This window comes from Deinococcus budaensis (assembly GCF_014201885.1).
Taxonomy (GTDB): Bacteria; Deinococcota; Deinococci; order Deinococcales; family Deinococcaceae; genus Deinococcus; species Deinococcus budaensis.
In genome coordinates, this window is record NZ_JACHFN010000005.1 from 1 (window position 1) to 56177 (window position 56177).

General features: G+C 66.1%; 56 protein-coding genes and 3 pseudogenes (1 of these 59 running past the window's edge). 34 read left to right on the forward strand and 25 right to left on the reverse strand.

Going from position 1 to position 56177, the window contains the following annotated elements; genetic code table 11:
• The 4 genes and pseudogenes from HNQ09_RS07570 to HNQ09_RS07585 all read left to right on the forward strand — a co-directional run.
• Nucleotides 1-321, forward strand: a pseudogene (locus HNQ09_RS07570) (prolipoprotein diacylglyceryl transferase); the annotation flags it as partial.
• Entirely contained in the window at nt 318-830 is a 513-nt protein-coding gene (locus HNQ09_RS07575) for a thioredoxin-like domain-containing protein (RefSeq protein ID WP_184027517.1), read from the forward strand. The pseudogene HNQ09_RS07570 and the gene HNQ09_RS07575, both read left to right, overlap by 4 nt.
• 30 nt (nt 831-860) lie before the next feature.
• A complete protein-coding gene (locus tag HNQ09_RS07580) occupies nt 861-1526 on the forward strand; it encodes a response regulator transcription factor (protein WP_184027520.1) in 666 nt (221 codons plus the stop codon).
• Complete coding sequence (locus HNQ09_RS07585; protein WP_184027522.1) at nt 1527-2615, forward strand: ATP-binding protein; 1089 nt, start codon at nt 1527-1529, stop codon at nt 2613-2615.
• Between the two features lie 51 nt (nt 2616-2666).
• Here HNQ09_RS07585 and HNQ09_RS07590 read toward each other — a convergent pair whose 3' ends face one another.
• Together HNQ09_RS07590 and HNQ09_RS19245 are read right to left on the reverse strand one after the other, a co-directional pair.
• The gene (locus tag HNQ09_RS07590; protein WP_343057664.1) at nt 2667-3038 is read right to left on the reverse strand and encodes a 5'-nucleotidase C-terminal domain-containing protein; all 372 of its coding nucleotides are present in this window, start codon (nt 3036-3038) and stop codon (nt 2667-2669) included.
• A 1-nt stretch (nt 3039) separates the two neighbouring features.
• Nucleotides 3040-3293: pseudogene (locus tag HNQ09_RS19245) on the reverse strand (Tn3 family transposase); the annotation flags it as partial.
• A gap of 226 nt (nt 3294-3519) precedes the next feature.
• Between HNQ09_RS19245 and HNQ09_RS07600 the strand changes: the two are divergent.
• From HNQ09_RS07600 to HNQ09_RS07630, 7 genes are all read left to right on the forward strand, one after another.
• Nucleotides 3520-3840, forward strand: coding sequence for an ArsR/SmtB family transcription factor (locus HNQ09_RS07600; protein ID WP_184027525.1), 321 nt, complete (start codon nt 3520-3522; stop codon nt 3838-3840).
• A 4-nt stretch (nt 3841-3844) separates the two neighbouring features.
• Complete coding sequence (locus HNQ09_RS07605; protein WP_184027528.1) at nt 3845-4306, forward strand: arsenate reductase/protein-tyrosine-phosphatase family protein; 462 nt, start codon at nt 3845-3847, stop codon at nt 4304-4306.
• On the forward strand, nt 4306-4992 hold the full coding sequence (locus HNQ09_RS07610; protein WP_184027531.1) for an MIP/aquaporin family protein: 687 nt from the start codon (nt 4306-4308) through the stop codon (nt 4990-4992). Before HNQ09_RS07605 ends, HNQ09_RS07610 begins: the two co-directional genes overlap by 1 nt.
• A complete protein-coding gene (locus tag HNQ09_RS07615; protein ID WP_184027534.1) occupies nt 4989-5423 on the forward strand; it encodes an arsenate reductase ArsC in 435 nt (144 codons plus the stop codon). The genes HNQ09_RS07610 and HNQ09_RS07615 overlap by 4 nt, the downstream gene beginning before the upstream one ends.
• Complete coding sequence (locus HNQ09_RS07620; protein ID WP_184027536.1) at nt 5420-6139, forward strand: metallophosphoesterase family protein; 720 nt, start codon at nt 5420-5422, stop codon at nt 6137-6139. Before HNQ09_RS07615 ends, HNQ09_RS07620 begins: the two co-directional genes overlap by 4 nt.
• On the forward strand, nt 6136-7089 hold the full coding sequence (gene trxB, locus HNQ09_RS07625; protein ID WP_184027539.1) for a thioredoxin-disulfide reductase: 954 nt from the start codon (nt 6136-6138) through the stop codon (nt 7087-7089). The genes HNQ09_RS07620 and trxB overlap by 4 nt, the downstream gene beginning before the upstream one ends.
• A gap of 88 nt (nt 7090-7177) precedes the next feature.
• Nucleotides 7178-8404 carry a DUF3800 domain-containing protein gene (locus tag HNQ09_RS07630; protein WP_184027542.1) on the forward strand — a complete coding sequence of 409 codons (1227 nt, stop codon included), beginning with the start codon at nt 7178-7180 and terminating at the stop codon, nt 8402-8404.
• 123 nt (nt 8405-8527) lie between these two features.
• Here HNQ09_RS07630 and HNQ09_RS18815 read toward each other — a convergent pair whose 3' ends face one another.
• Nucleotides 8528-8716, reverse strand: coding sequence for a GNAT family N-acetyltransferase (locus tag HNQ09_RS18815; protein ID WP_246363226.1), 189 nt, complete (start codon nt 8714-8716; stop codon nt 8528-8530).
• 343 nt (nt 8717-9059) lie between these two features.
• On the opposite strand from HNQ09_RS18815, the gene HNQ09_RS07640 reads away from it, so the two are divergent.
• The 6 genes from HNQ09_RS07640 (at nt 9060) to HNQ09_RS07665 (ending at nt 15034) form a co-directional block, all read left to right on the forward strand.
• Nucleotides 9060-9539, forward strand: a complete 480-nt coding sequence (locus HNQ09_RS07640) for a MarR family winged helix-turn-helix transcriptional regulator (RefSeq protein WP_184027545.1) — start codon at nt 9060-9062, stop codon at nt 9537-9539.
• A complete protein-coding gene (arsN2, locus tag HNQ09_RS07645) occupies nt 9533-10531 on the forward strand; it encodes an arsenic resistance N-acetyltransferase ArsN2 (protein WP_184027548.1) in 999 nt (332 codons plus the stop codon). The genes HNQ09_RS07640 and arsN2 overlap by 7 nt, the downstream gene beginning before the upstream one ends.
• Nucleotides 10531-11694 carry an MFS transporter gene (locus HNQ09_RS07650; RefSeq protein WP_184027550.1) on the forward strand — a complete coding sequence of 388 codons (1164 nt, stop codon included), beginning with the start codon at nt 10531-10533 and terminating at the stop codon, nt 11692-11694. The genes arsN2 and HNQ09_RS07650 overlap by 1 nt, the downstream gene beginning before the upstream one ends.
• A 720-nt stretch (nt 11695-12414) precedes the next feature.
• Nucleotides 12415-12612 (forward strand): hypothetical protein, encoded by a 198-nt coding sequence (locus tag HNQ09_RS07655; RefSeq protein WP_184027552.1) that lies wholly within the window; start codon nt 12415-12417, stop codon nt 12610-12612.
• Nucleotides 12613-12664: 52 nt separating this feature from the next.
• A complete protein-coding gene (locus tag HNQ09_RS07660; protein ID WP_343057665.1) occupies nt 12665-14029 on the forward strand; it encodes a peptidoglycan D,D-transpeptidase FtsI family protein in 1365 nt (454 codons plus the stop codon).
• A gap of 111 nt (nt 14030-14140) precedes the next feature.
• A complete protein-coding gene (locus HNQ09_RS07665; RefSeq protein WP_184027554.1) occupies nt 14141-15034 on the forward strand; it encodes a C39 family peptidase in 894 nt (297 codons plus the stop codon).
• A gap of 96 nt (nt 15035-15130) precedes the next feature.
• On the opposite strand, the gene HNQ09_RS18820 is transcribed toward HNQ09_RS07665, so the two are convergent.
• Genes HNQ09_RS18820 through HNQ09_RS07680 form a run of 3 tightly spaced genes read right to left on the reverse strand, consistent with a single transcriptional unit; the run spans nt 15131 to nt 16512 of the window.
• Nucleotides 15131-15277 carry a hypothetical protein gene (locus tag HNQ09_RS18820; protein WP_184027556.1) on the reverse strand — a complete coding sequence of 49 codons (147 nt, stop codon included), beginning with the start codon at nt 15275-15277 and terminating at the stop codon, nt 15131-15133.
• 3 nt (nt 15278-15280) lie between these two features.
• Nucleotides 15281-15571 (reverse strand): SDR family NAD(P)-dependent oxidoreductase, encoded by a 291-nt coding sequence (locus HNQ09_RS18825; protein ID WP_343057666.1) that lies wholly within the window; start codon nt 15569-15571, stop codon nt 15281-15283.
• Complete coding sequence (locus tag HNQ09_RS07680) at nt 15568-16512, reverse strand: aldo/keto reductase (protein WP_184027558.1); 945 nt, start codon at nt 16510-16512, stop codon at nt 15568-15570. Before HNQ09_RS07680 ends, HNQ09_RS18825 begins: the two co-directional genes overlap by 4 nt.
• A 255-nt stretch (nt 16513-16767) precedes the next feature.
• Between HNQ09_RS07680 and HNQ09_RS07685 the strand changes: the two genes are divergently transcribed.
• Nucleotides 16768-16935: a hypothetical protein gene (locus tag HNQ09_RS07685; RefSeq protein ID WP_184027560.1), complete on the forward strand. Its 168-nt coding sequence runs from the start codon at nt 16768-16770 to the stop codon at nt 16933-16935.
• Nucleotides 16936-16948: 13 nt separating this feature from the next.
• Here HNQ09_RS07685 and HNQ09_RS07690 read toward each other — a convergent pair whose 3' ends face one another.
• Nucleotides 16949-17221 (reverse strand): hypothetical protein, encoded by a 273-nt coding sequence (locus HNQ09_RS07690; protein ID WP_184027562.1) that lies wholly within the window; start codon nt 17219-17221, stop codon nt 16949-16951.
• Nucleotides 17222-17473: 252 nt separating this feature from the next.
• Here HNQ09_RS07690 and HNQ09_RS19310 point away from each other — a divergent pair, with 252 nt between their 5' ends.
• Nucleotides 17474-17608: a TniQ family protein gene (locus HNQ09_RS19310; protein WP_425485871.1), complete on the forward strand. Its 135-nt coding sequence runs from the start codon at nt 17474-17476 to the stop codon at nt 17606-17608.
• Here the strand turns inward: HNQ09_RS19310 and HNQ09_RS07700 are convergent.
• The 10 genes from HNQ09_RS07700 to HNQ09_RS07745 form a co-directional block, all read right to left on the reverse strand.
• The gene (locus tag HNQ09_RS07700; RefSeq protein WP_184028114.1) at nt 17593-18183 is read right to left on the reverse strand and encodes an IS630 family transposase; all 591 of its coding nucleotides are present in this window, start codon (nt 18181-18183) and stop codon (nt 17593-17595) included. The genes HNQ09_RS19310 and HNQ09_RS07700 overlap by 16 nt on opposite strands.
• Nucleotides 18170-18535, reverse strand: a complete 366-nt coding sequence (locus HNQ09_RS07705) for a helix-turn-helix domain-containing protein (RefSeq protein WP_184027566.1) — start codon at nt 18533-18535, stop codon at nt 18170-18172. The genes HNQ09_RS07700 and HNQ09_RS07705 overlap by 14 nt, the downstream gene beginning before the upstream one ends.
• Nucleotides 18536-18573: 38 nt before the next feature.
• Complete coding sequence (locus tag HNQ09_RS07710; RefSeq protein ID WP_184027568.1) at nt 18574-19881, reverse strand: hypothetical protein; 1308 nt, start codon at nt 19879-19881, stop codon at nt 18574-18576.
• Nucleotides 19878-23099, reverse strand: coding sequence for a serine/threonine-protein kinase (locus HNQ09_RS07715; protein ID WP_184027571.1), 3222 nt, complete (start codon nt 23097-23099; stop codon nt 19878-19880). The genes HNQ09_RS07710 and HNQ09_RS07715 overlap by 4 nt, the downstream gene beginning before the upstream one ends.
• 121 nt (nt 23100-23220) lie before the next feature.
• Nucleotides 23221-23358 (reverse strand): hypothetical protein, encoded by a 138-nt coding sequence (locus HNQ09_RS07720; RefSeq protein ID WP_184027574.1) that lies wholly within the window; start codon nt 23356-23358, stop codon nt 23221-23223.
• Between the two features lie 14 nt (nt 23359-23372).
• On the reverse strand, nt 23373-23633 hold the full coding sequence (locus tag HNQ09_RS07725; RefSeq protein ID WP_184027576.1) for a hypothetical protein: 261 nt from the start codon (nt 23631-23633) through the stop codon (nt 23373-23375).
• Nucleotides 23634-23687: 54 nt separating this feature from the next.
• On the reverse strand, nt 23688-24134 hold the full coding sequence (locus tag HNQ09_RS07730) for a hypothetical protein (RefSeq protein ID WP_184027578.1): 447 nt from the start codon (nt 24132-24134) through the stop codon (nt 23688-23690).
• A gap of 20 nt (nt 24135-24154) precedes the next feature.
• Nucleotides 24155-25153: a PIN domain-containing protein gene (locus HNQ09_RS07735; protein ID WP_484482066.1), complete on the reverse strand. Its 999-nt coding sequence runs from the start codon at nt 25151-25153 to the stop codon at nt 24155-24157.
• Between the two features lie 93 nt (nt 25154-25246).
• Nucleotides 25247-26374 carry a low temperature requirement protein A gene (locus tag HNQ09_RS07740; protein WP_184027582.1) on the reverse strand — a complete coding sequence of 376 codons (1128 nt, stop codon included), beginning with the start codon at nt 26372-26374 and terminating at the stop codon, nt 25247-25249.
• An 8-nt stretch (nt 26375-26382) separates the two neighbouring features.
• Nucleotides 26383-27231, reverse strand: a complete 849-nt coding sequence (locus HNQ09_RS07745) for an AraC family transcriptional regulator (protein ID WP_343057667.1) — start codon at nt 27229-27231, stop codon at nt 26383-26385.
• Between the two features lie 383 nt (nt 27232-27614).
• On the opposite strand from HNQ09_RS07745, the gene HNQ09_RS07750 reads away from it, so the two are divergent.
• The 5 genes and pseudogenes from HNQ09_RS07750 to HNQ09_RS07770 all read left to right on the forward strand — a co-directional run bounded on the left by HNQ09_RS07750 (nt 27615) and on the right by HNQ09_RS07770 (nt 32083).
• Nucleotides 27615-28607 carry an aldo/keto reductase gene (locus HNQ09_RS07750; RefSeq protein ID WP_184027586.1) on the forward strand — a complete coding sequence of 331 codons (993 nt, stop codon included), beginning with the start codon at nt 27615-27617 and terminating at the stop codon, nt 28605-28607.
• A 13-nt stretch (nt 28608-28620) separates the two neighbouring features.
• Nucleotides 28621-29505, forward strand: coding sequence for an FAD:protein FMN transferase (locus HNQ09_RS07755; RefSeq protein ID WP_184027590.1), 885 nt, complete (start codon nt 28621-28623; stop codon nt 29503-29505).
• 102 nt (nt 29506-29607) lie between these two features.
• Nucleotides 29608-29961 (forward strand): peroxidase family protein, encoded by a 354-nt coding sequence (locus HNQ09_RS07760; RefSeq protein ID WP_184027593.1) that lies wholly within the window; start codon nt 29608-29610, stop codon nt 29959-29961.
• An 86-nt stretch (nt 29962-30047) separates the two neighbouring features.
• Nucleotides 30048-31157 carry an alpha/beta hydrolase family protein gene (locus HNQ09_RS07765; RefSeq protein ID WP_184027596.1) on the forward strand — a complete coding sequence of 370 codons (1110 nt, stop codon included), beginning with the start codon at nt 30048-30050 and terminating at the stop codon, nt 31155-31157.
• Between the two features lie 128 nt (nt 31158-31285).
• Nucleotides 31286-32083, forward strand: a pseudogene (locus tag HNQ09_RS07770) (IS5 family transposase).
• Nucleotides 32084-32469: 386 nt separating this feature from the next.
• Here the strand turns inward: HNQ09_RS07770 and HNQ09_RS07780 are convergent.
• The gene (locus HNQ09_RS07780; RefSeq protein ID WP_246363227.1) at nt 32470-32898 is read right to left on the reverse strand and encodes a winged helix-turn-helix transcriptional regulator; all 429 of its coding nucleotides are present in this window, start codon (nt 32896-32898) and stop codon (nt 32470-32472) included.
• Between the two features lie 111 nt (nt 32899-33009).
• Between HNQ09_RS07780 and HNQ09_RS07785 the strand changes: the two genes are divergently transcribed.
• On the forward strand, nt 33010-33240 hold the full coding sequence (locus HNQ09_RS07785) for a hypothetical protein (RefSeq protein ID WP_221269699.1): 231 nt from the start codon (nt 33010-33012) through the stop codon (nt 33238-33240).
• A 195-nt stretch (nt 33241-33435) separates the two neighbouring features.
• Here the strand turns inward: HNQ09_RS07785 and HNQ09_RS07790 are convergent, their stop codons facing one another.
• Nucleotides 33436-34362 carry an NmrA/HSCARG family protein gene (locus HNQ09_RS07790; protein WP_184027599.1) on the reverse strand — a complete coding sequence of 309 codons (927 nt, stop codon included), beginning with the start codon at nt 34360-34362 and terminating at the stop codon, nt 33436-33438.
• Between the two features lie 129 nt (nt 34363-34491).
• On the opposite strand from HNQ09_RS07790, the gene HNQ09_RS07795 reads away from it, so the two are divergent.
• The 8 genes from HNQ09_RS07795 to HNQ09_RS07830 all read left to right on the forward strand — a co-directional run bounded on the left by HNQ09_RS07795 (nt 34492) and on the right by HNQ09_RS07830 (nt 44534).
• Nucleotides 34492-35136, forward strand: a complete 645-nt coding sequence (locus tag HNQ09_RS07795; RefSeq protein ID WP_184027602.1) for a TetR/AcrR family transcriptional regulator — start codon at nt 34492-34494, stop codon at nt 35134-35136.
• A gap of 88 nt (nt 35137-35224) precedes the next feature.
• Nucleotides 35225-37081, forward strand: coding sequence for a glycoside hydrolase family 13 protein (locus tag HNQ09_RS07800; protein ID WP_184027605.1), 1857 nt, complete (start codon nt 35225-35227; stop codon nt 37079-37081).
• A gap of 107 nt (nt 37082-37188) precedes the next feature.
• Nucleotides 37189-38193: a LacI family DNA-binding transcriptional regulator gene (locus tag HNQ09_RS07805; RefSeq protein ID WP_184027608.1), complete on the forward strand. Its 1005-nt coding sequence runs from the start codon at nt 37189-37191 to the stop codon at nt 38191-38193.
• Nucleotides 38194-38244: 51 nt separating this feature from the next.
• Nucleotides 38245-39165 carry a carbohydrate ABC transporter permease gene (locus tag HNQ09_RS07810; protein WP_184027611.1) on the forward strand — a complete coding sequence of 307 codons (921 nt, stop codon included), beginning with the start codon at nt 38245-38247 and terminating at the stop codon, nt 39163-39165.
• Between the two features lie 24 nt (nt 39166-39189).
• The gene (locus HNQ09_RS07815) at nt 39190-40101 is read left to right on the forward strand and encodes a carbohydrate ABC transporter permease (protein ID WP_184027614.1); all 912 of its coding nucleotides are present in this window, start codon (nt 39190-39192) and stop codon (nt 40099-40101) included.
• A gap of 93 nt (nt 40102-40194) precedes the next feature.
• Nucleotides 40195-41505: an ABC transporter substrate-binding protein gene (locus HNQ09_RS07820; protein WP_184027617.1), complete on the forward strand. Its 1311-nt coding sequence runs from the start codon at nt 40195-40197 to the stop codon at nt 41503-41505.
• Nucleotides 41506-41598: 93 nt separating this feature from the next.
• A complete protein-coding gene (gene melA / locus HNQ09_RS07825) occupies nt 41599-42927 on the forward strand; it encodes an alpha-glucosidase/alpha-galactosidase (RefSeq protein WP_184027620.1) in 1329 nt (442 codons plus the stop codon).
• Between the two features lie 50 nt (nt 42928-42977).
• A complete protein-coding gene (locus tag HNQ09_RS07830; RefSeq protein ID WP_184027622.1) occupies nt 42978-44534 on the forward strand; it encodes a glycoside hydrolase family 36 protein in 1557 nt (518 codons plus the stop codon).
• A 140-nt stretch (nt 44535-44674) separates the two neighbouring features.
• On the opposite strand, the gene HNQ09_RS07835 is transcribed toward HNQ09_RS07830, so the two are convergent.
• A complete protein-coding gene (locus tag HNQ09_RS07835; RefSeq protein ID WP_184027625.1) occupies nt 44675-46300 on the reverse strand; it encodes an SIR2 family NAD-dependent protein deacylase in 1626 nt (541 codons plus the stop codon).
• A 104-nt stretch (nt 46301-46404) separates the two neighbouring features.
• Here HNQ09_RS07835 and rnhA point away from each other — a divergent pair, with 104 nt between their 5' ends.
• Complete coding sequence (rnhA, locus tag HNQ09_RS07840; RefSeq protein ID WP_425485867.1) at nt 46405-46863, forward strand: ribonuclease HI; 459 nt, start codon at nt 46405-46407, stop codon at nt 46861-46863.
• Here rnhA and HNQ09_RS07845 read toward each other — a convergent pair.
• The 5 genes from HNQ09_RS07845 to HNQ09_RS07865 all read right to left on the reverse strand — a co-directional run.
• Nucleotides 46837-48420, reverse strand: coding sequence for an NADAR family protein (locus HNQ09_RS07845; RefSeq protein WP_184027631.1), 1584 nt, complete (start codon nt 48418-48420; stop codon nt 46837-46839). The genes rnhA and HNQ09_RS07845 overlap by 27 nt on opposite strands.
• Nucleotides 48421-49055: 635 nt before the next feature.
• Nucleotides 49056-50789, reverse strand: a complete 1734-nt coding sequence (locus tag HNQ09_RS07850; RefSeq protein ID WP_184027634.1) for a hypothetical protein — start codon at nt 50787-50789, stop codon at nt 49056-49058.
• A 92-nt stretch (nt 50790-50881) separates the two neighbouring features.
• On the reverse strand, nt 50882-51403 hold the full coding sequence (locus HNQ09_RS07855) for a hypothetical protein (RefSeq protein WP_184027637.1): 522 nt from the start codon (nt 51401-51403) through the stop codon (nt 50882-50884).
• The gene (locus HNQ09_RS07860; protein WP_184027639.1) at nt 51400-52698 is read right to left on the reverse strand and encodes a hypothetical protein; all 1299 of its coding nucleotides are present in this window, start codon (nt 52696-52698) and stop codon (nt 51400-51402) included. The genes HNQ09_RS07855 and HNQ09_RS07860 overlap by 4 nt, the downstream gene beginning before the upstream one ends.
• A protein-coding gene (locus tag HNQ09_RS07865) for a RecQ family ATP-dependent DNA helicase (RefSeq protein WP_184027642.1) crosses the window boundary here: on the reverse strand, nt 52695-56177 show its 3' portion. Its footprint extends 1683 nt past the window's final position; only the last 3483 of its 5166 coding nucleotides appear in the window; the start codon falls outside the window, past its right edge; it ends in the stop codon at nt 52695-52697. The genes HNQ09_RS07860 and HNQ09_RS07865 overlap by 4 nt, the downstream gene beginning before the upstream one ends.

Sequence of the window (56177 nt, forward strand, 5' to 3'; positions counted from 1 at the left end):
ATCCTGAGCGTCGCGGCGTACTTCTGGCTGCGGTCGCGCAAGGCGGGCTGGGCCTTCTGGCAGTTCTGGCTGTGGTACTCCATCCTGCGCGCCGGAGCGGAGGAAACCTTCCGCCTCAATCCGCTGGCGGTCAAGTCCTACCTGAATCAGGGCCTGGACGCCCCCGGCATCGGCCTGTGGACCGACACCCACATCATCAGCGTCCCGCTGATCATCGTCAGCATCCTGATGCTGCTGCGGATTCGCAACCGGCCCGACACGCGGGGTAAGGCTGCAACCCTGCCTCCCTTCACGACGCCTTCTTCCCTGGAGCACCCATGAGATTTCTTCCCTCCGTCCGCCCACTGCTCTGCCTCACCCTCCCCATCGTGCTGGCGGCCTGCACCTCGAAGAACCTGGAAGGGGTGCAGACGTTCACGTTCAAAGCCGGTGACCACCGGGAAGGCCGCCTGGTCTACGACGAGACGCCTCCGGCGGGCGGCGCGCACAGTTCCAGCTGGCAGAACTGCGGCGTGTATCCGTCACCGCTGTACGACGAGTACGCTGTGCACAGCCTCGAGCACGGAGCGGTGTGGATCACGTACCAGCCCACGCTCAGCGCGGCTGACGTCGAGACGCTGGCCGGTCTGGCCGAGGGCCGCACGCATGTCCTCGTGTCCCCGCACAGTGGGCAGGAAAGCGCCATCGTGCTCACCGCCTGGGGCTTCCAGCTTCCCGTGTCTGAGGTCGGCGACTCCCGGATTCAGGCATTCGTGGACCGCTACGAACAGGGGCCGACGACTCCGGAGCGCGGCGCGGCCTGCTCGGGTGGATATGCCGGGACCCGCTGAGCCACGCTCTCTCGGGCGCAGGGGGGTTTGATGGCCACCGTGCTGATCGTGGACGACGACCCGGCGATTCTGGAGATCCTCACGGCGTACCTGCGGGCGGAAGGCCACACGGTCGAGGCGGAGGACGACGGGCTGGCGGCCCTGCCGCGTCTGGCGCGGGCCGACGTGGCGATCATCGACTGGATGCTGCCCGGCATGACCGGCGTTGAACTGACCAGCCACGCCCGCCGGGAATATCCTCAGCTACCCGTGTTGCTGCTGACTGCCAAAGGAGAAGTCGAGGACCGCCTGGAAGGCCTCAATGCCGGGGCGGACGATTACGTCGTGAAGCCGTTCAGTCCGCGGGAGGTGGTGGCCCGGGTACGCGCGCTGCTGCGGCGGGTGGGGGTCCGCGAGCAAGTCCAGGCTGGCCCCCTGGTGCTCGACCTCCAGGGCCGCAGCGCCACCCTGCACGGCCAGCCGATCGCCTTGTCGCGCACGGAATACGATCTGCTCGCCACCCTCGCGCAGCATCCGGGATTGATCTGGTCGCGTGAACGGTTGATGGAACGCGTCTGGGGTCCGGACTACCCCGGCGTCACGCGGGTCGTCGACGTGCACATCACCGCCATCCGCCGCAAGCTCGGCGACGACGCGGACGCGCCCAGCTTCATCGAAACCGTGCGTGGCCTGGGCTACCGGTTCCGGGAGGACTGAGTGCGGCTCTTTCCCCGTCTGCTGATGCACCACCTGGTGGTGGTGGCGGTCACGGCCGCGGTGCTGCTCATGGCCGCCGAACTGACCGCGCACCCCTTTATCCAGCATCACGTGGACGAGATGATCCGGCTGATCGGCCCGGACGGCGGAAGGATGCGGGCCGACCTGGCCGGAGGCATGCGGGGCACCCTCACGCGGGCGCTGCTGGCCGCCCTGCCGGTGGCGTTGCCCCTGGCGGCCCTGACCGCCTGGATCGCTGCCCAGCGCGTCACGGCCTCCGTGCGGGTCCTTCAGGCCGGGAGCCAGGCGATCGCCAGTGGCGAGTACGTGCGCCGCCTGCCGGAAAAGGGACAGGACGAACTGGCGGATCTGGCGCGCAGCTTCAACACCATGGCCGGGACCCTCGAACGGGTGGAACAGAGCCGGGTGGAGCTGATCGGCAACGTCGCCCACGAGCTACGGACGCCAGCGACCGCGGCTCGGGGGTACGTGGAGGCCGCGCAGGACGGCATCCTGTCCCCAGAACAGGCCCTGGGCAGCGTGGCGCGGGAACTGGCCACCCTGGAACGCCTGGTTCATGACCTCAGCCTGGTCAGCCGGGTGGAGGCGGGTCGGGTCGAGCTGCACGTCACGGACCTGCGACTGGCGGAGGTGCTCGCCGCTGCCCAGGACCGGTTTCAACTGGCCTTCGAGGACCAGAACGTCACCCTTCAGCTGGAAACCGTCCCAAACGACCTGACCGTACGGGCCGACCCGGAACGTGCCCAACAGGTGCTTGCCAATCTCCTGAGCAACGCCTTGCGTCACACCCCGCGCGGGGGCACCGTGCGGGTCACGGTGGAAGCCCACGACCACCGGGCCGTGGTCTGCGTCACGGACACCGGCAGCGGCATCGCACCGGAGCACCTCGACCGTGTCTTTGAACGGTTTTTCCGCGCCGACGCCGCCCGCACCCGGGGGGAAGGCAGTGGGGTGGGGCTCACCATCGCACGCGGACTGGCCCGGGCCATGCACGGTGACCTGACCGTGACTTCGCATCCTGGGCAGGGCAGCCGCTTCCGCTGGACCGTTCCGCTCAGCGCTGGTTGAGTGAATGGCAGGTGGAGCCGCACCAGGGCCCCTGCGCTCCGTCTGTCCAGGTCAGTTGCCGGTAACCGCCCGGATGCGCTGCCCGACCACCGGCGTGACCGTGCCCAGCTGCTGAATGTACTCGAGGACCACCTGCGCGTCCAGTTCACGGGTGGTGCCGTGCCCGTCGGCAAACATGGTGTATTCGTCGCCGCCACTGTTGGTGAAGTCACTCAACGCCAGGGTGTAGGTCGTGGCGTCTCTCAGGATGGGCATGCCGTCGTCGAGGGTAACGTTGACGACGCGCGAACCCACGGGCCTGCTCACATCGTACGTGAACGAGAACCCCGACACCTGCAGGAAGCGTCCGCTGGCTCCGGGCAGTGCCGAGACGCTGTTTTCCAACGCCACATGCAGCTGGGTCCCGGTCGCGGTGCGCGTCACGACGGTGTTCCCGAAAGGTAGAACGCTCTCCGCGTTTCAACTGCACCAGGATGGGCCGCCGGTATGTCTCGTCCTGCACGTAAGCCCGCAGGTACAAGGTCTTCTCGATGCGGCCCAGTTCCGTCACCGCCCGGCCCCACCCCGAGAGGCTGCCCCGCGTTGCAGCGTTCGCATCACCGCCGTGGCCTTGACTTTTCCGAGTTTCAGGGACCCGGCCAGCCGCAGCATGTCCTCCCAGTGTTCCGCGGTCCACCGCCCGCCTCGACACCCACCTCACAAACGCCCAGGGCGCGCTCAAGCACGGCAGCGCCCTGATCGTGCTCCTCAAGCGGCTGGGTCATCAGCATATCCAGACCAAGCTCCGCTCTGCCGAGGTCAGCGATGCCACCGCCGATGCCGAAGTGCGGCAATGGCGACGCCGGAAGTAAGCCCAAGTTCGTTGCGTTCACCTGCTCCTGTTTTCACACAATAGAATCGTTGGATGACCACGCTCGTCCTCCCCATGGTCCTGGACCAGCTCAAGGCCCTGTCCCACGAAATCCGCTACGAGCTGATTCGGCATCTCGCGGGAGGGGAGCGCTGTGTCTGTGACCTCGAAGCCCTGCTGGAACTGCCTCAGTCCAAGGTCTCCTACCACCTGGCCATCCTCCGCGAGGCCGAACTCGTTCGTGCCGAGCAGCGTGGAAAGAACATGTATTACGCCCTGCGTCAGGACCAACTCTTCAAGCTGGGCGGCGCACTTCTGACCGAGATATTTCCAGGAAACCCGAGCTTGACTCATCAAAATAAATCCATATGCTGAGGGCGTGACTCGCGTCCTGATTCTCTGCACCCACAATTCCGCCCGCTCGCAGATGGCCGAAGCTCTGACCCGTGAGGCCGCCCGCAAAGCCGGTCTCGGCCTCGAAGTTCACTCTGCTGGAACGGAAGCTACCCGCGTCAAGGACGACGCAAAGACCATCATGGCTGAGATTGGCCTGAGTCTGGACGGCCACACCAGCAAGACGCTCCACGACGTGCCGGACCCGCAGAACTTCGATTACGTGGTGACGATCTGTGACTCTGCTGCCGAGGCATGCCCCGTCTATCCGGGCCAGACCACGCGGCGGCATTACCCCTTCGTGGACCCCAGTGGTGGCAGTCTGGAGCGCTGGCGAGTGGTGCGGGATCAGCTTCAGACGCAGTTTGAGGCGTTTGTGCAGGCGCTCAAAGAAGGGGATCCCGTGCCCGAGACCTACGCCGACAGCCCCACCGTTGCGGTTGCCTGATGACCGTCCCACTCCCGCGCGCCCTGGCCGCCGAACTCACCGGCACCTTCGCACTGATTTTTTTCGGTCCTGGTGCGGCTGTTGTGCAGGCTCAGACGGGCGCACTCGGCCACTTGGGCGTGGCGGCGGTGTTCGGCTTAACGGTCACGGCGGTCATCGCGGCCCTCGCGCCAATCAGCGGCGCGCACATCAACCCCGCCGCCACCTTTGCGCTGACCCTTGCGGGGAAGTTTCCCGGGGAGCGGGTGCTGCCTTACATCGGCGCGCAGCTCGTCGGGGCCACCCTGGCGGCCCTCGTGCTGCTGGCCCTGTTCGGCATAAAGGGGAACCTTGGCGTCACGGTGCCAGCGGGCAGTGTCCTTCAAGCGTTCACGCTAGAAACCTTCCTGACCTTCTTCCTGCTGCTCGTGGCCCTGCGTTCGGGGCTGCCCTGGGTGGTGGGGGGCACGGTGGCGCTCGAAGCGGCGATGGGTGGCCCCATTACGGGCGCGAGCATGAACCCTGCCCGCTCCTTCGGTCCTGCCCTGGCCAGTGGCATCTGGACGGCCCACTGGGTGTACTGGCTCGCCCCACTCCTGGGCGCAGCGCTGGCGGTGGCCGCCAACCACTTTCTCAGCCCCAGAGAAGTCATTGAGACGCAGCCTCAGCGGGCACAGGAGTTTGTGTCTGAAGGAGAACCGGTATGACGCAGCAAGGTCTTCGCAAACCCCGTGTCCTCTTCCTCTGCACCGGCAACACGGCCCGCTCTCAGATGGCTCAGGTCCTGCTTGAGCAGCACGCAGGTGAGCGGTATGAAGTGATCTCCGCTGGATTGGAGCCGGGAGAGGTCAATCCCCTGACGGTGCGGGTACTCGAAGAAGCTGGATTGCCCACAGCACACCTCCAGTCCAAGGGCGTCAAGCCGCTGATCGCCGAGCACTTCACCTTTGTCATTACCGTCTGTGACCGTGCCGAGCAGAACTGCCCCATCTTCCCGAGTGCCACCTACCGCCTGCACTGGCCTTTCCAGGACCCCGCAGCGGCGCAGGGCAGCGAGGAGGAACGCCTGACCGTGTTCCGGCAGGTGCGGGACGAGATTGAGGCTCAGGTCCAGGCCTGGCTCCGGGAGCGCGCGTGAAGGTCGCCATTTTTGGCGACGTGCATGGCAACCGCTTTGCGCTGGAAGCCGTGGCACAGGACATGGAGCGGCACCGGCCGGACGCCTGGGTGAACCTTGGGGATCAGGTGTTCGGCGGCGCGGACCCTGCGGGGGCATGGCACCTTCAGCAGGACCTCAAAACCCGGTACGGCGTGCTGGAAGTGCGCGGCAACACCGATGAGCGGCTGGGTCAGCCGCTGACCGAGACCACGGAGAAGCGCGAGATGCTGACCTGGCTGCACGGCGAATTGCCGGAAGGAACAGGCGCATATGTCGCCGGACTGCCCACGAACGTCACGCTGGCGGACGGACAGGTGCTCGCGGCACACGGCGCGCCGGACAGCGCCTGGACGTACCTGCTGCGCGACGGGAAGGCCTGGGCCAGTGACAATCTGGTCCGGGAACGGCTAGGCAGTACCGGCGCGGCCCGCGTGGTGGTGGTGGGGCACTCACACCTGGAGCATGTTCGGCAACTCCACTCCCTGACGGTGGTGAACGCGGGCGCTGTGTCCCGGCAAAAGGACGGCTCTCCACTGGCCCGCTGGGTGCTGCTGGAGAGGAAAGGTGACGCCTGGAGCGTCACCTTCCGTCGGGTGCCTTACGACATAGAAGCGGCGGCCCGTTGGGCAGAAGAGCACGCCCATAAAGGCCAGCAGGAAGCAGTCCAACTCCGCACAGGGAAGGCGAGTAAATGAGCGACTACGACGTTGTGATCATTGGCGGCGGTCCTGCCGGTCTGACGGCGGCCATCTACACGGGCCGTGCCAGCCTCAGCACGCTGGTGCTGGAAAAGGGTCTGCCGGGCGGCCAGATCGCCCAGACCGAGGAAGTCGAGAACTACCCCGGCTTTCCCGAACCCATCCCTGGCATGGAACTCGCCCAGCGCATGGTCCAGCAGGCCGAAAAGTTCGGTGCCCGGATCGAGATGGAAGAAGTGGAGGCCATCGAGTCCACGCCTGGCAACCATCCCCACGTCTTCACCGTGCGCGGCTACGGCGGCACCTATCGCGCCAGAAGCGTCATCCTGGCGACGGGCGCGAATCCCAAGCGGCTGGACGTGCCCGGCGAGGAGCTGTTCTGGGGCAAGGGTGTCTCGACCTGCGCAACCTGCGACGGCTTCTTCTACCGGGGCAAGAAGGTCGTCGTTGTGGGCGGCGGCGACGCGGCGGTCGAGGAAGGGCTCTTCCTGACCAAGTTCGCCGAGGAAGTCACGCTGATTCACCGCCGGGACACCCTGCGCGCCAACAAGGTCGCCCAGGCCCGGGCCTTTGCTAACCCCAAGATGCGTTTCATCTGGGATACGGCCGTCGAGGAAATTGAGGGCAAGGGCCACGTGACCGGCGTGCGCCTCAAGAATCTCAAGACCGGCGAGGTCAGCGAGATGGCAGTAGACGGCGTGTTCATCTTTATCGGTCACGTGCCCAACACCGACTTCGTGCAGGGAACGGTGGCGCTGCGCAGCGACGGGTACGTCGAGGTCACCGACGAGATCTACACCAGCGTGCCGATGCTGTTCGCGGCGGGCGACGTGTCGGACTACGTGTACCGCCAGCTGGCCACCAGCGTGGGCGCCGGGACCCGCGCGGCCATGAGCGCCGAACGTGCCCTCGCAGCCCTGGAACTCGAAACTGAAATAGCGTTCTGATCGATACTTCTGTTCCCGGGCGGTGACCGCATCTCCCGTGTGATGCTCACCGACCGTACTCTGTTCACCACGTAATATAGGGTTGGAAATGCCGAAGCCGCCTGCCAAACCCTTACGTTATGACCTCTACATAGATGATTCCGGGCAGGCCAAGTCCTTGGTGGACTGGCAGGGCAAGCCTATTGACGATCCGAAGCTTCGTCCATTCGCCGTTGTGGCTGGTGTTTTGGTCGCTGATGCACGAAAACCTAAACTGCTCGCCGATTGGCTGACGCTCAAGGCCCGTATTCGAGATGAATTGGGCCTAACGTACCTCCCCTCTATCCATATGCGGCTGATGTGGGGACGAACCCTGCCACCCTTGGAGGATAGGGCGAGTAAGCTTCCTAATCCTTATCTCAAAGCTTCTTTTCAGCAAATCTGCGACTGGTTGGAGATGGCGTTCGAGTTGGTACACAGACATTCCACCCGAGGTCAACATCCCCTCGTGTATTTCGAGGCGAACGACAACAACCATCAGCGGCGGCTGAGTGATCAAACGTACTTCTCGCACCCTGTCTCATTGGCTGAGCGGCAGAACTTATGGAAGCACAGTAAGGATATGTACAGGCGATTTCACAACGTCGTGACCAACCCCATGGTGGGTCTACTCGCCAGTGTGGTCTTTGAAGCTAACCTGTATGCACGGCGTGTGCATGGTCATGGCGGCCAGCCTCTCCATGTCGTATTCGACCGCAATCCAGATGCCAAAGGCTTTGACCTGCTTGACGCACTCCAAGGCATTCAGCGTTTAGGTCACCTTTCTAAGCTGGGCAGTATCGTTGAGTCGCACACTCGCCAGGACGTGTTACTTGAAGTGGCCGATTTTCATGCCTACTGGATTAACCGCATCAAGCAACTGGAATATGAGCGCCGACACGATATACACATGGATGGTTGGCTGCGGCTCTACGACTTCAACTGCTGCAACTGCCTCCATACCCTTCCTGCACCCCGGCAGGCGGATCTGGTGGAGTTGAAGACCATGTTGCACTTTGACCTGGGCCGCGCAGCTATGGCGGCTCAGGACCTGGCATTCGTCAATGCAGAGGTACTCACCGCACAGGAGTTCCATACGCGCATGCGACTCCACAGCAATGAGCGAGAGAAAGTCCTGGGATACCCAATGCTGCGGTCGTCTCCAAGCGCTATTTTGAAAGACACCAAAATGGCGGGAGGCGGCACCATGGCCGCCCCCAGTGAGCCAAGTATCGCAGAACGGCTGGGCCTATGGCAAGGGGGGAGCAGTTCACCACTCCTACACCGAACGAGGTAACCTCCTTCTCTCGCCACGTGCGCGAGCCTTGCCTCTGGAGTACGTGTAGGACGCAAGCTCGCCACTCGCGCTACTCAAAGGCAGGTATGAGAGCAGCCTGCTTGAACGAGAAATACCCAAGTCTTACAGCAGCTTCTCAACGATCACCACGTCTTGCCAGACCCCTTCGAGCTGGCTGGGCTTCTCGCAGGTGCCCACTTCCCGGAAGCCCAGCGAGGCGAGGAGACGGCGGCTGGCCGTATTCTCGGGAAAGACGCGGGAGAGCAGCTTCCAGTATCCAGCAGTCCGTGCGGCGGGGAACAGAGCTTCCATCGCTGCCTTCCCCGCTGCTGCCGCTCCACGTAGACGCTGAACTCGGCGATCCCTGCGTAGCAGGCCCGGGGCCGGTAGGTGCTCGTGCTGGCAAAAGCAACCACCTGCCCGTCCCGCTCCACGACGACGAGAGGGTGCTGCCCGTCGAACCAGCTCTGTATGTCTTGGACCGTCCGGGGCTGGGTCTCGCAGGTACTGCTGCGGTCCTCAATCCCCTGGTTGTAGATGGGGGCGATGGCGGACGCGTCCTCAAGGGTGGCAGACCGAGTGGAAAGCTGCTGAATAGTTGTCATGCTCAATAGTTGTTCTTGACAACCTACTGCGTCAAGCGTACAGTCTGGATATGACCGTTGCTTATGACAACAAATTGGGACAGGAGGTGCAGACCGGCCCACTTCTGCGAACCGTAACCCGCCTGTTCACCGAATTGCAGCAGCGCAACTTCGCGTGCTGCGACGTACAGTCCGCCACCCAGTGCGTCATTTTGACGACCCTGGCGCGCGAAGGCGACCAGAAGCTGACCGCCCTAACCCGTAGCCTGAACCTCGATAAGGCCTGGCTGAGCCGGAGTACCGATGAACTGGTGGAACAGGGCCTGCTGGTCAAGACGCCCCATCCCGGTGATCGCCGCGCCCTGCTGCTGCGCCTCACGGACGCAGGACAGCAGGCTGCCCAGGAACTGGATGCCCAGCTCAACGCCCAGTCGGCGCGCGTCCTCGCCCGTCTCCCCGAAGCAGACCGAGCCGCCGCTGTTCGGCTGCTGGCTTCCCTCAGTTGCGCCCTTCAGGCGGAACTGAACGGGGAGGAGGGTTGTGGATGCTGACCCGCGCTGCGCTTCCTTCTGACCTGCCCGCCATCTTCAGGCTGCTGAACACCTTGGACCTCCCGGTGGCTGGTTTTGAGGAACACGCTGGACACCTCGTTCTGACGGAGGACGACACAGGACTGCTGGGTGTGGCTGGGTTGGAGGTTCACGGCACCACAGGGCTGCTGCGCTCGGTGGCCGTTGCTCCCTCTGCCCGTGGGCAAGGCCTCGCCGCTCAGTTGGTGACCCACCTCCTCGATCAAGCGCGGGCATTCCAGCTTCAGGACGTTTACCTGCTCACGACCACGGCCCAGACGTACTTCCCTCGGTTTGGCTTCCGGGAAGTGCCCCGTTCCATCGCTCCCGCTGCCTTGCTCGCTTCCCGCGAGTTTCAAGACGCCTGCCCCCAGTCCGCCACCCTCATGCACCTCGCGCCCACTTCCCAGGAGGACCCCATGACCCAGACCATCCCCGGCCTCGCTGAACAGACCGCCACCCACACGCTGCTCGACGCCCTGCGGACCCAGCCTCAACTCCCCCTGGAATTCTGGCTGCATGGAGAAGTGCTCGTCGGTCCCGGCTATCACGTCACCGAGGTCAAGGCCGTCACCATCGAGGCGATGGACTGTGGCGGGCGCGCGGACGCCTGGCGCGAGACGGTCATCCAGCTCAAGGACGGCACGGCGAAGGAAGCCCAGGCGGGCTTCCTGACCACCCGCAAATTCCTCGCCATCTACGACCGGGTGGCGAAGCACGTCCCGGTGCGCGGTGCGGCGGAGGTGCGCTTCGAGTACGGCAACAGCACGGTGCCCGCGATGCAGTACCACGTCACGCACGTCGAACCCCAGGCGGGGCGCGTGATCGTCCACCTCCGCACGCCGGGCGTGCAGTGCAAGGCTTCTGACGCCTGCGGTACACCGGCCACGGCAGCCAGCGACAGCGGCGCAGGGTGCGCCCCGGAAAGTGGCTGTTGTAGCCCGGCTCCCGCCGAACTGATTTCCCTGAGCTGATGGCCCAGCTTTCGGTCGGCCAGCGTTCCCTTGTGGGGGCGCTGGCCGTCCTCACGACGGTGGGATACGGCGCGCTGTACTACGCCCAACCGCTCCTCGCAGTCGCCGTTGAGCAGGAGCGGGGATGGACACGCGCCCAGACGGGCCTCGCCTTTACCCTCGCCCTGCTCGTGTCGGCCTTCCTCGCTCCCTTGGTGGGGCGCGCCCTGGATGAAAAGGGAGGCCGGAAACTCCTGAGTCTGGGTGCCCTCTCGGGTTCCCTTGCGTTCTTGTTGCTCGCATTTACGAGCAGCTCTCTCCCCTTCGTGTTCGGTTGGCTGCTCGCAGGCGTGGCGATGGCGCTGGTCTTCTACGAGGCGGCCTTCACGGTGCTGGGGCAGCAGATGCAGGGGGCGGCCCGCACGCGGGCCACTCTGACCATTACCCTGGTGGCGGGTCTGGCAAGCACCATTTTCGTTCCCCTCACGACGGCCTCGCTGGGGCACTTCGGCCTGCGAGGAACCTTCCTGGGGCTGGCCGCCCTGCTCCTGCTCATGGTGGGCGTGGCCTGGTGGGGCATTCCCGCTGGAGAACGTCCCGACAAGGTGCAGACCACCCCTCAAGCCTTCCAGCCGGACAGACGCTTCCACCGCCTGACCCTGGCGTTCACGCTGGCGCGCGTCGTGACCGTGGGAATCGGCCTGCAACTCGCGCCGATGCTGCTGGCGGCAGGGGAGAACCCGGCGCTGGCGGCCACCTTGACGGGACTGCTGGGCCTCGCCGCACTTCCTGGCCGCGTGCTGTTTGTTTCACTGCTGGGGAGGGTGGGAGCCTGGCGCTTGACCCGCGCGCTGTGCCTTCAGCTCGCCTTAGGGAGTCTGCTGCTGTGCTTTCGGGACCACCTGGCCCCAATCGTTCTGGGCATCATCGTCTTTGGTCTGGCGAGCGGGGCGCTGACCTTGGCGAGGGCGGAGGTGCTGACGCAGGGGTATCCAGCGCAGATGTTCGGGGCAGCGAACGGGCATCTGGCGAGGCCCGTGAATCTGGCACAGGCGTTGACGCCCTTGGGGATGGGCCTGCTTCTGACTTTCACGGGTGACTGCGTGCCTTCGCTGCTGCTGCTCGCTCTCCTAGGCTTGGGAGCCGCGTGGATGCTCGGTGGGGGAAGCGGCAACGGACCCTGAACCGGGTCCTGGTTTGAGTGTTCGGGCGTGGGCCAGAGCGACGACGCAATGGGAGAGACACACAGGCACATGCCGATGCAGAAGGCCATGTCCTGTCGGGTCAACCCTGAGCAGGAAATTCTGTTCCAACTCTCGTGCAACCCCGAGGTAGACGTCCAGTTCCTCCAGGGTCCGCCCCTGAGCTTTGGCGCGGGGGTCGATGGCCCCCTAGCACAAGCACGGCCGTGCGGGAGGCCCCAGGGGCTGCGTGGGTGCCCAGCCTGGCCCAGAGAAGCCCCGCGCTCCAGATGGCCAGCAGGATCAAAGCGGCCGCACCGCGCGTCCTGCCGCCCAGACCCGCCAGGACGCTCGCTGTGAAGGTCACGAGCAGGGTCAGGAGGGACACCCCACCCAGGGAGGCGAGCTGCGCGAGGAGCGTGTGCAGCACGGCCAGGGGCAGTGGAGCGAGCACCCCCGGCATGGCAGGCAGGAGCAGCAGAGCGAGCGCGGCCCCACTCAGCCCGCTCTCCACCCCGGCGGGCAGCCGAGCGGCCCAGGCCTGGGAAGACGACAAGCGGTGGGTCACGGCGCTCACGCTAGGGGAGGGGTGTTCAGGTCCAGTAAAGCACCTTTACACAACATGAACACACCCTTTCTAGGCTGCCCGCGGAGGCTTGCCATGCTGCCCACCTGCTTTCCGCTGCTCTCCGTTCCAGTCGTCTTCCCAGGGGGCGCGTGATGATGCCCCCACCCTCTCGCCGGGCCGCCCTGGAATTCTGGTTGGGCCTTGTCCTGGTGTTGGCCAGCGTCCTGGGCGGCGTGTGGCTGACCGATGTCCTGCTGGACCGTGCGGCAAATTCTAGCGTGCCGTCCATGTCCGGCATGGACCACGGGAACATGACCGACATGGATGATCCCCCGCCCTCCTCGGCGCCCTGAGTCTGGAAGACATGGCCTGCCGCCCCCCGTTCCTGGAGAACCCCTTTCTGCCGTGCGACACAAATTTTCCCATGACAGCGATTATCAATTGGCCCGCCGGGCGACCATTCTCGCTTTTCTGGGACTGCTGTCCTTTGCCACCCTGGCGATGGCGCTCGCCCAGCTCACCGCCCCTCCCCGTTCGGCACCCACCCAGCCCGTCAGCACCACCCGCGCGAAACTCCTGAGTGCAGATGGCCGCATTTTGGCGAGCGGGACATTGCAAAAACGCCGGTATCCCCAGGGCGCCCTGGCCGCGCAGGTGGTCGGGTTCGTCGGTGCGGCGGGCGGCCTGGAAGGTCTGGAGCGCCTCTACAATGCCCAGCTGGAGCGCGGCGAGCCGTTGACCCTCACGCTGGACACGCGGGTGCAGGCCGCCGTGGAGGCGATTCTGGCGGACGCCGTGGCCCGCACGGACGCTCAGTACGCGTCAGCCGCCGTGATGGAGACCCGGACCGGGAAGCTGACGGCCCTCGCTTCTGTGCCAGGCTTTGACGCCAACGCCTGGCGACAGGTGCCGCCGGACCGCTGGCGCAACCGCGCGGCGCTGGACGAGTACGAGCCGGGCAGCGTCATCAAGGCCCTCACGGTGGCGGCGCTGCTGAACGAGGGCCGCACCACGCCCGACGCCACGTACGACACCCCGATGTGGCGCCGCTTCGCGGGCGCGACCATCAACGACATCGTGGCCCACCCGGGCCAGTTGAAGACGCGGCAGATTCTGCGGTACTCCAGCAACGTCGGCATGACGCGGCTGGTCGAAAACGTGCCGCCCCAGCTGCTGCACCGCTACTTCACGGCCTACGGCTTCGGGCAGCCGGTGAAGGTCGGACTGCCTGCCGGGGACGGGCTTTTGCGGGATCCTGAGGCCTGGGAGCCGCTGTCCCAGGCGACCATCTCCTTTGGTCAGGGCATGACGGTCACGACCTTGCAACTCGCGGCCGCTTTCAACGTGATGGCGAACAGCGGGCGGTACGTGTCGCCCCGCCTGGTCCTCGGCGCGCCAACGGAGACCCGGACGGTGCTGACCGGGGCAACGGCGGCCAGCATGCGGGAGATGCTGCACTTCGTGATCGACGAGGGCATCCAGACCCGGGCGGAACTGCCGGGCTACCACGTGGGCGGGAAAACCGGGACGGCCCAGGTGGTGGTGGACGGGCGGTACAGCGGTGAGGTGTTTTCCAGCACCTTCGCGGGGTTTTTCCCGGCAGACCAGCCGAGATTCACGGTCGCCGTGATGGTGCGCGGCGCCAAACGCGAATTTCAGGGCTCGCAGCTGGCCGCGCCCATCTTCCGGGACGTGATGTCCAGCCTGCTCTCGCTGTACGCCGTCGGCCCGCAGGCCGAGCCCCCGCCCAAGCGGCATACCGTCCCCTGACCGGGGCGACAGACCCAACGGTGTGGGCGTGGTCACTGCTCTTATCGTTCCCAGTCTCAGTGCGCAGGCAGTCATTTACACGTTCTTTACAGAGACACGGCAAGATGGCGCATGTCCATTCGACCACTCCTTACGTGTTCGCTGGCCTTCGCGGTGCTGGGTGGAGCAGCCAGCGGGGCACCGGCCAGCGTCACGTTGAAGAACATTCGCCATGAGTACCAGGGACCGGACAACTGCGCGCCCGTGACCTCCCTGACCCTCCTCGGCTACTACGGAACGCGGGTCACGCAAGCGCAGGCGGCCAATGCCATGAAGGACTTCCCGGGAGATCCCCAGGTCACCAGCCTGGAACTCGCCGCCTACCTGGGCCGCTTCGGGCTGCGCAGCGTCATCCGGTACGCGGGAGACGCCGAACTGCTGCGTGAACTGGTGTCCCGCGGCCTGCCCGTGGTGGTGCAACAGCGTTTGAAGGCGGGCAGCAATGTCGCGCACTTCCGCACGGTCTACGGGTACAGCGCTGGACGATTCCTGGTGAGTGATCCGCTCCGGGGCCCCTCCCTGAGCCTGTCGACCGCGGAGATGCAGGACCTGTGGAACTACTACAACGGCGAGTACCTGGTCGCGTACCCACCCTCCAAGGAGGGCCTGGTGCGCGAAGCGCTCGGCGAGGACTTCGACCTGACCGCGAACTGGCAGCACGCGAAGCTGCACGGGGAGCAGGACGTCAAGGCCCGTCCGAATGATCCATACGCCTGGTGGGGGCTGGCCAAGGCCAATCTGCGGTTGGGGAATGTGAAGGTGGCCGCAGGTCAGTTTGACCGGGCGGTCCAAATCGGGGTGCCGACCCTCTACTACCTGTACCGTCAGGAGGCGTTTGAAGCGTGGACTCAGGCAGGCGAGCACGAGAAGACACTGGCGTTGACGCAACGCGCATTGAAGGCGTACCCGTCGAGCAAGGAACTCCAACGTTTCCGGAATCTGGCGAACGATGCCCTTGGAGGATAGGTCTGCTTGAAACTGAAGAGGGCTGAACCTGGAGTGAGAATGCCCTCAGCGGGCAGGCTCCCGGGGCGGCGCGCATGGCAGAAGGGCTGGGCGTTTTCAGGGGCCAGCCGCGCCTGCCCGCTGCAGGTGGGGAAACGCCGCCTTGGCGAGCAAAAATGGTGCGCGCAGGTTCATGCTGAGCACCTGGTCCCAGTCCTTTGCAGTGAGGTCGACCCACCGGTCCAGGAACGTCGGCGGCAGCATGGTTCACCCACCAGGCTGGCCAGCCGCCCGAGGGCTTCTGTGCCCTCCCTGACGGCGGCCATGACGGCCGCACTGTCCGCCAAGGACGGGACAGACGAGCGCACGCCGCCCGAGCGCCTCGGCTTCCCCGGCGACCCGCCGGAGGTCCACTTCGCTGCGGGCCAGCAGCGTCACATCTGCGCCCGCGCGTGCGAGATCCAGAGCGGTCGCTCGCCTCAAACCACTGCTGGCGCCCGTCACCAGTGCCACCCGACCGGCCAGGGCCTCCGCAGGAGTCGGGTGCCCCGGGATCACGTGGACCTTCCGGAAGTGACGGTCTCGATCAACTGGACGTCGCCCTCCGTGAGGAGGGGCCGGGTGGAAGCAGCGACGTTCTGCTCCACCTGCTGGGGTGTCTTTGCTCCCGGGATGGCCACGGACACCGCCAGGTGGTTCAGCACGAAACGCAGGGCCAGCTGGCCCAGAGAGCGTTCCCGGGACGCCAGCACACGCAGCTGTTCCACCTGATCGAGCTGTGACCCGTACCAGTCTTCCTGCGGCCAGTTGTGGCGAACATCTCCCTCGGGGAACTGCGTTTGAGCCGTGAATTTCCCGGTCAGCATGCCCTTGGAAAGTGGGCCGCGCACCACCACGCCGATCCCCTGCGCCTGGCAGTACGGCAGGATGTGCTGCTCCGCCTGGCGGTTGAGCAGGCTGTAGTCCAGCTGAACCACGTCAAGGGTGCCGTCCCGGTTGAACTGCCGAACGTAGTCGAAGTCGTCGGTCGACACCCCCACCGCCCGCACCAGTCCTTCCCGTTTGAGGTGGGCGAAGGCGGTGATGAACGCTTCTGTCTCCCGGGGGTCGTTCCACCAGATGTGGTCGAAGTACACGTCGATGTAATCGGTCTCCAGGCGCCGCAGGCTGTCCTCGAAGGCCTGGATGATCTTTTCGGGACAGTCGTAAACGGGCTCACGCTCCGGGTCGCGGTGGTGCCCCATCAAGCCGCCCTTGGTCGCAACGACCACCTGATCACGGCGACCCTTGAGGACCTTCGCCACGAGGGTTTCGCTGTGGCCGTTCCCGTACACGTCGGCGGTGTCGATAAAATTCACGCCCAATTCCAGGGCGCGCTCCATGGCGCGGATGGAGGCGGTGTCCTCGACGGGTCCCCAGGCGTCGCCACCGATGGCCCAGGCCCCAAACCCGATCTCGGAAACCTCGATACCTGTCTTGCCCAACGGACGGTGATGCATGCAACCCCTTTCCGCGAACGCCCCCAGGACTCGCGCCTCTCTACCCTAAACGCCGCCACGAGCCCGGTTCCTCAGCCCGTCTGGAACTGTCTTCATCAAGCGAGGCGTGGTTCTGAAGGTCACATCAGGGCTCGCGGTGAAAGCGGTGTCGGAACCTCTGGTGCAGCGTCTGCGTCTGTTCTGCTGTGGCGGCCTTAGGTCGTCTGGGAGGTGGGGCGACGGGTGGTACGCAATACTGGCAGGCTGGATCTCCCTGTGGCGAACTGGCCGAACCTGGTTGGCTTTACGGTGGGCGTGGGGCTGATGTACTTCACCGCCTTCGTCGGGAAGTTCTGCGAGCCCTACTTGAAGCGCCAGACGACGTATGTGCGATTGTGCGATCCGGCGCTTCTTATCCTCAAGACGCTGCGGGCAGGGGGGTGACCCCAGTACCTTTTCAGAACGGAATGAGCAGGTTCAGCAACCGGCGCAGCGGGTCTGGTGAGGGATCAGCAGTTCGCGTGGCCGCCCGGGCCGCCAACTCTCGAAACTCTTCCTCTGATGGCAGCGTGGTGGCTTCCACCCTCAGCGTATGGGGGGAACGCAGAGCCGCCGCTCCATGGTTCACCGTCACTTCGCTCGGGCAGTAGCAGCGGCCAGGCTCCAAGTTGAAGTGGGCGTGCCAGACACCTTCCGGCGCGGCGATGGTGAAGACGAAAGAGGAGAGCATCGCTGACCCCATTGTGCGCTGTCGGCGACAGTAAGCGTGAGCCTGGCAGCCGGGTGTCAATTAGCGTCCAACCTGTCAGCAGCTATCGTTCACCCTGTCAGTAGCGTTCGCCATGGCAGCAACCCCCCGAACCCCGCCCTTCGCCCACCCCACCGGCATCCTCGTCTGATCCCGCGAACGCCCGATCGTTGCCGCGGCATCGGCCTCCCTGTCACACTTGCCCGTGTGACTGATGTCTCCCGGCGCCTGCCGGTGCATCCGCCGCCGAGACCGGGCGAGTGGCTCGGTTCCTGGCTGTTGCGCCTGGCCCAGGCGCACGTGCTGCCGCTGGGCCGGTTACTGGCGGACCTCTGCTGGCCAGCTGACAGCGGTCACCGGAAGAGTTGAAGGGCAAGGACCTGTTGAAACCAGCCCTGGGCGTCGGAGGGGGTCACCGTGTCCAGAGCCTGACGGAGGGCTTCAAGAACGCCCTCCCGAGTTCTGGCGGCCAGGGCACGCATGGCGGCTTTGAGTTTGGAAAACATCAGCTCAATCGGGTTCAGGTCAGGAGAGTAGGGGGGCAGGTAGACCAGAAGGGCGCCTGTGGCCTCGACCAACTCACGGACGTTGGGGCGCAGGTGCGCCCCAAGGTTGTCCAGTACAACCACCTGCCCAGGGCGGAGCACCGGGACGAGCACCTCCCGAACGTACGTGACGAACACGTTGCCGTCCACACCGCCCTCAACGACCAGCGGGGCCGACGGCCCCGCGAGCGTCAGAGCGCACAGCAGCGTGAGGTTCTTGCCTCGGTTGCGTGGCACGGTGTCGACAGCCCGGTGCCCTCGGGGGCACCGGACATGAGTGCGCGTCATCGTTGTCTGGAAGCCACTCTCGTCCAGATACAGCAGGTCTGCTGGCAGGACCTCGGCCAGATCGGTGACGAACTGAGCGCGCCACGCCTCGTCTTGCTCAGCGGCGGCCAGCGTCTTTTTTTCTCGTCAGTCGTAAGGTCTTGAAGCGCCGGACCAGCGTGCTGGCCGACGCCGCCTGGTGGTGCTCACGCCATACCGCCACATGTTCGGCCAACGTCAGGTCCGGGTGTTGCTGGACCTGAGCACGCAAGGCTTCGTGTTCTCCGGGTGGAATGACGGTCACTGACCGCCCAGGACGCGGCCGGGGGTGTAACCCCCGGCCCTCCCGCCAGAGCCGCACGTACCGCTCCACGCTCGCCACGCTCACCGTGAAGTGCTGGGCAGCCTGCTGCTGGCTCATCCCCTGCTGCACCGCACGCACAATCCGCTCCCGCAAGTCCAGGCTGTACGCTCGCCCTCGCATCCCTCACCTTACTCCCTCACCTAATCCGGCTACCGCTGTCAGGGTTGCCCGGTGACGATGCCCTTCAGCGCCTCCTGCAGCCCCCCGAGCAGCGCCGTCGGGACGTCCCGCACCAGGACGGTGCGCATCAGCCCCTTGCCTGAGCCGTAGGGCTGGAACTCACGGAACTGCAGGAGCACCCGCGCCTGATCAATCACGATCACCCGGCAGGGCGCGGGCCGGACGTTCACCGGCGCGACCCGCGCCCCCCGCACGTACTTGCTCCTGAGCTTCCGGTACGCCTGTGACAGCCGTTGTCCTCCTCCCCGGCCCGAGGCGGAGCCGAGGCCCTCGAGGAAGCCCGCGTCGACACCGATCATGGTCTTCAGCGCTGGCGTGTCATGGAGGGCTTGATCGAGCCAGCCCGGCAGGTCGTCGGTGAACTCGAGGTCCCCGACTGCGGGCATGACCTGGACCGTCGACCGCGCCGCCAGGATGGCCTCGCGCAGGACTACCCGGGCCTCCGCGGCCTCGATGACCTCGGTGCCCTGTGCCGCCGCGCGGGCCACCTCGTCGAGCAGGGCGTTGACTTCCAAGGATGGGTGCTGACGCGGTTCCTCCACGACGGGCACGACGGGGTGCCCCTCGAGTTCCCAGGCCCGGAGGGCGGCGGAGCGCTCCACGTCCTCCACGCCGCCCTGCAGCAGCCGGTACGTCCACTCGCCCTCGGGATGTCGGGTGACCTCGAGCGTGGCGAGGCGGTAGCTGAGCCTGGGGCGGCTGGGCAGGACGTGCTGCAGCTCGAACTTCAGCACGTTCTCACCCAGCGGGTGGGTTGCCAGGGGCCCGGGTTCCCTGTTCACGAGCCGGTGGAGCGCCCTGAACTGGTCCGGGAGCGCGCCGCTGCCCAGGGTCTCCTTGGGCCGGATCACCGTGCCCCCGGCGTCCGTGACGTCGCGCTCCGAGAACAGCCCCGCCTCGTCCGGCCAGGAGACGCTCTCCGCCAGTGGGTCCAGCCATACGCTGATTCCCTCAAAGCGCCGCTCGTCCTTGACGAGAGCGACTTCGAGGAGGCGGCGGCCGACCACCTCGGTGACGTGCAGGGTGCGCGTGGAGCCGTAGTTCAGCGCCCCCCGCTCGAGCAGGTCCTGCACGGTGCGCCGCACGATCGCCGGGTCGTGCAGGCCGAGGAGGCGCGTCATGTCGTCGGTGCCCGTCACCCCATCCCTCACCAGCCGCAACACTGTCTCCTCGAGCAGGCGCACCCGGCGATCGCACCAGACGAGCAGCGTCGCCCGCCAGGTGTAGACGGGCAGGCCGACCTTGTAGGTCGCGTACACCTGGGCGGCCTGATCGGTGGCCGTCACGACGCTCCCCCCGGGGGCACGTGGTTGGAGGCCGGCACGGCCTGGAGCGCGCGGGCGAGCTCGGGGTCACGTAGGGCGCGTGCCTTCTGCCCTACGATCAGCAGCAGCCGGCGCGCCCGGCTGAACGCCACGTTGAGGCGGTGGGGGTCCCCGACGAACTCGTTGCGGTAGCCCTCGGTCGAGACGACCGAGAAGAACACCACGTCGGCCTGCTTGCCCTGGAAGGCGTCGACCGTGTCGATCTGGATATCCAAGTGCTGCCAGTGCTCCTTTGCCTTGGGGGTGATGTGCTGATCCAGCAGCTCCTTCTGCAGCACGTAGGGGGTGATGACCGCGACCTTGAAGGGCCACGTGAAGCGCGGATCGGCGTGATGTTCCTGGGCCTGCTTCTCGAAGAGGTCCAGCAATTGGCGGATCGTCCTCGCCTCGCGGAAGTTCTTCGCGCTGGTGCTGGGTGGCTGGCGCTGCTCCTGCCCGTCCACGTCGATCCAGAAGGTCCGGTTCGGCTTGTCGAAGGCTGGGAACGGCAGGGCCACGCCCGCCTCCGGGACGTCGGAGAGCAGTGTGACGCCGTCCGGCTCGTAGTACAGCGACGAGACGAGGCGGGCGATCGAGGAGTGCATGCGGAACTGCAGGTCGAGCCGGGCCCGGTTGTTGGTCGGGAGGGCGTCGAACAGCTCCTCGAACAGCGAGCGCCGCACCTCCTCCTCGGTGTAGCCCTTGTCGAGCAGGTCGCCGAGGTCCTCGCGGTGCACGTGCGGCGGCAACTGCCTCTGGTCGCCCACCAGGACGAAGCGGCGGCCACGCACGAGCGCGACGAGCAACTCGCTGTGGTGGGCCCGGGCCGCCTCATCGACGATCACCCAGTCGAAGTTCAGATCCTGCAGGTGCGGGTAGCGGCGGTACAGGGCAGGGAGCCGCAGGCAGGTGACCCCGAACACCTGCACGTTGAGCAGGAAGTCCTGGCGCACGTCGTTGGCCTTGTCGAGCTGGTCCTGCCAGTGCGCCAGGGTCGCCCGCACCCCGGCCTCCTGCTCAGCGGCCATGGGGGTCAGCAGCCCCAGCTCTCCGCGGGTCGCCTCCCGGCTGTTGTCGCGCGTGACCCTCACCCACGAGCGGAAGGTCTCGTCGAAGCCGAGCGGGTTGCGCCGCCCGCGGAACTCGCTGACCTCGCGCAGCAGCCGCAGCGGCTTGCCCAGGTCCCCGGCGATCTCCTGGGTCTTCTCGAGGGCGTTGTCGACCGCGTCGTTGTTCTGCGAGGTTAGGAGGATGCGGGCGTCCGGCTGGGCCTCGAGGATCTGCAGGACGACCTCGGTGATCGTCGTGGTCTTCCCGGTGCCTGGTGGGCCCTGCACGGCGTAGAAGTCGCGCGCGGACAGGGCGTGCGCCACCAGGCGGCCCACCTGCTGTGGGGGCCTGAGCCCGGGCTGCAGCAGGGGGGGAGGCAGGGCGTCCCGCACGCGGTTGTTGCGCGGCTTGAGCAGAAGCTCGGGCAGGCGGGGGTTGGTCGTTGCCCCCTCGACGAAGGCCTCGAGGGCGTCCTGCTGGCGCCGGAGGGCGCGCTCGGCGGCGACGTTCCGGCAGAGCAGCACGAGGTGGTCCTGGGGAAGTTGGACTGCCCTGGAAAACTGGACGGTGACCTCGTGCTGCTCCGCGCTGATGCCGACGACCTGGCCGATGACGTTGTCCTCGTAGAGGGCCGAGGGCTCCTCCTCGAGGGTCTCGACGAACGTCGCGAGCGTCGCCTCTGTGTCCTCCCCCAGTGGGACGCACCCGGCCACGGGCGGCTGGCCGCTCGCGGCGTGGATGCGCAGGGTGGCGCGGTCCCCTGGGGCGACCACGAACATCCCGCCTGCGGGCTTGATGGCGCCGCCGCCGCTGCGGCTGCCCTTGTCCCACTGGCACTCCATCCAGAGGTCCTTGAGGCGGCCCTCCTTCAGCTCCAGCATGTCTGCGGCGAGCTGCAGGTGGGCGATGCGGTTCTGGCGGTCGGTCTCGCGCTCAAGTTCGACGAGCATGCGGTCGAAGACGGCGTTGCGCAGCTCGTAGGCGTCGCCCGAGGCGCTGAAGCGCACGCGGAAGGGCATCGGGAAGGCCCGCTCGCGGTCGTCGAGGAGCTTCCCGCCATGCAGGCGTCCGGCGCGCTCCACGACCAGGCGGTCGCCGTCCTCGCGGGTGCGCAGCCAGACCTCCCGGCCGTACAGCCAGACCGTGAGCGCGCGGTCGCCGTCGACCTGCTCGCCGCGGGCCCGCAGCCCGTCGTTGAGCTTCTCGAGGAACTCGGGCACGCCGAAGGTGCGCTCGATGTACTTCCGGCTCTCGCCCTCCAGCCGGACCTGGGTCTCGGGCCGCTCGAGCACCTCGTCGAGCAGCGACTTGAGCGCCTGCTCGACCTCCGAGACGTGGGGGCGTTCCTCGGGACGCCGGGAGAGCAGCCGGTCCCACACGGCGAGGAACTGCGCGTAGCCGGCCTCGGTCGGCCCCTGCTGGCGCAGCGGCTCAAGGAAGCTGTCGAGGTCACGGCGGGAGAAGTCCCTGTCGGGAAGCTGGTACGTGAGCAGGGCTGCGGCGACAAGCCCGAAGGCGTACAGGTCCGTGGCCTCGGTGAGCATCTCGAAGTCGCGCTGTTCGGGGGCCGCGTAGGGCAGGCTGAAGTGATCGTCGAGGGTGCGCAGCCCCTCGCCGTACTGGGTGATGAGCCGCGCGACGCCGAAGTCGGCGAGCTTGAGCACGGCATTGCGCTCGTCGTACAGGACGTTGCGGAGCTTGACGTCGCGGTGGAGCACGCGGCGCTGGTGAACGCTTGTGAGGGCATCGAGGATGCGCAGCAGTTGTACCACCCGCCAGGACAGGGGCTTGCGCCGGGAGAGGTCACGCCCGGCCTCCTGAACGTGGTTCTCGAGCGTCAGGCCGCCCTCGACGAGTTCCAGGATGATCCCGGCCTGGCCCCGCTCGGTGTCGTGGTAGGAGCCCAGCAGGGCCACGACGGCCGGGTGGGTGAAGCCATCGAGGGCGGTCAGCTCCTTCTGGAACATCGACCAGGTGATCGAGGGGTCGGGCCCGTCGAGGGCCAGCACCTTGACGGCGACCGGGGCGTCGCCCTCCTGGAGGTCGAGCGCCTTGAAGACCTGGGCGTACCGCTGCTGGCCGTCACCAAGCTCGCTGACCTTGCGGTAGCGGCCGCCCAGGTAGGTGGGTGTGGAAGGGCTTGTCGTCATGCCTGAACTCCTGCAGAGCTGTTCACGTGGTGGGTGGGCGCGGGTGCCGGAGCCTCCGGGGCGGGAGGAGGTGCGGGACTTGCGCGGACGCTTCGGGCGGGCGGCCTGGGTCGGCCGCCGCTCAAGCCCGATCCTCCCGCTGCTTCCTGAAGCCCTCGTACACCAGGTCCAGCGGGATGCTGGCGAAGCCCTCCTGGACGTCCTTGCGCCCCAGCACCAGCCCTGGCATCGCCGTGTGCCCCGCTGGAAATCCGATCACGGTGCCCAGCACCTTCACAGCCCCATCAGCTGCTCCAGCCGGTGGGCGTTCGCCCGGGTCAGCAGGATGTCCAACGCCCGTCCCCCGCTGGCCCGGGTCCACAGCGCTCCGATGTCGGCCTTCTCGCGGGTGTCGGCCGTGTCCAGCAGGTGGTCGCCCTTGTACTCGATCGCCACCCGGCCGTCTTCCAGCAGCGCCACGAAGTCCGTCCTGGAACGCAGCCAGCGGGTGTGGTTGATCACGGCTTGCTTGCCGATCCAGTCCAGTGTGGGCATCGGCTCGCAGCATAGCGGGCCGCCCCTGCCAGGCCTGACGCATCTGCGCTTCGCTCACGCTCTGATGCCCGGCATCTCCTGTCCTGTTCCCACGTCCTCGCCCGTCAGCACGCTCAGCTCCCCGTCCTGCGGGTCATGCACCGCCAGCCGGTCCGCCTGCCGGGCCAGCGCGGCTTCGAAGACATTCCGCACCAGTCTCGCGTTGCCCCGCGCCGCCTCTCCGGTCGTGCACAGGTCCTGTATCCGCGCCTGGACCGCCTCCTTTGCTCCTGGTATCAGCGTCCAGCCGTAGCTTTTGCACATGCTCGAGAAGATCTGCATCAGCATTTGCGGTGCGTAGTCCGGGAACACGACGGTCCGTCCGATGCGTGAGCGCAGGCCGGGGTTGCTGTCCAGCAGGTCTCCCATCGGCGCCAGAGACCCGGCCAGGATCACCACCACAGTCTCCCGCCGGTCCTCCATCGCCTTGACCATCGCCGTGATCGCCTCGGGAGGATCCATGGGTGGCTGCGCCCTGCACATTAGGCCGACACATCATCCAGCGGCCGTCCCCCAGACGCTGCCCAGGTTTCTCCCCACCACCGCTCGAAAACGTCCAGCGCGAGCTTTAACTGAAGGGGCATCAGGTCCATGGCCTCTTGCAGGGCTCGTCGCAGGGCGGGCCGGAGGTCGAAGAGGTTCCGGTTCTCCCGCGTCCAGTCCAGCACCTGACGGAACCAACGTTCACGGGTCAGGTCGAGCGGTGACTCCACGAAGGCGTACCTTACGAGCAGCGCGACGTTCGTGGCCACAGCATTCAATGGGAGTGATTCGTAGGTCAGGCTGCGGACGACGCCCGCCGTCGCCCACCCGAAGGTGAGGTGCTCACGGGTGAACAGCGCGGGCAACATCTCCTTCGTGACGCCGGGCAGGACCGTCTGCTGGATCGCCGCGAAATTCAAGACGGCTTCCGTGTGCTGCGCAGGGGTCCACAGCCCCTGCCGCTGCAACTGGTCCATCAGCAGCACAGAAGTCGTTCCCAGGATGGGGGGCCCGAACAGGCCAATGCTCGCCAGCCGCACCAGGTTCAGGTCATCGCAAAGGACCGGTACCTTCCGCTGCTGCGCCGCCAGGAAGGTGGACACGGTGGGCAAAAGGTCCTCCCACCCGTCGTGACGGTCGTAGAAGTCCATGATGCCCATCACCGGGATGATCTTCGCCCGCGTCCTGACCGTCTGAGCCAGCGACTCCAGGCGCTTGAGGCGAGCTTGCGCCACCTCCTGCGGTTCCTCCTCATGCACCAGTCGCCCACCGCTGTAGTACAGGCTGATGCGGGGCGCTCTCGCCACCTCGACGCGCGCGTCCCTGACCGCACGGTTCAAGTCGTCCAGCGTCTGCCGCGTCACCAGGAGCGTGCGCTTCTCCAGCAAGCGCCGCAGGCAGCGGGCGTGGGTGAGGACCGCCAGGGGGTCCCTACACGATCCAGCACATTGTGTACGCGAGCGCCCCTGCCTTCCAGGGCGGAACGTGCTCGGGCACAAGCTGGCGGACCAACGGCGTCACCCCAACCCGTTCCGACCCCCACCGCCCGTCAAGAGCCGTTCAAGTTTGGAAGCTCAACTGCGCGAGCGTTGTCACGGTTTCTCCAACAGCGCCAGTACCACCAACACAGCTCCGCTCAGAATGAGCGACACGAACACTGGAGTGGTCAGGGTGAGGAGCCCGGCCACGACCAACACCGCGCAGGCGATGAGATGCCCCCAGTGGACCCGGTGGTCGAGCAGCCACAGGTAGAGCGCCAACTCCAGCCGGACCAGCAGCGGCCCGCCAAACAGCAGCAGGGTCAGCGCCAGGGAGGGAGGACTGAAGGGATGGGTGATGATCCGCTCGTTGGCAACCGCCAGCGCGATCAGGCCCACCACGATCAGCACCTGCGTGTTGGTCGCCAGACGCCCCATCCGCAACGGGTCCAGGGTTCGTTCCAGGTGCTGCAACGTCAAGGCGTGCGTTCGCCCGAACAGCACGGCCCACAGCGCCACCGTCCCCGCCAGGGCGACCGTGCCCGTCACCACCGTCATCGGTGACATGGGGGCCGCTGCAATCGCCGTGCCCGTGGTCAGGACCGTTTCCCCCAGGGCGATCAGCAGGAAGAGCCGGTTGCGTTCCAGCATGTGCTCGGCGTCAAAAGGCAGCCGTTCGGTGTTCAGCCTTCGCCCCGGGATGGGATGCCCCAACCACCCGCCAATCAGGTCCAGGAGCGCGGCTGCGGCCCACCACCCCAAGCGGGCCTCCGAATTCACCAGGGCCCCGATCATCCACAGCGGAGCAATCGCCACCATCCAGACCGAGGTGCGCTGAAAGTGCTCCCGGAACAGGGCGGTCGGCGCCCTCCACATCATCCAGAAGCTACGCCCCAGTTGGCCCACCACCAGGGGCAGGGTGAACGCCCACACCCCTCCGCTGAACGCCGTTGGAATCGCGGCGTTCATGAACAGCCCCAGCAACATGACGGCCAGCAGCAGGCCCCGCGCATCCGGCCCATTCACCCCCAGCATGGCGGCGTCCCAACTGGTAGTGGACCACGTGCGGTACACCGCCAGCAGCAGGATCAGGGTCTCAGCCGCTCCCCGCCAGGTGAGATGCTCCAGCAGGTGATGCGAAAGCTGGGAGACCGCGAAGACGAAGACCAGATCAAAGAACAGTTCGAGGGGTGTGACCTCGAACTTTTGAGCCTCTTGCAGGGGGGTGTGGGCCGGGGTCACCCTGGCCCTCAGTTCAGCGCCGCTGGGGTCTGGCCCCGTTCCCTCAGCAGGGCAATGTCCCGGGCCGGGGCGTTCCCAAACATCCGTCCATATTCCCGGATGAACTGGGACGTGCTGACGTAGCCCACCCGTCGGCTGGCGGTGGTGACGTCCATCTGCGCATTTAGCATCAGGCGCCGCGCCTCCCTGAGCCGCAGGCTCTTCTGAAACTGTAACGGGGTCTGATTCGTGACCACTTTGAAGTGCGCGTGGAACGACGATGGGCTCATGTGGACCATCTCCGACAGGGCCTCCACGTTCATCGGCTCGTCGAAGTGCGCGCGAACCCAGTCCACGGCCTTGGCAACCCGCTGAAGATGCGACTCCGCCTGCGCGAGTTGCGCCATGCGTCCCCCCACCGGGCTGCGCAGCAGGCGAATCAGGATTTCGTCCATGATCATGGGCGCGAGCAGTGCCATATCCCGCGCATCGCCCATGACGTTCAGCAGGCGCGTGGCAGCATTCACGATGTCGGAAGTGGCGTCACCCAGGTACACTCCCCGGCTCTCCCGAACAGGCGGCAAGCCCTTCGGAAACACCTTGAAGGCCAATTCGGACAGCCGCCGCAAGTCGAGGTCCAGGATGAGCCCCAGGTACGGCGCCGCGTGACTCGCTTCCACCACCTCGGCCGCCACGGGCAGGTCCATCGAGCACAGCAACATCCGGTTCTGGTCGTACTCGAACATCTCTGTCCCCAGGTACACCCGCTTGGCGCCTTGCGCGACGATGCACACCGAAGGCCTGAAGACCCCGTGCACCACCTCCGTGTTGGGCCGTGCTGCCCGTACACCGTGGACGGTCGGCAGGGGCAGGGTCACCCTGCCATCTCCTGGGACGTACCGCTCAATCATCCCGGCCAGGCTGTGCAGGTCCGCTTCTGTCGGACTGTTGGGGGGCCAGGGAAGGCTGGTGGATGGGCGGGCATTCCGGGTCAGGGTCATGGTGGTGTCCTTTCTGCCTCTTCGGCTGGTTGGGCACAGGTGTGGGGTTCTTTCACCGCAGTGTAGGGGCGCAGAGTTTCTGAAGGTTGCCTAAAACTCCGGAGTTGATCTTGCCAAAGCAGGCGGACTCGCCCCGGTGATCTGGAGGATCAGGTGACAAGTTTGCAGGAACAGGCAGCCTTTCCAACCGGAAACCCAGGACACTGACCTCACTCCGCTGGGAGGAGGCAGAGACCAGGGGTCCCTGCCGGGGAGGGAGAATGCAGCAACGCGAACTCGGAAACAGCGGCCTGAAGGTCTCTGCCCTGGGCTACGGCGCAATGGGCCTGACCGCCGTCTACGGCTCGGGAGCCAGCCATCAGGACGCCACGCGCGTCCTCCACGCCGCTGTGGAGCGGGGCGTGACCCTGTTCGACACCGCCGAAGCCTACGGCCCCTTTACCAACGAGGAACTCGTCGGCGAGGCTCTGGCGCCGTACCGCGACCGGGTGGTCATCGCCACCAAGTTCGGCTTCGGCATCCACCCGGACGGGAGCCGCTACGGGCTGGACAGCCGCCCCGAGCACATCCGCGAGGTGGTCGAGGCGATGCGCGGGCGATTGAAGGTCGAGACCATCGACCTGCTGTACCAGCACCGCGTCGATCCGAACGTGCCCATCGAGGACGTGGCGGGCACTGTCGGGGAGCTGATCCGGGAAGGGAAGGTCAAACATTTCGGCCTGTCCGAGGCGGGCGCGGGGACCATCCGTCGTGCGCACGCGGTGCAGCCCGTGGCCGCCGTGCAGAGCGAGTATTCGCTCTGGACGCGCGACGTCGAGCACAACGGGGTTTTGGCGACCTGCGAGGAACTGGGTATCGGCTTCGTGCCCTTCAGCCCCCTCGGGGCAGGCTTTCTGACGGGCAAGATCGACGCGCAGACGAAGCTCGACCCGACCGACTTCCGTGCCGTGTCCCCCCGTTTCACGCCGGAGGCCCGCGAGGCAAACCAGGGTGTGGTCGACCTCCTGAATCGGATCGCAGGCGAAAAGGGAGCAACGCCCGCGCAGATCGCCCTCGCCTGGCTGCTGGCGCAGAAGCCCTGGATCGTGCCCATTCCGGGAACGAAGAAGGTCGAGCGCCTGGAGGAGAACCTGGGGGCCGTGGGCGTGCACCTTACCCCGGACGACCTGCGCGAGATTGAGGAGGCGGCCAGGGAGATCACGGTGCAGGGCGCCCGTCTCCCTGAGGGCGTGCTGGAGCTGACGGACCGCTGAGCGGCCCCAACCCATGTTCAGGTTCACCTTCGAGGCCACCGGAACCCGCTGGGAGATCGAGACTTCGGGGCCGCTGGAGCCGCAGTGGCAGGAGCGCATTCTCGAACGGATCGAGGAGTTCTCTGCGACCTACTCACGGTTCCGCCCGGACTCCCTCGTGTCGCAGATCGCTGACGCCCCGGAAGGCGGCCGCTTCGACTTTCCTGACGACGCTCCGGCCCTGTTCGACCTCTATGACCGGCTTCATGCCGTGACCGGAGGGGCCGTGGACCCGCTCGTGGGCCGTGACCTCGAACTGCTCGGGTACGACCGGGTGTATTCGCTCACCCCCGTCCCTGACCGTGTTCAGGCTGAGGCACGCGCGCAGGGAGGAGTGAATTGGTCGAAGGACGTTCTCCGGGACGGCCCCTCGCTCGTCACACGGCGTCCCCTCGTGATTGATGTCGGGGCGGCGGGGAAGGGCTACCTCGTGGACCTGCTCGCCGGGATTCTTGAAGATGCCGGATTCACCGAGTTCGTGGTGGATGGCAGCGGGGACCTGCGCCACGCGGGTGAGTCCGTCCTCCCGGTCGGGCTGGAGCACCCGTTCGACCCCGGGATGGTGGTCGGCGTGGCGAACCTGCGGGGCCGCGCCCTGTGCGCCTCGGCGGTCAACCGGCGGGCCTGGGGCGACAGGCTGCACCACGTGCTCGACGCCCGGACAGGCGTTCCCGTGCGGGATGTGGTGGCGACGTGGGTGATGGCCGACGACGCTGCGACTGCCGACGGACTGGCGACAGCGCTCTTCTTCACCGGGGCGGAAACCCTGGCGCGAGTCTTCGACTTCTCGTGCGTGCGCCTGTTCCGAGATGGCCAGGCTGAGGTCTCGCAGAACTTCGGCGGTGAGGTGTTCACGTGAGGGCGCGGCTCTCAAGGAGCAAACATGACAACACAAAGAAAGAGGCTCAGGGCGACCGCTATCCTCTCCGCCGCGCTCGTGGTGGCAGGAGGTTGGACCGGTATGATCGCGGCGCAACCCACTCCAAGTTCGTCCGATACGAGGCTGGCGTTGAGGCAGACCGTCCGCTATGCCGACGGCACGTACACGGCACGGGGCTGGTATGGCAGCCTCCCGTCCTCCATCACCGTGACGGTCACGCTGGCGCGGGGCGTGATCACCCGGGCCAGCGTCCAGACACACGCGACCAACCCGACCTCCCTGGACTTACAGCGCCGCTTCGCTGCGGCGGTGCCCAGGGTCGTCGTCGGGAGGCCCATCGGCGAGGTGAGGGTGGGCCGCCTTGCTGGGTCCAGCGGGACACCTGTTGGGTTCAATGATGCCCTGGAGAAGATCAAGGAGCAGGCCTCGAACTGAACAAAGACCATTACGCCGCACCGTTCCGAATGGCAGCAGTCGCTCAAGTTCTGGAACACCTGTAACCCCTTCAAAGGAGAAAACCCATGTCCAACCCCAGACGATCCGCTGCCACCGTGCTGACCGGCGCGCTGGTCCTCGCCGCCCTCGCGTCCTCGACGACCGCCTCCAGCCAGGAACTCAGCGCAGTTCAGGCCCCATCCTCGCCACTGATCCTGCGCAGTCGCGGCAGCTTCCTCGTCGGTGGAGAGAACGTCACGCAGACGCCCACCCAGCTCTCGTACTTCACGCCCCAGCCCCCACCCGCCGGAACCCGCGTGACCGTCAACCAGATGTACGTCGAGTACATGGTGCCGATGCACCAGAGGGGCGCTCCGGTCGTCATGATTCACGGCGCCACCCTGACAGGCAAGTCTTACGACACCACCCCGGACGGCCGAATGGGCTGGTATGAATACTTCGTCCGCAGGGGTCATCCCACCTACGTTCCCGATCAGGTCTCACGCGGGCGCTCGGGCTTCGACATCTCGACCTACAACGATGTCCGCGCCGGGGTGAAGCCCGTCAGTGCCCTGCCCAACTTCTGGCGCTTCGGCGACGAGCTGGTGTGGACGCAGTTCCGCTTCGGTCCCACCTTCGGCACGCCCTTCCCCGACGAGCAGTTCCCGGTCGAAGCGGTGGCCGAACTGTCACGGCAGGCCGTTCCCGACCTCAACTACGTGCTGCCCACACCGAATCCCAACATCGCGGCCACGGCCAGGCTGGCGACGCAACTGAACGGCGCCGTGCTGATGGGTCACTCCCAGAGCGGCACCCTCCCGTTGGATGCGGCGCTGGCCGACCCGACCGGGATCAGGGCGATGGTCCTGCTGGAGCCAGGCGGGTGCCGGTCCACCCAGTTCACGGACACGCAGATCGCGGCCCTGGCGAAGATTCCGATCCTGGCGGTGTTCGGCGACCACCTCGACGCGGTGACGGGCACGGTGGTCAACTGGCAAAACCAGTTCAACGACTGCAATGCATTCATCGCACGGGTCAAGGCGGCGGGCGGCGTGGCGGAGATGCTGCACCCGCCGACGCTGGGGATTCGGGGCAACAGCCATATGATCATGATGGACAAGAACAACCTCCAGATCGCCGACCTGATCCTGAGTTGGATTGGCCGCAACACCCGGGCTGGGAATCAGACGCGCTGATCTCCTGGCACTGCTGGCGTGACGAGGGGCGGATACGGACGTCCGTCGTCATGCCAGCGGACCTGCAGAGGCTGGAGAAAAGGCATTCCAAATCCAAGAGCAGGAATCTGCTGGTTTCAGAATGGGGCATGACCCGGCGTCCCTACCCCAGCGATGTAGACGACGAGACGTATGCGTTCCTGCTGCCTTATCTGGCGTCGAGTCCTGAGCACGCCCGGCGGTGTAAATAGCCCCTGCGAGACGTGCTGGACGCGCTGTTGTGGATGAACCGCACCGGAGCGCAATGGGCGTATCTGCCCCATGACTTCCCGTCGCCTGAGATCGTGCGATCTCAGGCTCAACGCTGGTTTGCCGCTCATTGCTTCGAAAATGCGGTCCACGATCTGCGGCTGTTCAGCCGGGTTCAGCAACAACGCGGTGGGGAACCCACCGCCATCGTGGTCGACAGTCGCACCTTGATCAGCACGCCGGAAAGCGGCCACCGAGCAGGCTATGACGGCGCCAAGTGGCGCAAAGGCACCAAGATCCATCTCGCCGTCGATACCCTGGGCCATCTCGTCACCCTGATGACCTCACCGGCCAACGAGTAAGACCGTGACCACGTCCAAGCGTTGTGCCGGGAGGCCCAGGAACTGACTGGGGGCATGCTGGAAGTGGCCTTTGTCGATCAGGGCTACACCGGCCAGGCCCCACGGGAGGCAGCCAGCAAAAGCAATATCGAGTTGGTGGTCGTGAAGCGTTCGGACGCTTCACGCGCCTTCGTCTTGCTGCCCAGACGCTGGGTGGTCGAGCGCTCCCTGGCGTGGCTGTCGCGTTTCCGACGCTTAGGACGTGACCTGGAGCGGCTCTCTTCCACCCTGATCGGCTTCCACTTTGTGGCCGCCTGCGTTCTGATGCTGGCGAAAATCAGACCCCTTCTTGGATAACGTCTTGCCCAGCCTCTAGTTCGGCACCAGCCCGCTGCCCCCGGCGCGCAACTGCGCCAGATCCGTCCTGGGTGTCCGGCCGAACAAGCGGGAGTACTCGCGGGTGAACTGCGACGCGCTGGCATACCCCACCTGACGGCTCCCGCGTCCAGCGCGGTCGCCACCAGCAATCTCCGGGCTTCCTGCAAGCGCAGGTTTTTCTGAAACTGGAGGGGACTCATGGTGGTCACCGCCTTGAAGTGCGCGTGGAAGGTGGACACCCCCATATGTACGGGGTGAGCTGAGACAAGAAAAAAGAATTACCTTAGTCATCTGCCTCACTCTTCCGTGGGACACGCCGGGTGTAGGGGTGAGCCAGATCAGGCGTCCGGTCCTCCGGAAGGCGTTCAAGAACCACCGGCTGCCCGGATGTTCTCGGGCCGTTGATCGTAGCTGGCCTGCGCCTGGGCGAGTTCTGCCTGATGGGTCACAGCCCACTCGGAAAGTGCCCGGAGCGGTTCAATCAGGGTCCGGCCCAGCGGCGTGAGTTCGTAATCCACGCGAGGCGGAATGGTCGGGTACACGGTGCGGGTCAGCAGGCCGTCGCGTTCCAGGTCGCGCAAGGTCAGGGTCAGCATCCGCTGCGACACCCCGCCGATGGTGCGCCGCAGCTCGTTGAACCGGACCGGGCCATCCGACAGCACCCCGATCACCATGATCGTCCACTTGTCGCCGATGCTGTTCAGGATGCGGCCCAGCTGCGTGCAGGCACGGTGCGGGTCTGGCACGGCGTCCAGGGGCGGGAACATCGGTGTGCCTTCTTGCAGCTCCATCATCAGGTTCCTATCTTAGCTCCAGGAACAAAAAGTGACTACCCTGGAATTCTAGGGCAGCACTTCACCATCAACCCCAAGTCTCACCAGGAGTGCCCGGAGATCGGTCGTCCGATGCGGGCGCCCCCTGGCCGGGGGAACGAACTTGAGGCGGGTGGAATGGTGTTCGCGGGCGGACCCGATGAGGTGGCCGACCGCATCCTTCACTTGCACGGACTCCTCGGGCACTCGCGGCAGATCCTTCAGATGGATGTGGGGGGCATGCCCCAGGCCGCCTTTCTCAGGGCCATCGAGCTGCTGGGCACCCGGGTGCTCCCCCGCGTACGCCAAGAACTCGGAGCCTGACGCCTGGTAAGAGGGCAGGACCATCGCTCTCGGTGCTCGGTGAGGCGTGCGGAAACGTTCGTTTCCGCACCCTTTGCGTACAGCCAGGGCTGATCCGTGTCGCGACCCCCACATGTGGTCTGGATTTCTAGGGCAATCCGCTGCTCTTCCTCTCAGGTTCCCCCTGAACACGGCGAGAGGCGAAGGCGAGAGCATTCAGCCAATGACGAACTTCTCGCGGTGCTGCTCAATGAACTGGTCCAGCGTGGTCAGGGGTACGCCCCAGCTCCGAACGGCCTCTAGGTCCACCTTGTAGCCCTCGACGTTGTTCCATGACTCGTGCTTGAAGCTCAGCTCACCATAGGGCTTCGCCAGCGCCTCTTCTTCCGACAAGGTGACCGCCGAAACCGGCTTTCCCGTGGCCTGGGTGATCTTGGCTGCAACATCGGGCAAAGTGAACGTTTCGGCAGCGAGGTCAATCTCATGACCGTGGAACCGCTCCGGATCGGCAAAGGCGGCCGCCGCGAAAGCCCCGATGTCCTGTGCCGCGATCCAGTCGATGCCGGTGTCCGCTGCGATGGCCGTCTCGAACCGGCCGTGCTCGCGGAGCGAGGCGAACTGGAGGTCCGCCATCGGCGGCACGATGTCCTCCATGATCATGGCTGGCTTCAGGATTACCCAGTGGCGGAAGCCCTGCGCCTTGACCATCTCGTTCACGGCCGCCTTGTTCTGCCAGTACAGCGGCTCCCAGCGCCCCTCATCCCACCCGATGAAGTTCTCGTGATCGCCTGCACGAGCGACCGAGGTGTGAACAATGGTACTGACTCCGGCGCGGTGGGCCGCCTCCACCAGGGCCCGGCCGGTCACAATCTCGGTCTCCGGGTCTCCAGGATGGGAGCCCATCTGCATCGAGAACACGCCGTCCACGCCAGCCAGGGCAGCGTCAAGGCTGGCAGGATCGTTGAAGTCGCCCTTGACCACCTCCACGCCTTGTGCGGCGAGCGCCAGTCCAGCGGCTGAGCCGGGATGACGGGTCAGGGCGCGCACGGGGCGCCCTGCGGCAAGCAGGGCGCGGACGACGGCTCCACCTTGTTTGCCGGTAGCACCTGTGACGAGGATGGGGCGGATCAGTTCATTTGACATAGGAAACCTCGCAGAGTCCCTTGGCGCTCTGGGCGCTGGGGCGGCTCGGGCATCATAGGAGTGTCTATTCCGAAACGCAAGTGTTTCGGTACCACATTGTTTCGGAGGATCTGATCTTATAAGGATGAGATGACCGATCAAACCAAGCCACACCAGCGCCGACGCCCACCGGCAGGCCGGGGGCGCGCTCAGGACCAAAGCCGCGACGCAGTCATCATCCGCGCCACGCTCGAACTGCTGGGTGAAAAGGGGTACCACGCGCTGACCATGACCGATGTGGCGGCGCGTGCAGGGGTATCGAAGGCGACGCTGTACCGGCGGTGGACGGCGAAAGCGGACGTGGTGGCCGATGCCGTGGCCACGCTCAGTCCGCTGGCGCCACCGCACTACCCCGGCACCTCACTGCGAGATGATCTGCTCGCGCTGATGGAGCAGATCAGCCGGTGCGACGACCAACCTGAGATCGTCACCGCAACGATGGGGATGGCGCGGTCACACCCGGACCTGTATCGCACCCTGACCGAGCGTTCCAGCACGTTTGTTCGGACCGAACTGAACAGGCTCGCGGAACAAACGGTGCAGGCGGGCCATACGCCACTGTCGGCAGTGGCGCTTGACGTTCTGGGTGAGACGGTGATTGCGCTCCTGGCCCATGAGGGCGGACCGGCTGGGGCCTCAATCCCGCGCGAGCGCCTGATCCGGCTCGTTGACCATGTGCTGCTGGTCTTACTGACGGGAACCCGGGCCGCGGAAGCGGATGAACCCCTAAAGTAATCCGCTGTTCCACTGCTCAGGTGACCCCATCAGGTCTCCCCAGCAGTTCTCCCGCTGCTGGAAGGGGTGTCTTGAGAAGGAGTCCAGCATGTGGTGGAAAGAAAGTGTCGTGTACCAAATTTATCCCCGCTCCTTCCGGGATTCGAACGGGGACGGGATCGGCGACCTGCGCGGCATCACCGGGAAGCTGGATTACCTTCAGCAACTCGGAGTGGACGTTTTGTGGCTCTGCCCCATCTACGATTCCCCCAACGATGACGGCGGGTATGACATCCGAGACTACTGCGCCATCCTGCCTGAGTTCGGCACCATGCGCGACTTCGATGACCTGCTGGCCGACGTGCATGCCCGGGGCATGAAGCTGATCATGGATCTGGTTGTCAACCACACCAGCGATGAACACCCCTGGTTCCAGGCGGCCCGCAGTTCCCGTGACAGCCTGTTTCGCGATTACTACATCTGGCGTCCCGGACGCCACGGCGGGCCTCCCAACAACTGGGCTTCCCACTTCGGCGGCAGCGCCTGGACGTATGACGAGACCACCGATGAGTATTACCTGCACCTGTTTTCCACCCGGCAACCCGACCTGAACTGGGAAAATCCCCGGGTCCGTGAGGACATCTACGCCATGATGCGCTTCTGGCTGGAGAAGGGCGTGGATGGCTGGCGCATGGACACCATCAACATGCTCAGCAAGCCCCCCGAACTTCCGGACGCTGCGCCGCGCGCCGGGCAGGCGTACATCCTGGCTGAGGAGCATTTCCTGAACGGCCCGCGCCTGATGGAGTACCTGCGGGAGATGCGTGACCGGGTACTTTCACCATACGACGTGCTGACGGTTGGGGAGACGCCGGGCGTGACGCCGGAACTCGGCGCGGCGTACACCCACGAAACCGAGGGCGTGCTGAGCATGCTCTTCCAGTTCGAGCACATGGGTCTGGACAGCGATCCCACCCACCCCACGCCGAAGTGGACCAAGGTGCCCTGGGCGCTCAGTGACCTCAAACGCATCACCACCCGCTGGCAACAGGCGCTGCACGGGCAAGGCTGGAACAGCCTCTACCTCTCCAACCACGATGTCCCTCGCCTGGTGTCGCGCTTCGGCGATGACGGAGCGTACCGCGTGCCGTCAGCCAAGCTGCTCGCGACGTTCCTGCACACCCTGCAAGGCACGCCGTACGTGTACCAGGGTGATGAGATCGGCATGACCAACGTGCAGTTCAGCCGTATCGAGGAGTACCGGGACATCGACGCCCTGAACCACTACCAGGAGCAGGTCGTGGAGCGTCACCGCGATCCGGCGGAAGTGCTGCGGGACATTCATGCCAAAGGTCGGGACAATGCCCGGACCCCCATGCACTGGGACGCTTCACCCCACGCTGGCTTCACCACCGGTACGCCCTGGATCGGCGTCAATCCGAACCATACCGAAATCAATGTCGAGGCGGCGCTGCGAGATCCGGACTCGATCTTCTGGTATGTCCGCGATCTGATCCGCCTCCGCCGGACGCACCGGGTGATGGTTGACGGCCGCTATGACCTGCACCTCCCCGATCATCCCAGCATCTACGCCTATACGCGGACGGACGAGCATCAGCAGATGCTGGTGGTGCTGAACTTCAGCGCCGCTCCCGTGGTCGTTGATGTGCCGCAGGAGGTGCGCAGGCCAGCCACGCGGTTGCTGCTGGCCAATTACCTGGCCCCAGGGCATCTCGAGCCCACGCTGGAGCTGCGCGCATTCGAGGCGCGGGTGTACCTCACTTCGCTTGAGCCCCGACATTCGACTGGTGACGACGGAGCTCAGGACCTTCCGGATGCCTTGGTGCGCCTGCCCGGCGGTTCGTCCCACGACCAACGTTCCCTGTCAGCGGGCTGGCAGGCGTCGAAGTGCGGGGTCAGGGCAGCGGTCTCCTGGAACCGGTCAGACTCAGGCGGGGTCAAATAGGAGGTCACGGGCCGACACCTCATTTTTGAACGATCCATTGCATTGCTGGCCCTGGCCTGCTATACTTTGATCGTTCAAATTTGAAGGCTGTGCTCAGGAGGTCACCCATGACCCGAACCACCATGCGGGACGTCGCCGCGCATGCCGGTGTGTCCTACCAGACGGTCTCCAACGTTCTGAACGACCACCCTTCGATCCGGCCTGCGACGCGTGACCGGGTGCTGGCGGCCATCCAGGTCCTGAACTACCACCCGAACCAGGCCGCCAAGGCGCTGCGTCAGTCCCGCAGCACCACCCTATGCTGCGCGTTTTTCGGCCACAACGTGGAGGACATTCATGACCCCTACCGTAACCTGATCCAGTCGGCCTTCGTGGCTGAAGCGAATGCCCACGGATACAGCATGACCACCGCGTTCCTGAACCAGGATCAGCCCGACACCCTCGACCGCTTTCGTCAGCGCTACCTCCAGGGCTTGTTCGGCGGAGCCGTGCTGGTGGGCACCACACTGCCCGCCAGCCAACTGCACGACGTCCAGGCCTGCGGCGTCCAGACCGTCCTGTTCGATCACCTGGTGCCCGGCAGTGCGACAGCCACCATCCACGCCGACTACGAGCGCGGCATGGCCGACATGGTCGCCCACCACGTGGCGCAGGGCCGCACCCGCCTCGCCCTGCTTATCCCCAACGGTGATCCTGGCAGCAGCGCTCAGGCCCGGTTGCGCGGCTTCCAGCAGACCGCAGCGGAGCTCGGCGTGCAGGCCGAGGTGGTGTCCAGCAGCTGGTCGTACGCGTCCGGCGAGGCGGCCATGCACGCCCTGTGGTCGAGCGGAGCGCGGCCAGACGCGGTCCTGGCGGCCAGTGATCGCCTGGCCGCTGGCGCGTTGCGGGCCGCGCATGACCTGGGCCTGCGCGTGCCCACCGACGTCGCGATCAGTGGCTTCGATGATTTCGAGTTTTCGCAGTACACCCACCCGCGACTGACCACCCTGCATGTGCCGCACGGGGAGATGGCACGCCAGGCCGTGCGGCACCTGGTGGCGTTGGTGGAGCAGAAAGAAGTGCCCACTTCTGACGCCTTCCCGGTGTCTCTCGTGGTCCGTGAGTCGGCCTGACGCCCGCGCCTTGCCCAGCCGCGCTCCGGCTGGAGACCCCAGGAGGCACCCATGTCCACTGGAATTGACGCCCCGCCGCTCCGGACGACCGCCCCACCGCGAAGGTTTCCCTCGCAGGCCGTGACTGGCTACCTGTTCATTCTGCCCGCCCTGATCGGCTTCGCAGTGTTCTACCTTTATCCAGCCCTGCGCGGCGTCCAGATCAGCTTCACCGACTGGAACCTGCTGAGCGAACCCAGCACCGTCGGAATGGCGAATTACAATGAAGTTATCCGCGACCCGAAGTTCTGGTCTGCTCTGGGGATCACCGTGAAGTACGTGCTGTGGAACATTCCGGTGCAGACGCTGCTCGCGCTGGGGCTGGCCGTGGCCATGGACCGGCTGGTCAAGAGCATGTTCGTCAAAGGGCTGCTGATCCTGCCGTACCTGCTGTCCAGCGTGGTGGTCGCCATGATCTTCCTGTGGCTGCTTGATCCCTTTCTGGGCATCGTCAACCAGTGGCTGGACGGCACCCCGTTAGGCAAGCAGTCCTTTTTCACTTCGGCGGAACAGGCCATTCCCACCATCGCCTTCGTCAACGTCTGGAAGCACATGGGCTTCAACGCGCTGCTGTTCTACGCCGGGCTTCAGGCGATTCCCCGCACGGTGTACGAGGCCGCGTCGATTGACGGCGCTTCGGAGCTGACGACCTTCCGCCGGATCACCCTGCCGCTGCTGCGCCCGGTGACCGTATTCGTGCTGGTCACGTCGTTGATCGGGTCCTTCCAGATTTTCGACACCGTGGCGGTCACCACCCAGGGGGGCCCGGCGGACGCCACCCGGGTGCTGGTGTACTACATCTACCAGAACGCCTTCAGCTTCTTCCGGATGGGGTATGCCACGGCGATGAGCATGGTGCTGTTCGTGATTCTGGTGGTGTTTACGCTGTTGCAGATGCGCCTGCTGCGCGCCAATGAATCCGACCTTGAGTAACGGCCCGGAGCCCAGGAGAAGCCCATGACCACCGTCCCCCGTTCCTACCACCGCCCCCGAAAGCCTTTCCCGCTGGGTCGCCTGCTCGCGTGGCTGGCCCTGGCCCTCATCCTCATCATTTCGGTGTTCCCAATTTTGATCGTTCTAAAAACCGCGCTGACCAGCAACCGGGACCTCTTCACCGAAGCGGCCCGCCTGTGGCCCAGCGACCCCACCCTGGTCAACTTCCAGCGCGTGCTCGGCCTGCTCAGCACCGAACAGGCCCAGGCCGCCGGCGGGTCCGGCAGCGCCGTGAACTTCCTCAGCGCCCTGAAAAACAGCGCCATCTTCACCCTGCTGATCGTGGTCGGTCAGACCTTTTTCTCCGCGATGGCCGCCTACGCGTTCGCCCGCCTGAAGTTTCCCGGCCGCGACGTCATTTTCACCCTGTTCCTAATTGCGATGATGATCCCCGGGATCGTCCTGTTCATCCCGAACTTCATCACCGTCAGGAACCTCGGCTGGCTGAACACCATTCCCGGCATGGTTGCTCCCTTCATTCTGATGACGCCCTTCGCGGTGTTCTTCCTGCGGCAGTTCTTCCTGTCGCTGCCCCGTGAAACCGAAGAAGCCGCCTTTCTCGACGGCGCCGGTCCCTTCACCATCTTCTGGCGCATCACCCTCCCCATGAGCCAGGGTCCCCTCGCCACCCTCGCCATCCTGACGACGATCGGCATGTGGAACGAGTTTTTCTGGCCGTTCCTGATCGCCAAGGACGAAGCTTCCTTCACGCTGCCGGTCGCCCTCCAGGTCTTCAAATCTCAGACACCCCAGGGCGTCCCCGACTGGACCGGACTGATGGCGGGCACCTTCATCACCGCCATCCCAGTGTTCCTGATGCTGATCATCCTCGGCCGCCGCGTCGTCGAATCCCTCGCGTTCAGCGGCACGAAGTAAAGGCACGCCATGACCGGTCCCGCGCCACCTCCAAGCCCCACACCCCTCCCGCGTCCTCCCGCCGCCCACCTCACTCCCCTGGAGGGACCCATCATGAAAAAACTGCTGACTCTGACCGCTACCCTGACGACCACCCTGGTGAGCACCGCCAGCGCCGCGACGACCATTGAGTACTGGCTGTGGGACGCCAACCAACAACCGGCGTACCAGCAGTGCGCGGCGAACTTCACCCGCAAGAATCCCGACATCACCGTCAAAATCACCCAGAAAGGCTGGAACGACTACTGGACCGGCCTGACCACCGGCTTCGTCAGCGGCACCGCCCCGGACGTGTTCACCAACCACCTCGCGTACTACCCGGAATTCGCCTCCAACAACCAGCTCGTGGACCTGAACCCGCTGATCAAACGCGACAAGGTCGCCACGAACGTCTACTTCAAGGGCCTCGCGGACCTGTGGGTCAAGAACGGGAAACGCTACGGTCTGCCGAAGGACTTTGACACGGTCGGCATCTTCTACAACGCGGACATGCTCGCGAAAGCTGGCATGAAGCCCACTGACCTCGCCAACCTCACGTGGAACCCTAAGGACGGCGGCACCTGGCAAAAGGCCATCGCGCGGCTCACCGTGGACCGTAGCGGCAACAATGGCCTCTCCCCCAACTTCAACAAGAAGCAGGTCAAACAGTACGGCTACCTGACCGGGTACGGCGCTGGCTTCAACGGCCAGACCGAATGGGCCTTCTACACCGCGCCCATGGGGTGGAAGCACAACAACGGCCTGTTCGGCACCAAGTACAACTACGGCGACCCCCGCTTCGCGCAGGCCATCCAGTGGCTCGCGGACCTGAACCTCAAGCACGGCCTGATTCCCAGCTTCAAGGACGTGCAGAGCAGCGGTGACGGTCTGTTCCGCGCTGGTCAGGCGGCCATGTTCATCAACGGCTCGTGGATGATCAGCGACTTTACCCAGAAGCTCCCCTTCAAGGTCGGCATCGCCCCATTGCCCAAAGGCCCGAACGGCAAGCGCATGAGCATGTTCAACGGCCTGTCCGACGCCATCTGGGTCGGCAGCAAGAACAAGGAAGCCGCCTGGAAGTGGGTCAAGTATCTCGCCAGCGTTGAATGCCAGAACACCGTCGGACGCTCCGGAGTCGTCTTTCCCGCCATTCCGTCCGCCACCAACCTGGCGGTCGCCGCCCACAAGGCCCGTGGCGTGGACGTCAGCTCCTTCGTCAACCAGGCCAAGGCGCCCGGCGGCACCTTCTACTTCCCCATTACCGACAACGCCGCCCAGGTCAACGACATCATGACGAGCACCTTGCAGCGGGTCTTCCTCGGCCAGGCCAAAGCGAGCGCCGTGCTCAAGGACGCCAACGCCAAAGTCAACGCGCTGTTCAGATAAGAGGAGAGGTGGGCTACCGCACGACCGGTCGCCCACCTCTGCCCCTCAAACCACTGAACGTGCCACGGCCTCCCGACTTCGCAAAGGACTTCCATGACTGCACCCAGAATCGCCATGATCGGCGCGGGCAGCACCGTGTTCGCCAAGAACCTGCTCGGCGACATCCTCAGCTTCCCCGAACTTGCCAGCGCCGACATCCGCTTGTTCGACATCAACCCGGAACGCCTCGACGTGACCGGGCAGGTGGCCAGCCGCGTCGCACGTGCGGTCGGCGCCCACCCCACCGTCTCCGTCACCACGGACCGTGAACGTGCTCTTGACGGCGCGGACTTCGTGATCAACATGATTCAGGTCGGCGGATACCAACCGGCGACCGTGACGGACTTCGAGGTGCCGAAGAAGTACGGCTTGCGGCAGACCATCGCCGATACGCTCGGCATCGGCGGGATCATGCGTGCCCTGCGCACCGTGCCGGTGCTGCTGGACATGAGCCGCGACATGGAGCGGCTGTGCCCCGACACTCTGCACCTGAATTACGTCAACCCCATGGCCATGAATATCGCCGGGCTCGCGCGCCAGACGCCCATCCGCACGGTGGGGCTGTGCCACAGCGTGCAGCACACCGCTGGGGAACTCGCGCATGACCTCGGGCTCCCCGCCTCGGAGATCGACTTCCTGTGCGCTGGCATCAACCATATGGCCTTTTACCTGAAGTTCGAGCACCGCGGTGAGGACCTCTACCCGCGTCTCAAAGCCCTCGCGGAGAGCGGTCAGGTGCCTGCTGGCAACCGCGTGCGTTACGAGATGCTGCGGCGTCTCGGGTACTTCGTGACCGAAAGCAGCGAGCACTTCAGCGAGTACGTGCCGTACTTCATCAAACGCGGCCGTGAAGACCTCATCGAACGCTTTCAGGTCCCGCTCGACGAGTACCCCCGCCGCTGCCAGGCGCAGATCGGCGGCTGGGAGGACCTGCGCGCGCAACTCCAGGATCCCACTGCCCCGCTGGAGGTGTCTCGCAGCGTCGAGTACGGCTCCCTGATCATTCACAGCATGGTCACCGGACAGCCGCGCGTGGTGTACGGCAACGTCATGAACGACGGCGGCCTCATCCAGAACCTCCCGCACGACTGCGCTGTGGAGCTGCCGTGCCTCGTCGACCGGCAGGGCGTGCAACCCACCCGCATCGGCCGCATCCCGCCGCAACTGGCCGCACTGATGCAGACGAACATCAACGTTCAGGCCTTGACGGTCGAGGCGCTGGTCATCGGCAAACGCGAGCACATTTACCACGCCGCCATGCTTGACCCGCACACCGCGTCGGAACTTGACCTCGACCAGATCTGGGCGCTGGTCGACGACCTTCTCGACGCTCACGGCGACTTCGTCCCGGCGGCCCTGCGCGCCCTTCAGGCTGCGGACTGAAGTCGCCTCCTCCCGCTGTTTTTTTTCTTGATCTTCCCCGGAGCTTGACCATGACCGACACCAACACGCACCGCTGGACCCTGCCTATCGTCCCGGACACTCTGCGCGTTTTGACCAACGGCTACCAGTCCTGGAGCGAAGCGGAGTTGCGACCTCTGACCGACACGCCCAGACAGGCGCTGTTCCAATGGATGACCGACCAGGGCCAGGACCCCGCCTTTCCGCCCAGCGATCAGGCGGGCGTCTGGCGCAGCCACACCCTGATTGCCCTGCTCCGTCCGGACGGCAGCGGCTGGGTTGGCTGCCTGAGGGACGCCACGCGCACCTTCGCGCACTGGGAGGTTCGTGCTGGCACCAGCAGTGTGGACGTGACCTGCGTCCTGGAAGGCGCCGACGCCGACGTGGCTTTCGAGGAAACGGCGGACGTGCAGACAACCCTGGAGCAGCTCAGCGGTGAACTGGGCCGCGCGATGGGTGCCCGGACGCCGGCACCGCTGCGCGTCTGGTGCTCCTGGTACTCCTACTACCGTGACATCACTCTGGACACCATGCTGAAAAATGCCCGGCTCGCCCACGAGCACGGCCTGCCGTTCGATGTCTTTCAGCTGGACGACGGCTTTCAGGCGGACCTGGGCGACTGGTTCGAACCCAGTTCCTGGTTTGGCGGCCACGCCAAGGACCTGCCCGCTCAGCTGAGGGAGCTCGGCTTCCGGGCTGGACTGTGGCTGGCCCCGTTCCTGGTGGGGCCTGAATCCAAACTGCGTGCGGCCCACCCGGAGTGGCTGCTTCAAGCGGAGGACGGAACGCCGCTGCTGTTCGGCAACAACTGGGGTGGCCCCTACCACGCCCTGGACACCACCCACCCGGAGGCCCTCGCCTGGCTGCGGGACCTGGCGGCCACCTGCCGCACTTGGGGGTACGACTACCTGAAAGTTGACTTCCTGTACGCCGGGTCGCATCCCGGCAAGCGGCATGACCCGGCGGTGAGCCGCGCGGAAGCGTACCGGATGGGGTTGCAGGCGCTCCGCGATGGCTTCGGGGAGGACGGCTTCCTGCTGGGGTGTGGCGCGCCCCTGGCGAGCAGCATCGGGCTCGTGGATGCCATGCGGACCGGGCCGGACGTCACGCCCTTCTGGGATGACGAGGCGCGGCGCGTGTTGCTGGGCGACGGCGCCGTACCCAGCGCCCGCAGCGCCCTGCACACCGCACTGACCCGTTGGTATCAGCACACCTGGTACCAGCCGGACCCGGACGTGATGATCGCCCGGCGTGAACGCAGCCTTCTCAACGACCATGAGCGGGGCGCCCTGCTGGGTTTGCTGGACGTGATGGGTGGCCTGCGGGCCAGCAGTGACCCCATGGAGTTGCTGGACGAGGTGGGGCTGGAGCTGCTGCGGCGCAGCCTGGATCTCAGCACCCCTGACCGCCCCCGCACCCTCACGGAAAGTTATGGAGGCGCCGTGACTCACTTCACTCGCGGCACCTTCAATCTGCTGAATACTGCCGTATCGGGCCTGGGCGCCCACAGCTACAGTGGTGTTCCCGTTCCCGAGGAGGACCTGCCCTCCCAGCCTGTGGCCGCCGACCTGCGGGAAGTTCATGCCTAAAGGGCGTCTGAGAAACCTCAGGGTGCACTTTTGGCCAGGCGAGTGCGCCTTGGTTCACGGGGGTCCTCCTCCGCTTGATGCACCGGGTGAGAAGGGTAGTCCAGGTACGTCGCCGACTGATCAGTACGGAGGTTCTCGTATCAAGCCAGCGGGTGCTCACGGCGCTGGAGAAGCTCCAGCAACCTTCTTACCCCGGCCGCGGCCGTTCGGTATTCAACGGCCGCCACGCCCTGATGGTCCCCATGCACGTACCGGTTCCGCACGTATCGCGCCCGCTCGTACTCGGCGATTTCGTCCTCACCCCATACTTCTCGTCGGAGCGCCTCATCCATGAGGGCACGCAGGCGAACGTTCTGGGACGAGGCATTGTCGGCCCCGTGCAGGAGGCGCCGCAGCAGCGATTCGATGAGTCCAACACCGAGCACCAACGCCGAGGCGTATTCCGCATTGGCGTACAGACGCTCGAATTCGGCACGCATGTCCTCATTGAGGCGAGGCTGGACACGTTGAATGGCTCGGACGAGGGCCTGCGCAGACGCCTGCACTGACTCCTCCTTGTCCAAGTCGACCATGACCATAGGCAAGTCTGGGAAAGGAGAGCGACTGGCGCTGTGGGTCGTCACCAATATCACCTTGACGCCCTCCTGGCCCCAGGTCAGCTTGACCGCCGCTTCCCCCCACGAGGTCGAGATGTCCACAATGACAATCTGCGCCCGCCGCACGAGCATCTCCAGCTTCGCGATGATCTGATCACCCGGCGCCACAACGTCGTCGGCCGTGAGAGGTACCAGCCCCTCCTGTGCTACCAGGGGAAACACGTAGTCCCGGTAGAACCATTGGTGGCTGTTCGGGAACTCAAAAAAGCAGATGTTGTTGGCGGTATTTTCAGGTAGGCGCAGTTGACCGGCCGAGTCGTCGGTCCGGTATGTACTGCGCTGTGCGAGCTTTTCCAGCAAGTAACGGTGCAACTCGTCAAATACCTGTGCCAGCAAGTCGCCGTACGCCCCGGCCTCGTCGATATTGATGACCGTGACGCCACGTCTGGCGTACCGCGCAACTTCAGTCGGCGAGGCGCGCACGATCAGCGCGTACGCGGGGCGGCGTAGCGTCCCCAATCGCTCAGTGACCACGCGCCAGATCAGTCGGAAGTCGGGATCGTCGAGGCTATACCCCACCAGTACAGCCGTGCGGCTGATCAGCAGATTGGCAAGGTACGTCGCCATGAGGGGGCGCTGCACGACGAACTTCTCGTAGTCGTCCTCGGTTGCCACGAGATGCGCCGGGTGATTGACGTCACCATGAAGTTTCAGGATGTTCGTGACCCCACGGGACACACCGATGGCCAGCTGGTACTCGTCCAGAATGGGATGATGAGGACGCTGGAGTTGGGCGTACTGCTGCTCGAGCAGAAAGTCGAAATTGGTCGTGACGACTACGTCGAACCCGAGGGTGCAGAATGACCGATGGGCTTCGCCAGGTCGCGCGTCATTCACGCGGATCATCTCGCGCAGTCGTTCGACCAGCACCACGCGAGAAAAACGGTGCGCGAACGCGGAAATGTTTTCAAGTGCGTTGTCGCAAGCCTGCTCCCCGAGGTGCCGGCCCATCTCTCGCCCTAGCCCGGCCCAGTCGGGGATGGCCTGACCGTCGGGTGTGACGGCGTTCCGGGACAGGCCAGCCCCCACGATAGGCAACCAGCGGTTATCCACCAGATCTTGTAACAGGGTTTCTGGAAAGTAGCGGTCGAGCAGTGGAAAGTCGGGCATAGGCGCGCTCGCCTATCGTATCGCCTGCCAACAAGGTGTGTGGGCCATCCTCGCTGGCGTTCTACATTGAAAACCCCATGCCCACTTCGCCTCGTCCTACTGCCGTGCGCCTCGTGACCGATGGGGCGTGCTCGGGCAACCCTGGCCCGGGCGGCTGGGCCTGCCTTCTTTCCAGCGGGACCCATACCCGCGAGCTCTGGGGTGGTGAGGCTCAGACCACCAACAACCGCATGGAACTCACGGCCCTCCTGGAAGGGTTGCGTGCCCTCAAGCGCCCCTGCCAGGTCCACGTTGTCAGCGACTCCCGGTACGTCATCGACGCCTTCGAGCAGGGCTGGCTCGCTGGCTGGCAGGCCAAGGGCTGGAAGAAGGTCAAAAACCCCGACCTGTGGCGGGCCGTTGCCGAGGCCGCCCTGGGACACACCCTCACCTTCGAGTGGGTGCAGGGACACGCCGGCCATCCTGAGAACGAACGTGCCGATCAACTCGCCGTGCGGGCCCGCGATGAGGCCGCCAAGCAGCCGCCTGTCCCCCGGTCAGGTCCCGTCGGCGGGCTCTTCTGAGCGGCGCTCGAAGAGGGGTCCTCCCCTCGTCGTGACGGGTACGAGGATGCCCCTTCCCCGAACAAGTGGCCCCTGCACGGCCGCTTTCCCCACGCAACTCACTGTCGCTTCAACACCCCCCGGGTGCGCGCAGCCCAGGAAACCGGGCCAGATGGACGGCACGGCGAAGACACACGAGAAGCAGCGGTCGCCCGCCATTCGCGCTGCCCGGGTGGCGAGTTGCCCCCGCAACAGAGTTAACGCTGCCAATCCCTTCCGGCCCTGCACCCCGACCAACAACGGGTCGAACACCTCGGGGTCTGCCAAGAGCAAGGGAAGGGTGCCGATCAGCCGCTCGGCGCGGTCCTCCCGGTAGGCGAAGCGCAATACGTCCCGCGCCACCGTATCTCGCAGGGTCAGCCAGTCTGGGCGTTGTGGGGCACGGCGGGCCAGGCGGACCGCCGCCCCAGGTGCCGTGACCCGCGCCAGTTGCTGGCGGACCTCGTCATCCAGGGTCTGCGCCGCCAGAAATGCGCTGCCCACACTCGCGAAGGTCTGCCCCCGCAAACGGACCGGCGCCGGTGCCCACACGCTCAGAAACTCGAAGGTGAACGACGTCAACCGGCCGGGAGCTTTGGGACGTCGGATCGGGGAGGAAGCCCGCGGCCGTACGCTCTTCTCGCGTACGGCATGACCTGACCGTTTGCCCCCGGTTCGTTCTAGAGAAGGAGAACTGGCCTTGGGAAAGTCTTCCTTCGCTGGTGCGGCCCCGAGCGCCTGCCGTCTGGCCTCACGCAATGCGCCCAGAGTGGGGGCCGCCACCGGGCCGAGCAGGTCGAGGACCGTCTCCCCCCATCCGGGCCGGATGACCGCTGCCCCCGCCCGCCAGTGGCCCTCGGCCAGCGCCCGGGCTGGGTCACTCGCGATGCCTGGAGGCACGACCCGTACGGTGACGTGCACCTCGCAGCCCGCCGCCCGCAAGTGGCGCAGGGTCTCCGTCTGCGTGACCGTCAGGGTCAGTGGGGCTCCAGAGGTAGCCTCAGTCCGGCTGCGGCGCTTGACCTCCACGACCACGGGGCGCCTGTCCCCCTGCGCGAGGACGTCGACATTCGTAAACGCGCCCGGCTCGGCGGCTGCCACGTATTCCACGTAGTAGGCCTCGACGAGCGCCGCGAGCAGGTCGCCAACCGGGACTGTGCGCCAGCGGGACGTGTCCGCGATTAAGGGGGCACTGGGCAGGAGGACCCGCTGAGCAGGTCGTGGCGCACCGGGGACGAGACAAGGCTGCCCGCGCACCATGGTGACCTGCAACGGCCACGCCGTGAAAGTGAGGGCCTGGTCATCCACGGCCCACTGAAGGAGGGTCACCCCGTGCAGTCCCTGGGCCACCTTGGCCAGAAGGCGGGCGTCGGGCGGGGGAAGGTCATGTGGGGAAGTGGGCGCGAAGGCGAGCCAGGTCCAGTCGCGGGGCTGGGTGAGCACTTGCACGAGCAGGTCCTGCCGCCGGACGCGGCGACGCAGGGCCCAAAAGCCGAAGCCCGCTACATGGTGGCCCTCGGCGCGCAGGGTGTCCCTCACCGCGGTTTCGGTGACTAGTGCATCGAGATGAGCGCGGTCCGGGGACGCCAGGCTCAGGAGAGCAGCGACTGTGCCGTTCACGCCCACCAGGATGCCAGGTGGAGGGGGCTGTCAGGCGCGCGCATCACGCACCTCAAGCCGAAGAAGCTGCAGGCAGGGGACTGAGGAACGCTCAAGGTACAAGGGAATTCTCCCCTTCGACTGTTCGCCACGCTGGCGTTATTTGGAAAACCAGAGCAATTTTGTGCGAGAACTGTTCCTCAGCAGGAGAGAGGGTCGTGTGAGCAAAGGAATAACGGATTGCTCTATGACTCAAGTTGCAGTTTAGTAATGATTACAGAGGACATTTTTCAGCAGTCCACATTGTGTAGCTGTCTTTCAAAGAAAGAAGCCTTGTAGGACACGGTGAGTGTAGGCGGTGCAGACCGCCTCCGCACGCGCAGCCAGCTGGGAGGTGACCAGTGCAGGCTGGGCGAAGGGGAGTCATGACCTGCTGTTTGCGTTCCTTCCGGAGAGGCAATCGTGGAGGCTTGCGCCGCCTCCCAGTCTTCCGGGTCTCCTGCTTAACGAGGTCAGGTCTGCCAGCAGATGAGCCCTGGCCCGGCCACTTTCCCTCCAGGGGTTCCGGGCCACGCTCACCAGCCGAGTCCCTCGACGGCCCACGCCCAAGGGCTGCCCAGGGTGGGCACGTAGTCCACTGTCCGCGTTGCCACTGGACAGCCAGGTGCCTCAACAGTAAGGGTGACCGTGCGAGGCTCGGCCACATCCGGCAGGCGCAACGGCGCGACTAGCAAACCCCCGCCCGGCCAGGGGTACTGCCGCGAGACGCTCCCACTGTGTGCCGCCTCATGCACCGTCAGGGCGCTGCCCCGTGGCGCTTGCCCCAGAACCCGGACAGCGTTGCCCGCGACGCAAACGTCGGACAAGACGATGGTCGCAGCGTAGTCGACGGCGAGGACGCGTCGCCATTCCCGGCGCACTTGCACTTCCAGAACGATGCGGTCGTCGCCTGCAGGCGCTTGGCGCGCGAGCGCGGTCAGCGTGGGGTGCGGGTTGACTGGAGCGTCCGGAGCCGACTCGAGCAGGACGCGCGGCCGGATGGAGCGGGCCGGAAGGTGGGGCGGCCGCAGCCAGCAAACGCGCAGCGCCTCGAGGTCACGTGCGTCGTGGACGCGCTCCACTTGGCCCCCCTCCGCATCCACCAGCCGGGCTCCAATGCTGGCGGCGGTCACGTCGAGTTCGACCCTCAGGTCCTCATCGAGAGTCAGGGCCACCCGGGTGGTTGCGGGGACGTACCGCTCGCCGCGCTTCTCCCAGTGGGGGTGCCAGCGGAAGGGGGCGAAGCGCCCGTCTTCCGTCTGAACGCGCCCGACGTGCCACTCACCCTCGATGAGGGGGCCGCGGGGCGTGGGCAGGGACCACGAGAGGGGTGGGAGGACGGTCACGGAGGCCTCCGCCCCGCGTTCGCCGTGAGACCAGGTGACGGCGCGGTAAGCCCCGGGAGGGACATCCTCAAAGATGGCCGCGCCGTTGCGGACAGGCACACGCTGGCCGAGGGGCACGAGCTCGACCTCCAGGTCCAGGGCCGCGGGGGGGGCCGTGACGCGCACGACGACCGCTTGGCCCGCCGGGTGGTAGCCGTCGGCGAGCCGCACCTGCACCCCGGGGGCGCGGGCAACCGTGCGCGTCGCCTGCCGCAGCCGCACCCAGTGCCGCAAGCTGGGGCGTAGACGTCCCAGCAGATCGCGCAGGGCGTGCTCAGACTTGTGGTGCAGGAAGGCGACGACGTTGGGCTCGCCCACGAGCACCCCGTTCTGCTCGAGGTGTTCGCTGAGGGCACGGTACGGGAGGCGGACGAGAGTGGGATCCGTGGCGAGCAAATGGTCGACGATGCCGGTGAGGGGACGGAAGAGGCGGTCGTAGGTGGCCGCCTGCCGCAGCGTCGCCTCATCGATGACCCCGAGTGCGTTTCTCAGGCGTTCGGGCGTGACGGTCTTGCCGGGGAAAATTTCAAAGTACCGCGCGAAGAGCGCGATGAGCTGTGGCGCGCCCAACGTGCGGTAGCCCCAGCTGTCTCGGATCGCCTGCACGAATTCCCGCCGGTCACGCTCGACGCCGTAGGACATGTGGCAGTGGGCGCGGGTGCGTGGGTCACTGTGCAGCACGGTCCACAACGCGTCGTAGCGCGTCTTCATGTTGGAGGGCTGCTCCAGGCCGAGTTCCTCGTGAAAGTTGGGCCAGAACTGGGTGTCGTTCTCAGGTACCTCGCGGTAGAAGGTGTAGCCGCGCAGATACGCCAGGAACAAGCGGCAGGTCGTCGGGTCGGCCGCCCAGGTGGGGGAATCGCGCCGCCACAGTCGCCGGACCACCTCGCCCAGTCGGCGGTACTCGTCAACCGAGACGAACAGGTCGATAGGTCCCTGCTGCTCGAACCGCTCGAGGAGGGCTTCACGCCAGTCGGTCACCCGGCGTCCTCCAGGCGCGTGACTTCAAGCCATCGCAGCATCACCCACTGCATCACGAGCGTACGGCGCAGCCCCTCCAGGTGGCGAGCGTCGGGGGCCGCGTCCGAATCGGTGAGAACCCCGTGCACTTCCGTCTGCCACGCGCGCAGCACCTCGCCGACCTCCACATCGGGGACGGTGAGGGCGGCGTGGGTCTCGTCAAGCTCCTCAAGAGTGAAGGCGAGCGGCTCGGCGAACTCGGCCCGCCAGAACCCTGGGGCATAGACGCGGCGGCGCAGCGCCTCGAGCTGGGCGCGCACTGTGGTGCTCCGCTCGGCGTCATGGGCCGCGCCGCGCAGCCGCTCGTTCTCGGCCCGCGCCTCTGCGAGCGCTTGGCGTAGCCGCGCCACTTCTGCGGTCTGGTCGATCTCGGCGCCCAGCGCGTCGAGAGCAGTTGCGGCGGCGTTCAAGTGCCACCGCAACTCTGCGAGGCGTGCCTCGGTCTTGATGTCCTCGGGCGTGGAGGCATCGAACTTCATGCGTTCCCCCCGAGAAGCTGCGAGTGCACCCGGGCGACCAATTGCCGAAGCTGCGTTTCCTGCTGCTGGGAGCGCAGGCGCAGGTAGCGGTCGGCGGCGGTGTTCGCCCCGTCTTCGAGCAGGCGCTCCGCACCGACGAGGAGGACGCCGCGCCGCGCGCCCGTGAGACGCGCGAGGTTCGTGGCGCGCGCGAGGCGCGGGTCGTCCAGGTTCCCCCGCGCGTAGGCGCGGTACATGCTGAACAGGTCCGCCAGGCGCTCAGCGGGGTCGTTGCCGAGCGCGGCGTAGTTGATCACGAGCGCCCCGGTGAACTGCGCGTCCAGGTCGGGTGGACGAGCAGGGGGCGCGGCCCTGCGCTGCGCGGCCAGGGTGTGCCGAAGCTGTTCAAGTTCTGCGGCCTGGCGCTGGCGGGTTCCCTCCGACTCGTGGCGCACCCGCGCGATGCGCTGCTGTAACTCCGCAACCGTCCGCTGATGCGTCTCTGTGGCTTGCGCGAGTGCGGCCTGGAGGGCGGTGTTCGCTGCTTCACGTTGCTCCACAAGTTGCCCGTGCGCCGCGCCAAGCTGATCTTGGAGCGTTCTGATCTCATCTTGTGCGGCGGCCATCCGCTGGTTCGCGTCGTTCTTCACGGCCGACAGGGCCTGCTCCGCTTCCATCCTCGCTGCCTTCAGCGTCTGCTCTGCTCCCGCATTCACTGCGGCGAACTCGCGCTGGAAGGTGAGGAGCGCCCCGGCCGCGTCACGCTTCGCCTGTTGCCGCTCCGCCTCGGCGCGGGCGAGTTCGGCCTCCAGCTCGGACGTGGCGGCATCCTGCTGTTCCTGGGCGGCCTTGGCCCGCTCGTCTGCCTGGGTGGCGGTGGCAAGCAGGCAGTCGGCAGGGCGCGCGTCGTCTCCCAGGAGACGTAGAGCGACGGTGAAGACGGCAGAGTCCACGCCTGATCTGAGTGCCTCTCCGTTCAACAGAGAGAGGAGAAGGGGGGCGTGCCGGTCAAGCCACCAGCCGACCATCCACTCAAGGAACCCGGGATGCTTTGTCCTGAGACGGTCGGCGGCGTTCACGACGTCCTGGTTCGTCACTTTGGCAAAGGCCTTGCCGGTAATCACCAGGGCGTCACGTCGCAGGTGGGGAAGCTTTTTGCTCCCCGCGTCGAAGTAACTGCGGAAGGCGTCTGCGAGGACCCGTGGAGCAGACGTGGTGAGGAGGGCGCGTAGGTCGTCGGTGGTTTCCGCGTGCACGACCTGGTGGATCAGGGCGTGACGGCGATCCTTGTCGAGGGTGTTCGGGGAGTCGCTCATATGACGGGTCTCTCGGGGCGGGTGGCACGGTCCTTGCGGCGGAGGTGGCGGCGGCCAGCGTCGTTGATCGCGAACGTGAAGCCAGCGCCGAAGGGTGTGGCGGTGACGAAGCCCTTATCCGCAGCGGCGCGCAGGGTTCGCTCGATCTCCTTGGCGGCGACGAACTCCAGGCGGCCAAAGTACAGGGAGCGCTGCTCGTACGGATGGAGAGTTCTCTGGAGGTCCTTACCCACGAAGCGGCGCACCTCACCGCGCAGCAACATGCTGATGCGTGTGGCCCCTTTGGCCGGGTACGCGCCCGTGTAGCCGCGGCGCTCATACTCGGCCTGGTCGTGCTCCAGAAACTCCAGCAGGGTGTCCTTAATGCGGTAGACGTCCTCGATGATGCTGACGCTTACCTGCGGGGCGAGCCCCCAGGGGGTTTCATCCCGGTTGCACACATGGCAGCAGGTCGCGCGATCGACGCGGGCGGGCATCGCCTCGCCGAAGAGTTCGAGGAGGCGCCGGCGCCGGCAGATGGTGCTCCGCACGAAGGTCTGGAGACCTTCGAGGTTGCGGCGCTTGCGGGCGAGAAGATCTTCCACGATGCCGTCGAAGGCATCGAGGCTCGCACGCAGCGGCGTCACCTCCAAGGCCGGGCGGTGGGTGCTATACAGCAGTTCGAGGGGATGGTCCAGCGAGAGCCGGTACAGCGCCTTGTTCAGGGCGTCGGCGTCGGTGGAGGGGATGTCCGAGAGGTCGAGCTCGGCGGGGGTGCGGCCGGGGCGGTACCCCCGCTGCGCGACGAGGCGGCCGTGGTGGTCGCCGAGGTGCGCGGTGAGTTGCTCGATCGTCCACGCGCTGAGCAGGCGGATCTTTCCCACGCGGTACCCGGTATGGATAATCTCCGCGTCCTCAAGGGCAGCGAGGAGGGGGGACAGGTCGTCGGCCTCCAGCAGCTCGCCCGTGGTGAGCAGGGTGTTCACCTGCTCGATGAGAAGATCGGGGTACGCCGTGAGGCGCCCGTGGAGTGTGAGGAGGTCCATCAGGGCGACGGCGTGGGTCCGATCCGGCACGTCCTGCCCCGCGAGCCAGCGGTACAGGCTCCAGTCGCGCTGGTCGTGCAGGAGCAGCGCCCAGGCTGGCTTACCGTCGCGACCGGCGCGGCCAGCCTCCTGCACGTACGCGGGGAGGCTGCGCGGCGGGTTGAAGTGAATCACGGCGCGGACATTGGGCTTGTCGATGCCCATGCCGAAGGCGGTGGTGGCGACCATGACCCGCAGTTCGTCGCGCATGAACTGCTCCTGCACTTCCTTGCGCATCACTCCGGAGAGGCCAGCGTGGTACGCGCCGGCGGGAAAGCCCAGCGCGTCAAGGGCCTGCGCGAGGCGGCTGGCGGCGTTGCGCGTCGAGACGTAGACGATGGCGCTCCAGTTCGGGTCCTCCCTGCGCGACCCCAGCCAGGATAGGAGCTGGACGACGTGCTGGAGCTTCTCGACCGGGTCTCCGCCAGTGCGCTGTACGTAGTAGCCGAGGTTCTCGCGGTCCGACGGTGCGGTGACCGTCACGGGATCGCGCATCTGCAACTCGCCGGGCAGTTGCTCCCGCGTGTCCGGCGCGGCGGTGGCGGTGAGGGCGGTGACGTGGACCTCGGGCGCGGCGGCGCGCAGGACGTCCATGGCGCTGGAGTAGTCGGGGCGGAAGTCGTGCCCCCACTCGCTGAGGCAGTGCGCCTCGTCGAAGACCACCCGTCGCAGCCGGCCCTCGCGGGCGAGGTCGCGCAGAGTGTTCTTGAGGTCCTCGCTGCGGTTGACGCGCTCGGGGCTGACGTACAGCAGGTTGACCTCGCCGTGGCGGACGTCTTCGAGGATGCCGCGCTGCTCGGTGCCGGTGCGCGCCCCGTGGAGCGCCGCGGCGGGGACCCCCGCCTCGAGCAGGCCGTCGACCTGGTCCTGCATCAGCGCGACGAGCGGGCTAACTACCAGGGTGAGCGCGTCGTCGAGCAGCGCGGGCAGCTGGAAAGTCAGGCTTTTCCCGAACCCGGTGGGCAGGTAGACCAGCAGGTCGTGGCTTGCCAGAACGGCGTTCACCGCTTCACGCTGCTCGGCCTTGAGGCGCTTGCCATCCCAGAACAGGTCGAGCAGCGCGTCGAGCGCCTCCTCGCGCGTCAGCTCGCCAGCGCGGACACGCGCTCGAATGTCACGCAGCTGGGTGGTGGTCGCGTCGAGGAGTTCCCCGCGGGGCAGTTGCTCGCGGTCGACGCCCAGGATGCCCGCGACGAGGTCATAGAACGCCGCGCGGTCGGCGGGGCGGTGCAGGTGCCCAGCCTGCACCAGACTCTCGGGGAGGGAGCGGAATACCACCTCGCGGTAGGCCGCCTGCAGGATGCGCTTGTCCCACAGCACGAACGCGCCTTCGCCACCGGTGTTCCGGGAATCGCGGATGAGGCGCCCGAACGCTTGAGTGAAGGTGAGGAGCGCCTTGGGCAGGTAGAAGCCGTACCACGGGTCGATGTCGCTGCGCACGGCAAGGTCCTGGCGGGCGCGCAGCAGCGCGTCGGGCACCGGGAACGGAATACGCTCGAGGTTGACGACCTTGAGGTGCGGGAAGTCGACGCCCTCCATGAACGCGCGCGTGCCGAAGGCCACGCGCGGGCCACCCCTGGCCATCTCACGCGCGGCGTCCTCTCGGGCGACGCGCGTGAGCGGCACGATGGGCGTGAGGTGTTCGAGGCGCTCGCCAGCGCGTTTCATCCGCTCGCGGCTGGTGAACAGGCTGAGGCTGCGGTGGGTGTGCGGGAGGAACGCGTCGAGTTCGGCTCCATAGAGATCCTCAAAGCGCCGGAGATTCTCCGCCCGCGCGGCAGGTAGGTGCGCTGGGAAGAGGACGTGCGCCTTCTCGTACGGCAGGCCCTCGGGCAGCTCGAGCTCGGCCGTGCCCGCGGGCAGGCCGAGGGTGCGGCGAACGTACTTGAAGTCGCCGCCGGGCGCGAGGGTCGCGCTGGTGAGGGTGACGCTCGCGGCGTTCGCCCACACATCCTGCAAGCGCGGCGCGAGGTCCACGGGGCGCGCGGCGTGCTCCCAGCCGCGCCCCGGCGTCCACTCAGTGGTGTGGATGACCGCGAAGGGATCGGGGCGCCGCCGGGCGTAGAGCAGCTGGACAAGGGACTGGAAGTAGTCCAGCGCCGGGTGCATGCGAGCGTAGACGAGTTTGTGGGGCCGGAAGGTGTCGAGGGCATCGCGAAGGGCGCGCAGGGTGCCGATCAACTCGTCCTCAACGCGGCGCAGCCGCTGCCAGTCGGCCGTTTCGAGGAGGTGGGCCGTGACGACGAGTTCCAGGCCGAATGTCTCGTCGCCGGATTCGTAGTGCGCTTTGACGAACGCCGCGACCGCGGCGTCGTATTGCTCGAGGGCGCGCTGCGCGCGCGGCAGCAACTCGCCCCGCGCCTGACGCGCGAGGTCGCGCAGACCCTCGGGGATCTCGCGAGACAGCGCCCCGCG

Bases quoted from the DNA above. Each gene is read 5' to 3' on its own strand.
- HNQ09_RS07575 (WP_184027517.1), top strand. From the start codon at position 318: ATGAGATTTCTTCCCTCCGTCCGCCCACTGCTCTGCCTCACCCTCCCC.
- HNQ09_RS07580 (WP_184027520.1), top strand. From the start codon at position 861: ATGGCCACCGTGCTGATCGTGGACGACGACCCGGCGATTCTGGAGATC.
- HNQ09_RS07600 (WP_184027525.1), top strand. From the start codon at position 3,520: ATGACCACGCTCGTCCTCCCCATGGTCCTGGACCAGCTCAAGGCCCTG.
- HNQ09_RS07610 (WP_184027531.1), top strand. From the start codon at position 4,306: ATGACCGTCCCACTCCCGCGCGCCCTGGCCGCCGAACTCACCGGCACC.
- HNQ09_RS07615 (WP_184027534.1), top strand. From the start codon at position 4,989: ATGACGCAGCAAGGTCTTCGCAAACCCCGTGTCCTCTTCCTCTGCACC.
- trxB (WP_184027539.1), top strand. From the start codon at position 6,136: ATGAGCGACTACGACGTTGTGATCATTGGCGGCGGTCCTGCCGGTCTG.
- HNQ09_RS07630 (WP_184027542.1), top strand. From the start codon at position 7,178: ATGCCGAAGCCGCCTGCCAAACCCTTACGTTATGACCTCTACATAGAT.
- HNQ09_RS18815 (WP_246363226.1), bottom strand. From the start codon at position 8,716: ATGGAAGCTCTGTTCCCCGCCGCACGGACTGCTGGATACTGGAAGCTG.
- HNQ09_RS07640 (WP_184027545.1), top strand. From the start codon at position 9,060: ATGACCGTTGCTTATGACAACAAATTGGGACAGGAGGTGCAGACCGGC.
- arsN2 (WP_184027548.1), top strand. From the start codon at position 9,533: ATGCTGACCCGCGCTGCGCTTCCTTCTGACCTGCCCGCCATCTTCAGG.
- HNQ09_RS07650 (WP_184027550.1), top strand. From the start codon at position 10,531: ATGGCCCAGCTTTCGGTCGGCCAGCGTTCCCTTGTGGGGGCGCTGGCC.
- HNQ09_RS07655 (WP_184027552.1), top strand. From the start codon at position 12,415: ATGCCCCCACCCTCTCGCCGGGCCGCCCTGGAATTCTGGTTGGGCCTT.
- HNQ09_RS07665 (WP_184027554.1), top strand. From the start codon at position 14,141: ATGTCCATTCGACCACTCCTTACGTGTTCGCTGGCCTTCGCGGTGCTG.
- HNQ09_RS18820 (WP_184027556.1), bottom strand. From the start codon at position 15,277: ATGCTGCCGCCGACGTTCCTGGACCGGTGGGTCGACCTCACTGCAAAG.
- HNQ09_RS07680 (WP_184027558.1), bottom strand. From the start codon at position 16,512: ATGCATCACCGTCCGTTGGGCAAGACAGGTATCGAGGTTTCCGAGATC.
- HNQ09_RS07690 (WP_184027562.1), bottom strand. From the start codon at position 17,221: ATGCTCTCCTCTTTCGTCTTCACCATCGCCGCGCCGGAAGGTGTCTGG.
- HNQ09_RS07705 (WP_184027566.1), bottom strand. From the start codon at position 18,535: ATGCGAGGGCGAGCGTACAGCCTGGACTTGCGGGAGCGGATTGTGCGT.
- HNQ09_RS07715 (WP_184027571.1), bottom strand. From the start codon at position 23,099: ATGACGACAAGCCCTTCCACACCCACCTACCTGGGCGGCCGCTACCGC.
- HNQ09_RS07725 (WP_184027576.1), bottom strand. From the start codon at position 23,633: ATGCCCACACTGGACTGGATCGGCAAGCAAGCCGTGATCAACCACACC.
- HNQ09_RS07730 (WP_184027578.1), bottom strand. From the start codon at position 24,134: ATGGATCCTCCCGAGGCGATCACGGCGATGGTCAAGGCGATGGAGGAC.
- HNQ09_RS07750 (WP_184027586.1), top strand. From the start codon at position 27,615: ATGCAGCAACGCGAACTCGGAAACAGCGGCCTGAAGGTCTCTGCCCTG.
- HNQ09_RS07755 (WP_184027590.1), top strand. From the start codon at position 28,621: ATGTTCAGGTTCACCTTCGAGGCCACCGGAACCCGCTGGGAGATCGAG.
- HNQ09_RS07760 (WP_184027593.1), top strand. From the start codon at position 29,608: ATGATCGCGGCGCAACCCACTCCAAGTTCGTCCGATACGAGGCTGGCG.
- HNQ09_RS07765 (WP_184027596.1), top strand. From the start codon at position 30,048: ATGTCCAACCCCAGACGATCCGCTGCCACCGTGCTGACCGGCGCGCTG.
- HNQ09_RS07780 (WP_246363227.1), bottom strand. From the start codon at position 32,898: ATGATGGAGCTGCAAGAAGGCACACCGATGTTCCCGCCCCTGGACGCC.
- HNQ09_RS07785 (WP_221269699.1), top strand. From the start codon at position 33,010: ATGCGGGCGCCCCCTGGCCGGGGGAACGAACTTGAGGCGGGTGGAATG.
- HNQ09_RS07790 (WP_184027599.1), bottom strand. From the start codon at position 34,362: ATGTCAAATGAACTGATCCGCCCCATCCTCGTCACAGGTGCTACCGGC.
- HNQ09_RS07795 (WP_184027602.1), top strand. From the start codon at position 34,492: ATGACCGATCAAACCAAGCCACACCAGCGCCGACGCCCACCGGCAGGC.
- HNQ09_RS07800 (WP_184027605.1), top strand. From the start codon at position 35,225: ATGTGGTGGAAAGAAAGTGTCGTGTACCAAATTTATCCCCGCTCCTTC.
- HNQ09_RS07805 (WP_184027608.1), top strand. From the start codon at position 37,189: ATGACCCGAACCACCATGCGGGACGTCGCCGCGCATGCCGGTGTGTCC.
- HNQ09_RS07810 (WP_184027611.1), top strand. From the start codon at position 38,245: ATGTCCACTGGAATTGACGCCCCGCCGCTCCGGACGACCGCCCCACCG.
- HNQ09_RS07815 (WP_184027614.1), top strand. From the start codon at position 39,190: ATGACCACCGTCCCCCGTTCCTACCACCGCCCCCGAAAGCCTTTCCCG.
- HNQ09_RS07820 (WP_184027617.1), top strand. From the start codon at position 40,195: ATGAAAAAACTGCTGACTCTGACCGCTACCCTGACGACCACCCTGGTG.
- melA (WP_184027620.1), top strand. From the start codon at position 41,599: ATGACTGCACCCAGAATCGCCATGATCGGCGCGGGCAGCACCGTGTTC.
- HNQ09_RS07830 (WP_184027622.1), top strand. From the start codon at position 42,978: ATGACCGACACCAACACGCACCGCTGGACCCTGCCTATCGTCCCGGAC.
- HNQ09_RS07835 (WP_184027625.1), bottom strand. From the start codon at position 46,300: ATGCCCGACTTTCCACTGCTCGACCGCTACTTTCCAGAAACCCTGTTA.
- HNQ09_RS07855 (WP_184027637.1), bottom strand. From the start codon at position 51,403: ATGAAGTTCGATGCCTCCACGCCCGAGGACATCAAGACCGAGGCACGC.
- HNQ09_RS07860 (WP_184027639.1), bottom strand. From the start codon at position 52,698: ATGAGCGACTCCCCGAACACCCTCGACAAGGATCGCCGTCACGCCCTG.